Here is a 57,671-nt window from a genome sequence, read left to right on the forward strand (position 1 = left end):
GAAGGCGTCGCTCGGATCGGAAGTATTACCGGCGGCATCGGTGGCGGTGACCGTCAGGCTATGGCTGCCTTCGGCCAGCGGCCCCGTCGGGGTGAACGTCCAGTTGCCGCTGCCGTCGGCTTCGGTGGTACCCAGTACGGTGTCGCCGTCGAGGATGGTCACGGTGCTGTCCGCCTCGGCGGTGCCGGTCAGCGTCGGGGTGGTGTCGTCGGTGCTGTCACCGCTGGCAAGCGGATCGGTCACATCGCCCACGTTGTCAGATGCCGTCGTGATGCTCGGCACCTCAGGCGCGGCCGTGTCCACGCGGAATTCGACAGCGGGGGAAGAGGCCGCTGAGCTATTGCCAGCGGCATCAGCAATCACCGCCGTCACGCTGTAGTTGCCGTCTGCCAGGGCATCGCTCGGAATCACCACCGTGGCATTGCCATTGGTGACATCGTCCGCCGTGACCGTATAGGCAACCTCGGAGGTCACATCATCGGCATCGGTGACGCTCAGCGTAATGGTGTCACCGGCCTGGGTACCGGTGGTCAGGTCGACACTGGCCTGAACACCATCGGCCAGCTCATCGGCGTCGATGCTGTCGTCCTCGGCCTCTGCGATTGCCAGGGTCGGGGCGTCGGTGCCGGCGTCGCCACCGGGGCTGGTGGTGTCGACGACCAGTTCAAAGGCGTCGCTCGGCTCCGAGGTTTGGCCAGCGTCATCGGTGGCGGTAGCGGTGAGGCTGTGGCTACCCTCGCCGAGCTCCGAGGCCGGGGTGTAGCTCCAATGGCCGCTGTCATCCGCAACGGCGGTACCCAGTTCGCTGTCACCATCGAGGATGGTCACCGTGCTGTGCGCCTCGGCGGTACCGGATAGCGTCGGGGTGGCGTCATCGGTGCTGTCGCCGCTGGCAAGCGACCCGGTGACGTCACCTTCATCGTCCGCGACCTCTGCAATGGTCGGTGCGACCGGCGGCTGGGTGTCGTCAAGGGAGGTGTCGACCGTGGTGGTTGCCTGCGGGCTGGTATTGCCCGCCGGATCCGTCGCGGTCACCGTGACCACGGTATCGTCTGCCAGCGGAGCATCCGGCGCCACCGACCAGTCACCGGTCGTCTCGTCCGCGGTGGTCGTCAGGTCCGAGGTGCCGTCACCATCGACGTCGAGCTCAATCGTGCTCCCGGGCTCGGCGGTCCCGCTGATCACAGAGCCGTCGGTAGGATTGATGACAGGCGCGTCTGGCGCGCTGATGTCCACATTCAACTCGAAGGCGTCGCTCGGCTCCGAGGTATTGCCGGCGGGATCGGTCGCGGTGACCGTCAGACTGTGACTGCCTTCGCCCAGCGGGTCCGTCGGTGTAAAGCTCCAGTTGCCACTATCGTCTGCCGTCACCGTATCCACGACCTCGCCACCATCGAGGATGGTGACCGTGCTGTCCGCCTCGGCGGTGCCGGTCAGCGTCGGGGTGGTGTCGTCGGTGCTGTCACCGCTGGTCAGTGCGCCGGTGAGGGCACCCGCATCGTCCTGAACCTGGCCAATGCTCGGCACCTCAGGGACGGCGGCGTCCACGCCGAAGTCGACACTGGGGGACGCCGCAGAGCTGTTGCCGGCGGCATCGGTAATCACCGCCGCGACGCTGTAGTCGCCGTCTGCCAGGGCACCGCTCGGAATCACCACCGTGGCGCTGTCGTTGGAGACATCGTCCGCGGTGACCGTATAGGAAACCTGGGAGGTCACGTCATCGCTATCGGTGACACTCAGCGTGATGGTGTCACCGGCCTGGGTACCGTCCGTCAGGCCGACGCTGGCCTCAACGCCATCGGCCAGTTCACTGGCGTTGACGGTGTCGTCTGCGGCCTCGGCAATCGCCAGAGTCGGGGCGTCCGTGCCGGCGTCACCACCAGGGCTGGTGGTGTCGACGCCCAGCTCAAAGGCGTCGCTCGGATCGGAAGTATTACCGGCGGCATCGGTGGCGGTAGCGGTAAAGCTGTAGTCACCTTCGGCCAGCGGGTCCGTCGGGGTGAACGTCCAGTCGCCGCTGCCGTCGGCTTCGGCGGTACCCAGTACGGTGTCACCGTCGTAGATGGTCACGGTGCTGTCCGCCTCGGCGGTGCCGGTCAGCGTCGGGGTGGCGTCGTCAGTGCTGTCGCCGCTGGCAAGCGGGCCGGTCACATCGCCCACGTTGTCAGATGCCGTCGTGATGCTCGGCACCTCAGGCGCGGCCGTGTCCACGCGGAATTCAACAGCGGGGGAAGACGCCGCAGAGCCGTTGCCGGCGGCATCAGCAATCACCGCCTCGACGCTATAGTTGCCATCTTCCAGCGCATCGCTCGGAATCATCAGCTTGGCGCTGCCATCGGTAACGTCGTCCGCTGTGACCGTGTAGGTAACCTCGGAGGTCTCGTTATCGGCGGTGGTGACATTCAGCGTAATGGTATCCCCGGCCTGGGTGCCGTCCGTCAGATCGACGATCGCCTGAACGCCATCGGCCAGCTCATCGGCGCTGATGGTGCCGTCCGCGGCCTCGGCGATCTCCAGGGTGGGGGCATCAGTACCGTCACTACCACCGGGGCTGGTGGTGTCGACGCTCAGTTCAAAGGCGTCGCTCGCCTCCGAGGTATTACCGGCAGCATCGGTGGCGGTAGCGGTAAAGCTGTGGCTGCCCTCGCCGAGTTCTGTGGCCGGGGTATAGCTCCAATGACCGCTGTCATCCGCAACCGCGGTGCCCAGCACCGTGTCACCATCGAGGATGGTCACCGTGCTGCCCGCCACTGCGGTACCAGACAGCGTCGGGGTGGTGTCGTCGGTGCTGTCACCGCTGGCAAGCGGATCGGTCACATCGCCCACGTCGTCCGAGGCCGTCATGATGCTCGGTACCGCAGGCGCGGCAGTGTCCACGCGGAATTCGACAGCGGGGGAAGAGGCCGCTGAGCTATTGCCGGCAGCATCAGAAATCACCGCCTCGACGCTGTAGTCGCCGTCTGCCAGGGCATCGCTCGGAATCACCACCGTGGCGCTGTCGTTGGCGACATCGTCCGCCGTGACCGTATAGACAACCTCGGAGGTCGCGTCATCAGCATCGGTGACGCTCAACGTGATGGTGTCCCCGGCCTGGGTACCGGTGGTCAGGCCGACTCTGGCCTGAACGCCATCGGACAGCTCGTCGGCGTTGATGGAGTCGTCGTCCGCCTCGTTAGCCTCGTCGATGGTCAGGGTCGGGGCGTCGGAACCGTCATTGCCCCCGGGGCTGGTCGCATCCACAGTGAAGTCGACGCCGTTGGACGGGGCAGAACTGTTGCCGGCGGCGTCGCTAATCACCGCCGCGACGCTGTAGTCACCGTCTGTCAGCGCATCGCTCGGAATCACCACCGTGGCGCTGCCGCCAGTGACGTCGTCTGCCGTCACGGTGTAGGGAACCTCGGAGGTCACGTCGTCGGCGGTGGTGACACTCAGCGTAATGGTGTCCCCGGCCTGGGTGCCTTCTGTCAGTCCGACGATGGCCTCAACGCCATCGGAAAGCTCAGCGGCGTTGATGGTGTCGTCCAAGGCCTCGGCAATCGCCAGGGTCGGAGCGACCGTACCGGCGTCACCACCAGGACTGGTCGCATCCACGTTGAAGTCGATGCTGTTGGACGGGGCAGAACTGTTGCCGGCGGCGTCGGTAATCACCGCCGCGACGCTGTAGTCGCCGTCTGCCAGCGCATCGCTCGGAATCATCACCGTGGCGCTGCCATTGGAGACGTCGTCCGCCGTGACCGTGTAGGGAACCTCGGAGGTCACGTCGTCGGCATCGGTGACGCTCAGCGTAATGGTGTCCCCGACCTGGGTACCGGTGGTCAGGCCGACGCTGGCCTCAACGCCATCGGCCAGTTCACTGGCGTTGATGCTGTCGTCCTCAGCCTCGTCGATTGCCAGAGTCGGGGCGTCCGTGCCGGTATCGCCGCCGGGGCTGGTCGCATCCACAGTGAAGCCAACGCTGTTGGACGGTGCTGAACTGTTGCCGGCGGCATCAGAAATCACCGCCGCGACGCTGTAGTCGCCGTCTGCCAGCGCATCGCTCGGAATCACCACCGTGGCGCTGCCATTGGTGACGTCGTCCGCCGTGACCGTGTAGGGAACCTCGGAGGTCACGTCATCGGCATCGGTGACACTCAGCGTGATGGTGTCCCCGGCCTGGGTGCCGGCGGTCAGACCGACGCTGGCCTGAACGCCATCGGACAGCTCATCGGCGTTGATGCTGTCGTCCTCAGCCTCGTCGATTGCCAGGCTCGGGGCGTCCGTGCCGGCGTCGCCGCCGGGGCTGGTCGCATCCACAGTGAAGTCGATGCTGTTGGACGGTGCTGAACTGTTGCCGGCGGCATCAGAAATCACCGCCTCGACGCTGTAGTCGCCGTCTGCCAGGGCATCGCTCGGAATCACCACCGTGGCGCTGCCATTGGTGACATCGTCCGCCGTGACCGTATAGGAAACCTCGGAGGTCACGTTATCGGCATCGGTGACGCTCAGGGCGATGGTGTCACCGGCCTGGGTGCCGTCCGTCAGGCCGACGCTGGCCTGAACACCATCGGCCAGCTCATCGGCGTCGATGCTGTCGTCGTCCTCGGCCTCTGCGATTGCCAGGGTCGGGGCGTCGGTGCCGGCGTCGCCACCGGGGCTGGTGGTGTCGACGACCAGTTCAAAGGCGTCGCTCGGCTCCGAGGTATTGCCAGCGTCATCGGTGGCGGTAGCGGTGAGGCTGTGGCTACCCTCGCCGAGCTCCGAGGCCGGGGTGTAGCTCCAATGGCCGCTGTCATCCGCAACGGCGGTACCCAGTTCGCTGCCACCATCGAAGATGGTCACCGTGCTGTGCGCCTCGGCGGTACCGGATAGCGTCGGGGTGGCGTCATCGGTGCTGTCGCCGCTGGCAAGCGACCCGGTGACGTCGCCTTCATCGTCCGCGACCTCTGCAATGGTCGGTGCGACCGGCGGCTGGGTGTCGTCAATGGAGGTGTCGACCGTGGTGGTTGCCTGCGGGCTGGTATTGCCCGCCGGATCCGTCGCGGTCACCGTGACCACGGTATCGTCTGCCAGCGGAGCATCCGGCGCCACCGACCAGTCACCGGTCGTCTCGTCAGCAGTGGTCGTCAGGTCAGAGGTGCCATCACCATCGACGTCGAGCTCAATCGTGCTCCCGGGCTCGGCGGTCCCGCTGATCACGGAGCCGTCGGTAGGATTGATGACAGGCGCGTCTGGCGCGCTGATATCCACGTTCAACTCGAAGGCGTCGCTCGGCTCCGAGGTGTTGCCGGCGGGATCGGTCGCGGTGACCGTCAGGCTGTGACTGCCTTCGCCCAGCGGGTCCGTCGGTGTAAAGCTCCAGTTGCCGCTATCGTCGGCTTCGACACTGCCCAGCACGGTGTCACCATCCAGGATGGTGACCGTGCTACCCGCCTCGGCGGTGCCGGACAGCGTCGGGGTGGTGTCGTCGGTGCTGTCACCGCTGGTCAGTGCGCCGGTGAGGGCACCCGCATCGTCCTGAACCTGACCAATGCTCGGCACCTCAGGGGCGGCGGCGTCCACGCCGAAGTCGACACTGGGGGACGCCGCAGAGCTGTTGCCGGCGGCATCAGAAATCACCGCCGCGACGCTGTAGCTGCCATCTGCCAGAGCACCGCTCGGAATCACCACCGTGGCGCTGCCATTGGTGACGTCGTCCGCGGTGACCGTATAGGAAACCTCGGAGGTCACGTCATCGGCATCTGTGACGCTCAGCGTGATGGTGTCACCGGCCTGGGTACCGTCCGTCAGGCCGACGCTGGCCTCAACGCCATCGGACAGCTCATCGGCGTTGACGGTGTCGTCCGCGGCCTCGGCAATCGCCAGGGTCGGGGCGTCTGTGCCGGCGTCACCACCAGGGCTGGTGGTGTCGACGCCCAGCTCAAAGGCATCACTCGGCGCCGAAGTATTGCCGGCGGGGTCGGTGGCGGTGACCGTCAGACTATGACTGCCTTCGGCCAGCGGTTGCTCGGGGGTAAAGCTCCAGTTGCCACTGCCGTCGGCTTCGACACTGCCCAGCACGGTGTCGCCATCCAGGACAGTGACCGTGCTGCCCGCCTCTGCGCTACCGGACAGCGTCGGGGTGGTGTCGTCGGTGCTCTCACCGCTGGCAAGCGGCCCGGTGACGTCACCGGCATCGTCCTCTACCGCACCGATGTCCGGCACTCCCGGCGCTTCGGTATCTACGCTCAGTTCAAAGGCATCGCTCGGACCGGAAGTATTGCCGGCGGCATCGGTGGCGGTGACCGTCAGGCTATGGCTGCCTTCGGCCAGCGGGTCCGTCGGCGTATAGCTCCAGTTGCCGCTGCCGTCGGCTTCGACACTGCCCAGTACGGTGTCACCGTCGAGGATGGTCACGGTGCTGCCCGCCTCTGCGCTACCGGACAGCGTCGGGGTGGTGTCGTCGGTGCTGTCTCCGCTGGTCAGAGGCGCGGCAACGTCACCCGCATCGTCCTGCACCTCACCGATGGTCGGCACTACCGGCGCGGCGGTATCCACGCTCAGTTCGAAGGCAGCGCTCGGTTCGGACGTGTTGTTGGAGGCATCGGTCGCGGTGACCGTCAGGCTATGGCTGCCTTCGGCCAGCGGTTGTTCAGGCGTGAAACTCCAGTGACCGCTCTCGTCTGCGGTCACCGTATCCAGAAGATCGTCGCCATCCTTGATGGTGACCGTGCTGCCCGCCTCTGCACTACCGGAAAGCGTCGGGGTGGCGTCGTCGGTGCTGTCGCCGCTGGCCAACTGCCCGGTGATGTCGCCTTCATCGTCCACCACCGCGGAGATGGTCGGTGCGGCTGGCGCCTGGGTGTCCACCAGGGCGGTATCCACCTCTACCGTGACTTCCGGACTGACGTTACCCGCCTCGTCGATCGCCAACGCTACCACCATGGTGTCGTCGGCCAGCGGAGTAGGCGGCGCCACCGACCAGTCACCGGTCGTCGGGTCCGCCTCGACTTGCATCATCGTGGTGCCATCGCCGCCAACGTCGACCTCAACCATGCAGCCCGGCTCGGCTTTCCCGCTGATCACGGTGCCATCGGTCGGATTGATGAGCGGCGCGGTTGGCGCGCTGGTATCCACGTTCAACTCGAAGGCGCCGCTCGACTCCGAGGTGTTGCCGGCAGCGTCGGTCGAGGTGACGGTAAGGCTATGGCTACCGTCGGCGAGAAGCTCCGAGGGGGTAAAGCTCCAGCTTCCGCTGTCATCGACGGTGATGGCGTCGAGCACCGTGTCGCCATCCTTGATGGTCACCGTGCTACCCGCCTCGGCGACACCGGAAAGCGTCGGGGTGGCGTCGTCTGTGCTGTCACCACTGGAAAGAGGCCCGGTGTCATCGCCTTCGTCATCCACGACCTGTGCGATGATCGGAGTCGCCGGGGCAGCAGCGTCCACCGTCAACGACGCTTCCGGGCTCGCGTTTCCCGCCGAGTCGGTCGCCGTCACCGTGACGACAGAAGCGTCAGCCAGTGGCGAAGAGGGTTCCACCGACCACTCGCCGGTTGTCTCATCCGCGGTGACCGTCAGATCCGCCGTACCATCACCATCAAGGTCGACTTCGATCCTGCTTCCGGGTTCGGCACTGCCGCTGATGACGGTGCCATCACTCGGGTTCAGGGTCGGCACGTCGGGCGCGGCGGTATCGACCGTCAGCTCAACGGCATCGCTCGCATCCGAGGTGTTGCCGGCGGCATCGGTGGCGGTGACCGTCAGGCTATGGCTGCCTTCGGCCAGCGGCTCGCTGGGGGTAAAGCTCCAGTTGCCGCTGTCGTCCGCGATGACGGTCCCCAGCACCGCGTCGCCGTCACGAATGGTAATGGTGCTGCCCGCCTCTGCGCTGCCGGACAGCGTCGGGGTGGTATCGTCGGTGCTGTCGCCGCTGGAAAGTGGCCCGGTGACATCGCCCTGATCATCGCGGATGGCGCCGATCTGTGGGGCCGACGGAGCGGTGTCATCGGTGCTGTCGTCGCTATCTTGATCGTCGCCGCCGTCGCTGTCGTCACCGCTATCGTCGTCACTATCGCTGCCGTCACCGGCAGGGGCGTCACCGTCGTCGTCGCTGCCGCCACCACCGCCACCGGCGGCCGCAGCAGCCAGACCCGCAGCGGCGGCGCCACCAAGAATCGCAGCGCCGGTCCAGCCGCTGCCACCCTCTTCAGCCGAGGCCACCATCTCGAAGCCTGCCATGTCGGGCTGGGGAACGTACTGCGCGGCAACGACGCCGTTGTCAGCGGCCGGCGCCAGGTCAGCCCAGACGACGCCACCTTCATCATCAACCAGGTAAAGCTCGCTCGGTCCTGCGCCAGCGTCGGTATAGAACCCGACGATCTTCAGGGTCTGGCCGTTGGCCATCTCGACGATCAGGTCGTCACCGTCTCTGACAAGGGAGGCAATATCCTCTGGACTAATGTCCAGCAATACCTTGCTTGATGTTTCGAGAACGAGATCACCCTCGACCTCCCACGCGACAGCCTTGGAAAGTTCCTCTTCCAGACGGCTAACCTTGACAGTCATTCCCATGCGACACCCCTTGTCGGTTCTTCTGGCTTCCTGCGCTTCTCGCTCCAACGCCACAGCAAGCCCAACGTCTTCTTAGAGAGGACTTGTGCTTAACCATGTAAGACAAAGGCATCTAGATAGGCAAGGGGGAAAACATCGATATTAATGGCGAGAAATATCGTTAAAAAAACGATTAAAGAAAAAACGACAGACAAAACAGATCATTGTGGAAATAAGAATGTTCGCGCGCCAACAAAAATAAAAATTATCTTGTTGATATTAAAGGAATTTTAAAGTTTTTATTTTGCTCTCATTATGTATCTAACTTGATTAAAAATGTCACAAAAAGAAAGTCGGCACGGTGTCCGTCTGGTTATAAACAATCAAAACTGTGAAACATACGGCTTTATGGACTTCCCTCGCTCTTCGACAACAGATGTATTGATTACAACTTCACTATTCACCGTCTTACTTGTGCTTCACCAAAAAACACCCTCTGCACAAAGGCTTTAATGGTGAGGAGTCTCGGTTGTCAGGGAGATCGCTCTGTCTGAAAAGCCACGACGACGACGCCTGCCGGCCGGATCTAACGGCATCAGAGGCGTCAGTAAAACACGCTGAAGATCGGATTGGACTCAAGGGACACCGGCGCTCAGTGGCGCCAGTGCCTTCAGAGTGACGACTCCCTCAGGACGAGATCAGCGGCAGCCACAACCATAGCGCCAGCAGCGCGGCCAGCAGTACCGGCGGGGTCAACTTGAGCCCGACCTTCATGTACTGGCTCCAGCTGATGTGGGTGCCCTTTTCCGCCAGCACGTGCAACCACAGCAGGGTGGCCAGGCTACCGATGGGGGTGAACTTGGGCCCCAGGTCGTTGCCGATGACGTTGGCGTAGATCATCAGCTCCCGGGTCAGGTCGCCGACCTGGGCCTGGTCGATGGCGAGTGCCCCCACCAGGGTGGAGGGCATGTTGTTCATGATCGAGGCCAGCAGCGCCGAGGCCACACCGGTACCCAGCGTCGCCACCAGGGTGCCCTGCTGGCCGAGCCAGGTCAGCAGAGCGCTGGCATCCTCGGTCAGCCAGGCGTTGCCGAGCCCGTAGACCACCAGGTACATGCCTACCGAGAACAGCACGATCTGCCAGGGCGCGCCCTTGAACACCCGCGACAGCGAGATCACCGTGCTGCCCCCTGCCTGGTGCCAGCGACCGGCCAGGGCGACCAGCACCAGCGCCGCGCTGCCGGTCACCAGCGCCACCGGCACGCCCAGCGGCGCGGTGACGAAGAACGCCACCAGCAGCGTCGCCAGCACCGGGAAGGCGGCGCGGAACACCAGCGGGTCACGGATGGCATGGCTCGGCGCCTCGAGGCGTTCGACGTCGTACTCCTTTGGAATATCGCTGCGGAACATCCAGGTCAGCACCAGCAGGGTCGCTGCCAGCGAGACCAGGTCCACCGGCACCATCACCATGGCGTAGTGGTTGAACGAGATATCGAAGAAGTTCGCGCTGACGATATTGACCAGGTTAGAGATGATCAGCGGCAGGCTGGTGGAGTCGGCGACGAAGCCGGTGGCGATGATGAAGGCCAGCGACGACTGAGGCGAGAACTTCAGGCGCAGCAGAATCGCCATGACGATGGGGGTCAGCAGCAGCGCGGCACCGTCATTGGCGAAAAAGGCCGCGATCACCGCCCCCAGCAGCACGATCAGCGGAAACAGGCGGCGTCCGTTGCCACCGCCCCAGCGCGCCACGTGCAGCGCCGCCCAGGAGAAGAATCCGGCCTCGTCGAGGATCAAGGAGATCAGGATCAGGGCGACGAAGGTGAAGGTCGCATCCCACACGATGTCCCACACCACCAGCACATCGGGCAATTGCACCACCCCGACGGCCAGGGCCACCGCGGCGCCCCCGAGGGCGCTGGTACCGATACCGAGGCCCTTTGGCTGCCAGATCACCAGCACCAGGGTCACGACGAAGATGGCGAATGCCAGCATGGAAAACTCCCTGTCAGAGACTGTCCTGATTGACCCGCGAAGACACCTGCTCGGCGCTTTCGACCCGCTCGGAATAACGCTGGGTCAGGTAGCCGTCACGGCCACGGTTGAGCCAGGTGAACTTCATCAGCTCCTCGCACACGTCGACCACGCGCAGGTACAGCGGCGACAAGCGCATCCGCCCCGCCTCGTTGAACTCGTTGAAGGCCTTGGGTACCGACGATTGATTGGGGATGGTCAGCATGCGCATCCAGCGCCCCAGCTGGCGCATCTGGTTCACCGTATTGAAGCTCTGGCTGCCGCCACACACCTGCATCAGCGCCAGGGTCTTGCCCTGGGTCGGGCGAACCCCGCCGAGTGACAGCGGAATCCAGTCGATCTGGGCCTTCATCACCGCCGTCATCGCACCGTGGCGCTCGGGGCTGACCCACAGCATGCCCTCGGCCCAGCTCGCCAGATCGCGCAGCTCGGCGACCTTGGGGTGGTCGGCCTCGGCGCCATCGGGCAGCGGCAGCCCCTGGGGGGAGAAGGTACGCACCTCGGCACCGAAGGCCGCGAGCAAACGCCCGGCCTCCTCGGCCAAGAGCCGCGAGTAGGAGCGCTCGCGCAGCGAGCCGTACAGCACCAGGATGCGAGGCGCATGGCGTGGCGCGCTGGGCGGGGCCAGCTCGTCCACGGCGATGGGCCGCCACAGCTCCGGGTCGATGTTGGGCAGGTCCTTGAGCAGGGTATCGGGGGTCATGTGCGGTTTGCCTCCAGCGTGACGGTTTCGCCGTCTTCCTTGGTGAAGCTGTCGCCCTCGATGGCCGACAGCGGCGCCTCGACCAGCGCCAGTACCCGTTCGGAGGGACGGCACAGCGCCGCGCCCCTGGCGGTCACCACGATGGGTCGGTTGATCAGAATCGGGTGGGCCATCATGGCGTCGATCAAGGCCTCGTCGTCGAGGCGGTCATCACCGAGGCCCAGCTCGTCGTAGGGCGTACCCTTCTGGCGCAGCAGGGCCCTGGGCGTGATGCCCATGGCCTCGATCAGCTCGACCAGGCGCTCACGGCTGGGCGGTGTCTTCAGGTATTCGATGACCTCGGGCGATTCGCCGGAGGCCTCGAGCATGGCCAGCACGTTGCGCGAGGTGCCGCAGGCCGGGTTGTGGTAGATCAGCGTCATGGGGGCTCCGGGAGGCGATCTTGGCTATCGAGGCTGTCGTGGCTCAGCAGGTCCTGGTGTCGTCACCGGTGCCGGGGCCCAGCAGGTCGGCCAGGGGGTTGCACACCTCCGGCCGGCTGGCGCAGCAGTCGCGCACCAGAAAGTCGAGGGTGGCCACCATGTGCACCAGGTCCGCCCGATAGACGATGGAGCGGCTTTCCCGGCGCTGGCTGACCAGCCCCGCCCGGCTGAGCACGCCAAGGTGGGCCGACAGGGTGTTGTGGGGCACCTCCAGGCGGCGGGCCAGCTCGCCGGCAGGCAGGCCTTCGGGCTCGTGACGCACCAGCAGGCGAAAGGCAGCCAGCCGGGTGGGCTGAGACAGCGCGGCGAAGGTGTCGAGGGTCGGTTGCAGATCATCTTTGTCCATATGTCCGGAATTATGGACATATTGATGTGCGGGTCAAGTACTTCTTGATCCAGGGCATCTCACTTGCCGTCACCCTGGCATGACCCTGCTGGATGCGACATCGCGCCGCGCGGGAGGCCTCACTCACTGGGCAGCACATCGCTAGACTGGCACAGTTTTGTTACCGGTGAGCCTCAATGCCCCCATCACCTCCCCACGCCTTTCGTTCGCGCCATGCCCCCTGGTGGGCTCTGGTGGCGATGTGCCTGGTGGTGCTGGGACCGCTGATTGGCCAAGTGAGCGGCCAGACCGGTGGACAGGTGCACGGCCATCATGCGGCTCACCATATAAGCGGTGATCCGGGGCTTCTCACGGCTACCCACACCAGCAGCCACACCAGCAGCCACACCCGCAACCACGCGAATAGCCACACAGGCCATGCCACTGACCATGGTGTCGGCCTGGCCGATGCCTGCGGCTACTGCTCGCTGTACCAGCACGTGCCGGTGCTGACCCTGCTGCTGGTGCTCACCGCCCTGGCCGGACCGATTTACCGCCAAGGAGTCCGTCACCGACCCGCGCGCGGCCACTCCCGCCCCGCCGTCTTTCCCCAGGCGCTGACTCGGGCGCCACCCTTCTCTCCCTGACCATCCAAGCCTGGCCAGCCTGCTAACCAAGGCTTTTACACGGGACCTCTCGCTTCCACCCTTGCGGAAGTGCTGACGGCCCCTGGATCAAATCGTGCTTTTTCGCACCTGTCAGGGAAGCCCATGAACGCTTTCTGTGAACCCCTGCGCGCTCGGCGCGCTCCTCTGGCCACCGCCATCACCGTGGCGTCGCTGGCACTGGCCGGCTCCCCGGCGCTGTACGCCGATGGCGCCGCTATCAACAAGACCGTCGCTACCCTCAAACCCGTCACCACCGGTGACGAAGCGCTGCTGTCGACGCCGACCATGGTGATTACCGCGGTGCCACTAAGCTCGCCGGTCACCATCGTGACCGACCCCCGCGTGCCGCGTCAGCCGGTGCCGGCCAGCGACGGCGCCGACTACCTCAAGACCATTCCCGGCTTCGCCACCCGGCGCACCGGCGGCACCAACGGCGACCCGGTATTCCGTGGCATGTTCGGCTCGCGCCTGCGCATCCTGACCAACGGCAGCGAGATGCTCGGCGCCTGCCCCAACCGCATGGATACGCCCACCTCCTACATCAATCCGGAAAGCTATGACGAGCTGACGGTGGTCAAGGGGCCACAGTCGGTGCTGCATGGACCGGGCGCCTCGGCGGCCACCATCAACTTCGTGCGTGGTCCCGAGCAGCTCGATGAGGACGGCATGCGCTTCGATGCCAGCGCCACCGTCGGCACCTACGGTCGCTTCGATCGTCGCATCGACACCGCCATCGGCGGCAACACCGGCTACCTGCGCGTAATCGCCAACGAGTCCGAGGCCAACGACTATCAGGACGGCGACGGCGACACTATCCATTCCGAGTGGGACGACCGCTGGAACGCCGACGTGGCGCTGGGCTGGACCCCCAATTATGACACCTGGCTGGAACTGGCCGTGGGCCGGGGTGACGCCGAGGCGGCCTACCCGGGGCGCATGATGGACGGCTCCAGGTTCCTGCGCGAGACCATCGACCTGCGCTTCGAGAAGCGCAACATGAGCGAGCACTGGACCAAGCTGGAAGCGAGCCTCGGCTACGCCTACGCCAACCACGTGATGGACAATTTCCGGCTGCGCGAACCCAAGCCGATGCATATGGGCGGCGGCCACGGCGGCATGGGCAGCGGCGGTGATGTGGGAGGCACGGGAAGTGGCGGTATGGACGGCGGTGATATGGGAGGCATGGGGAGTGGCAGTATGGGCGGCGGTATGAGCGGCATGCCAATGCTCGGTGGCGCCATGGGGGCTCGCATGGGGGGCATGGGCGGTATGGGTGGCATGTCCATGGATGACCCGCGCATGGAAAGCGAACTCGACCGTCGCACCCGCAGCGGCCGCATCGCCTCCACCTGGGAATTCGAGGACCTCACCTGGATCGCCGGCATCGACGGCAGCACCGAGGACCACCGCAAGCGCAGGAGCGCCCTCGATGACGACGGCAACTTCCTCGGCGCTGGGCACTTCGCCTGGGACAAGGACTACACCCGAGGCCAGGCCGGCATCTTCAGCGAACTGACCTGGTATTCAAGCGATCTGGAGCGCTGGATCGGCGGCGCCCGCTACGACTACTACCGGGTTCAGGACGAGAACGACGAAGGCCACAGCGACAGCGCCGGAGAGGTGCGCCACGACCGCCTGCCCAGCGGCTTCTTTCGCTATGAGCGCGACCTGGCCGATACGCCGGCGACCTTCTACGCCGGTCTCGGTCACGTCCAGCGATTCCCCGACTTCTGGGAACTCAAGCCGGACAATCTGGGACCCGACGGCGATGAGACCGCCTTCGCAGGCGTCGAGCCGGAAAAGACCACCCAGTTCGATATCGGCCTGCAGTTTCAGGGGGAACGCCTGGGCGCCTGGGTCTCCGGCTACGCCGGCTACGTTCAGGACTTCATCCTGTTCGACTACAACGGTGGCACCAGCGGAGACGATACCCAGGTCACCAACGTCGACGCCCAGATCGCCGGTGCCGAGATGGGGGCCAGCTACGACTTCACCGAGAACCTGAGCGGTGACGCTAGCCTGGCCTACGCCTGGGGTCGCAACACCGAGGATCACGAGGCGCTGCCGCAGATGCCGCCGCTGGAAAGTCGCTTCGGACTGAACTGGCACCAAGGAGACGTCTCGGTGGGCGCGCTGTGGCGCCTGGTCGCGGCCCAGCATCGCACCGACGAGGGCAAGGGCAACGTCTCCGGCAAGGACTTCGGCGACTCCGCCGGTTTCGGCACCCTGTCGTTCAACGGCGCCTACGACGTCAACGCGTCCGTCACCCTGAGTGCCGGGGTCGACAACGTCTTCGACAAGACCTACGCAGAGCACCTGAACGTGGCCGGCGACGCGGGCTTCGGCTTCGACGCCGATGAACGCATCAACGAACCGGGACGCATGTTCTGGACCAGGGTCGACCTGCATTTCTAGACAATCGCTCGACCCAAGCAAGACCCAAGGCAGCATAGCGGCGACGTCCAGGGAAGGACGCGCCGCTTTTTATTTGCAAAGGGACAGCTTCTGATCACCCCGGCCCCTCGCGCGATCGCGTTACGTACGGCGCTACATCGACCCTACATATAGTTGAACAGCGACAGGTCGCGAATGCCGATAAAGGCCTGCTGGGCGGCCTGCATGCCTACCTGACGCATGCTGTACTCGGAGATCGCCTGGTTGTAGTCCAGATCGACCAGGTCCGACATGGTCTGGGCGTAGTTGAGCTCGCGGTTGCCGCTGACCGAGTCGATCACGTCCAGCTCGTTGAGCCGCGCGCCGACCGAGGCCCGCTTGGTCAGCACGTTGTCGAGGCTGGCGTCCAGCTCGCGCATGGCGCCGTTCAGGGTGTTATGCAGCGTCGCCTGCTTTGCGGGGGTGTCGGCGGGGGCTTCCAGCACCGACAGCACCTTCTCGAAGGTGGTGAAGACGTTGGTGTTCATGGTGTCGGCGGGACCGAAGGTCACGCTGTCGCCGGTCGCAGGCGCGCCTTCAAGCTCCAGGCGCAGGCCACCCACCTCGACGCTGGTGCCCTCGGGGTCGTAGGGCTGATCTTCCAGGGCCGCTCCCGCGCTGACCCAGTTACCGCTGTCGTCCTCGACCAGAACGCTGTAGGTGGGGGCGTCATCGGTGCCGCCGAACTCTACCTGGTAGCGCTTGCCGTAGCCGGCGTCGCTATTGTCGACCACGTCGGGGCCGGCAAAGGTCACGCTGCCGCTGTTGTCCCCCTGCTCGGCCACGTAGCCCGCACCGCTGGGCACGCTGGTGAAGATGTCGGCGCCGGTATCCCCCACCGACATCAGTCGCGAGGCGTCCACCTGCTGCTCGCGCACCTTGTCACCGCCCACGTACTCGATGCCATTGCCGCTGTCGGTGAAGGGCTCGGCGCCGTCGGCGTAGCCACCGAACAGGTAGCGACCGTTGCCGTCGGTGGCGTTGGCCTGACCGATCAGCGTCTCGTAGACGCCGCGCAGTTCGCTGGCGATGGACTGCCGGTCGGCGTCGCTCAGGGTGTCGTTGGAGGCCTGGATCACCAGCGCCTTGGCGCTGGCCAGGGCGTCGCTTGCGCTGTTGAGCACGCTTTCTTCCTGGGACAGGGCGTTGCGCGCGCTGACCCGGGCGTCGGTGTACTGCTGGGTCACCGCCTGGGCCTGGCTGACCGCCACCGCCCGGGACGCCGCCTGGGGGTCGTCGGAGGGATTGACCACCCGCTTGCCGCTGGCGAGCTGCTGGCTCAGGTGAAGGAACTCGGACTGCTGGCGGTTGAGCGAGCTGACGCTCTGGTCGTACATGGTGACGGTGCTGATACGCATGCTCTGCTCTCCTTAGCCGCGCAGTCCGAGGATGGTGTCGACCACCGAGGTGGCGGTGTCGATGACCTTGGCGTTGGCCTGGTAGTACTGCTGGTAGCGGATCAGGTTGGCCGCCTCTTCATCCAGGTTGACCCCGGACTCGGACAGCTTCACCGCGCTCAACTGCTCGGTCAGCCCCTGCTGGGCCGCCAGATTGACCTGCACCACGTTGGTACGGTTACCCACGTCGCTGACCAGCGAGGCGTAGGCCTGGCTCAGGGTGGCGCTGCCACCCACGCTCATCTTGTCCTGCAGCCCCTGCAGGGCCAGGGCGTTCTCGTTGTCGCCGCTGGCACCGGACTCACCGGCGGCGGCGATCTTGTCGAGATCGCTGATGGCGTTATCGAAGCCGCCCGCGGCGCGGCGTACCGGCTGCACCTCGAAGCGATCGCCGTCGGCCAGGGCGCTGGGGTCATCGATGGCGAGCGTCACGCCGCCGAAGCTCAGTTCGCTCTCGGTGGCGTCGAAGCTCGCGTCCACCGCTTCGCCGGTGTCCTTGCGGGTGACCTCGAAGGTCTGGGCGCCGGTCGACTCGTCGATCTTGACCTTGACCTCATAGTCGGCCGCCTCGAGTTCACTGATGTTGTCGGTGTCGAAACTCGCGGTGACCGTAGCGCCACCTTCGTTGGCATCGTTGGCGAAGACCCGCGGCTCGCCGATGTCGAACATGGCGCCGCCGGGGTTGCCGTCCAGGTCGATGCCCTCGGCGTGCTGGGTATTGAAGGCCACCGCCATGGACACCGCCAGCTGGCCGATCTGGTTCTGGGTGCGATCCAGGGTCTCGGAACGGAACTGGATCAGCCCGCCGAGCGAGCCGCCCTCGAGGCTGTCCTCGTCGAGTCGCTGCAGGCCACCGCCGGGATCCTGGTAGCCCACCACTACCCGCTGGGGATCATTGGCCGAGGCCACCGCCTTCAACTGGTAGGACTCGGTGCCGGCCACCAGCGGCTGTCCGCCGGGCAGGCTGACCCGATAGGAAGAACCGTCCTGCACCGTCAGCTCCACCCCGATACGCTCGCTCATCTCGGTGACCAGCTGGTCACGCTGATTGAGCAGCGCATTGGGCGCCTCGCCGGTCTTGGCCTTGGCCAGGGAAATCTCGCGATTGAGCGAGGCCAGCTGCTCGCTCTGGTTGTTGATCTGGGTGATCTCGTCGCGGATCTGGCTGTTGATACCGTCCTGCATGTCCTGCAGGTAGCTGTCGAAGGCGCGGAACTGGGCGCTCAGGGTGTCCGCCGCGCCCAGCACGCCCTGACGGGCGGCAGGGTCCGAGGGGGCCGAGGCCAGGTCTTCCAGCGACGAGAAGAAGTTCTGCATCAGCGGCGCCAGACCGGCGTCCTGATCGGCCAGCAGGCTGTCGATCTGGTTGATCTGGGTCTGGTAGGCGTCCAGCGCCGAGCTTGAGCTCACCGCGCCATTGAGCTGGTCGGCCACGTACTGGTTGAACTGACGTTCGATGTCGTTGACCTGGACGCCCTGGGTCCCGCCGCTGCCCTCGCCCAGCACCGTGATCTCGCGGTTGTAGCCCGGGGTATAGACGTTGCTGATGTTGTTGCTGGTGGTGGTCAGGGCGTTCTGGGCGGCATTCAGGCCGCTCAAGCCGATGGAGAACATGCTCATGGTGGAATTCCTTTCGCCGATAGCCTGTTTATCGGCCGAATGGCCGCTGGCTTGAGAGCCTCGGTGCCGCAAAAACCATTAATTTTCCGGGCGACTAGGCGCTGTCCGAAAAGTCGACGAGCGAAGGTTAGACAAGGCAAAAATCGGTGAGAAAGCGCAGTTTACGGGGTGTAAATGAGCATTTTGATCCGATTTTTAACGCCGTATTACCGAGCGCAGGCACTTTTCAGACAAGCCCTAGAAGACCTGGGTGGGGTTGGCGCTTATATCCGCCCTGGCCAGCCAGTCGCTGCCACGCTCACCCGCGGTGGAAGTTGCGTCCACCTTCTTGGCGGCTTCTGCTGGCGATGCGCCGACATTCGCGGGTCGAGCCTCGCCGGCCGCCACGCGGGTGGCGCCTGTGCCGTCATCGATCGGGCCAAAGGTGTGCATCACCGCGATCAGCTTGGCGGCGTAGGCCGGGTCGGTGGCGTAGCCGCCCCTCTGCAGCGCGTGGGCCGCGGCCTCGGCGTCCGGCGCGGTAGTGACCTCGGCGTAGCGGGCGTTGTTGCTGATCAGCCTGGCGTAGTCGGTGAAGGCTTCCTCGAAGGAGCCGTAGACCCGGAAGTCATCGCGAATACGCTGACGCTGGCCGTCTTCCACCTCGTGGGTGGTAATACGGGTAGTCGGGCCGTCCCAGCTACTGCCGGCCTTGATGCCGAACAGGTTGTGGCTGTTGTTGCCGTCGGCGGTGGCGATCTCGTGGCGGCCCCAGCCGGTCTCCAGTGCCGCCTGGGCCAGGATCAATTCCGCCGGCACGCCAGAGGCGCGGCTGGCGGCCTGGGCCGGGGCGGCCAGCTTGTCGAGGAAGGCCTGGACGTGGGCCGGGGTGTCGCGGGCCTCGCGGCCGCTGATGCGCTCCTCGGCCTGGGCGGTGGTCATGCCCTGGCTGACGGCGCCCAGCTCGTCGAGGAAGTTGGTCGGCGCCTCGACCTCGCTGTCTGCCGGCGCGTCCGCTCTCAGGGCGTTGGACAGCGGACGCGGCGTGCCACGGGGAATCCCCGCGATCAGTGCCTCGACATCCTTGGCCTGGCTGGCCTCTGGGCCACGTAGCTGGGCCATGAGCTGGTCGGCAAGGCCGATGCCGCGGCTGGCCATGGTCTGGGACCACTGCTGGTCGAGCAGCGTCTGGTAGAACTGGGTCTGCTTCGAGTCGGTCAGGCCAGAAGACGGCACGGCGTCGCGCATGCTCTTCATCATCATGTTGATGAACATCGCCTCGAACTGGCGCGCCGCCTCCGCCGCCGCAGCCGGGTCCTGCTGGCGGGCGCTGGTCTTGAGCCGCGCCAGCCCCTGCATGTCCAGCGCGAAGCCGGCCTGGCCGACGCTGCCGGTGGCCCGGCTGGCGCCGGACAGGGCAGAACCCGAGAGTCCGGTCATGGGCCCCGAAGCCGGCCCTGTCATGGGCCCAGATGAAAGATCAGAGATAGCCATCAGATGATCTCCAGCTCGGCTCTGAGCGATCCCGCGGCCTTGAGCGCCTCGAGGATCGACATCAGGTCGTTGGGAGTCGCGCCGAGGGCGTTGAGGGCGTCCACCACGTCGAGCAGGTTGGCGCCTTCGACCACCTGCAGGGTGCCCTGGCCCTCGTCGATGGTGATATCGGAGTCCGGCACCACCGTGGTCTCGCCGCCGCGGCTGAAGGGCGCCGGCTGGCTGACGCCGAAGGCGGTGTCGATGACAATCGACAGGTTGCCGTGGGCCACGGCGGCACGCTTGAGCGTCACGCTGCCGTTGAGCACGATGGAGCCGGTGCGCGAATTCAGCACCACCTTGGCCCGAGCCGGCATCGGCGTAACATCGACGTTCTCGACACGGGCCATGAAGTTGACCCGGGAGTTGGCGTTGGTCGGCCCATTCAGGGCGATGACGCCGCCGTTTCTGGCCGAGGCCACCGGGTAGTCGAAGGTGTCGTTGATCGCCCGGACCACGCGCTCGGCGGTACCGAAGTCAGCCTGGTTGAGCTGCAGCTCGAGCACGCCGTCACGACTGCCCAGCGCCAGCGGTACCGTCTGCTCGACCATGGCGCCGCCGGCGATGCGCCCGGCGGCCTGGTGGCTGATCTGCACGCTGGAGCCGGCAGACTCGGCACCGGCACCGTTGATCAACAGGTTGCCCTGGGCCAGGGCGTAGACGTCGCCGTCGGCCCCCTTCAATGGCGTCATCAACAGGGTGCCGCCGCGCAGGCTGCGGGCGTTACCGATGGAAGACACCACCACGTCGAGGCGCTGGCCGGGCTGGGCGAACGGCGGCAGATCGGCGGTGACCATCACCGCCGCCACGTTGCGCAACTGCATGTTGGTGCCCGGCGGCACGGTGATGCCGAGCTGGGACAGCATGTTGTTGAGGCTCTGGCCGGTGAACGGCGCCTGCATGGTCTGGTCACCGGAGCCGTCCAGGCCCACCACCAGGCCGTAGCCCACCAACTGGTTGTCGCGCACCCCGGCGAAGCTGGCCAGGTCGCGGACCTTCTCGGCGCGAGCCAGGTGGGAGAAGGCCGACAGCGCGATCAGCAGCACCAGCATCAGGCTGCCGAGGGTCAGGGTGGGGCGACGGGAGACAGGGTTTCTCATGATGCTCGGCCTAGAAGGGGGAAACGTTCAGGAAGAACCGCTGCATCCAGCCCATGTGCTGCGCCTCGTTGATGTAGCCGTTGCCCACGTACTCGATGCGCGCATCGGCCACCGCCGTGGACGGCACGGTGTTCTGGGTGGTGATGAAACGCGGATTGACCACCCCGCCGAAGCGGATGAACTCGGTGCCCTGGTTGATCGCGATCTGCTTCTCGCCACGCACCCTGAGGTTGCCGTTGTTCATCACCTCGATCACCGAGACGGTGATGGTGCCGGTGAAGGAGTTGTTGGCCTGGGAGCCACCGCCGCCCTCGAAGTCCGAGTCGCCGTCGATCTCGAAGCCATAGTCCAGCAGCTCCTCCAGGCCATCCGGCACTTGGGAGAAGGTCAGGCTGGAGCTGCCGTCGCGGTCGGCGTTGGAGCGGGAGTTCTTGCTGGCGCTGACCTCTTCGTCCAGCACGATGGTCAGGATGTCGCCGACGCTGCGCGGACGACGATCCTCGAACAACGGCTGGTAGCCCCGGGCCTTCTGGAAGATCGAGCCGTTGGCCACCGGCAGCGGCCGATCGGGGATCTCGATCTGCTCCTGCTCGCCCACCACCGAGGCGTGGGGAATCTGGGCACAGCCGGCAAGCGTCAGCAGCACCAGGGCCAGCGCCAGCGTCGCCAGGCGCAGAACAGCATGAGCCCCACCGTGTGGCGCGCCAGATGATGAGGTCGTGTCAGGGTGCATGGCCGTCTCCAGTGCCACCGAGGGGCGTTGGCAAAATTATTGTCGGGGTCGTGGCTAGAGCTGTGCCAGGCGTGCCAGCATCTCGTCGCTGGTCTGCACCGCCTTGGAATTGATCTCGTAGGCGCGCTGGGTCTGGATCATGCTGACCATCTCCTCCACCACGTTGACGTTGGAGGTCTCCACATAGCCCTGCAGCAGTCGGCCGGCGCCGTTCATGCCCGGCATCAGTTCGTTGCGCGGTCCCGACGAGCTGGTCTCGAGGTACAGGTTGCCGCCGATGGACTGAAGGCCGGTGGCGTTGACGAAGGTGGAGATGGTGATCTGGCCCACCTCGTCGGACTCGCTGGTGCCGGGCTGGGTCACCGAGACCACACCGTCCTCGCCGATGTCCACCGACAGGGCGTTGTCGGGGATGATGATGGCCGGCTCCAGCGGGTAGCCGTTGGCGGTGACCATCTGACCGTTCTCGTCGAGCTGGAAGCTGCCGTCGCGGGTGAAGGCGGTGGTGCCGTCGGGCATCAGCACCTGGAAGAAGCCCTTGCCGTTGATCGCCAGATCACGCGAGTTCTCGGTGGCCTCGAGCCCGCCCTGGGTGTGCAGGCGCTCGGTGGCCACCGGACGCACGCCGGAACCGATCTGCATGCCCGAGGGCAGGCGGTCCTGGACGTTGTTCTGGGCGCCGGGCTGGCGCATGTTCTGGTACAGAAGGTCCTCGAACACCGCCCGGGACTGCTTGAAGCCGTTGGTCGAGACGTTGGCCAGGTTGTTGGAAATCACGTCCAGCTGGACCTGCTGGGATTCGAGTCCGGTCTTGGCCGTCCACAGCGACTTGATCATCGTTCTTCTCTCCCTCGGTCAGGAGTCTCCCCTGACCGCTCAATAATTCGGCCCTGGCCGTCGGTTGAAGGGGTCAGCCGTTCAACGACAGCAGGCTGTTGGCCTTCTGCGCGTTCTCGTCGGCGGTGCTGATCATCTTGGTCTGCAGCTCGTAGCGCCGCGCCACATCGATCATCGCCACCATGGACTCCACCGGATTGACGTTGCTGCCCTCCAGCGCCCCGCTGACCACCCGTACCTGGTCGGAGGCCGCCAGGGCGGCAGGCTCGCCATTCTCACCGATGGAGCGAAACAGGCCGTCGCCGCCACGGGTCAGCTCACCGGGCTGTGGCTCGACCAGCTTGAGCCGGCCGATCTCGGCCAGAGCGTCGGGGTCCTGGCCCATGCCGATGGCGCTGATGGTGCCGTCGGCGCCGAGGAACAGCTCGGCCTCCAGCGGCACCTGGATCGGCCCACCCTCGCCGATCACCGGGCGCCCCACCGAGGTCAGCAGGCCGTTGCCGTCCACCTGCAGGTCACCGCGACGGGTGTAGGCCTCGCTGCCGTCGTCACTTTCCACCGCGAAGAAGCCGTCACCGTCGATGGCCACGTCCAGGGTGCGACCGGTGCGGGTGATGGCCCCGGGGGAAAAGTCCGCCCCAGGGGTCGAGGCGGCGGTGGACACCCGGGTGTCGAGACGCGCCTCGCCCTCGACCGGCACCGCGCGCATGGCGTGAAGCTGGGCCCGAAAGCCCGTGGTCGAGGCGTTGGCCAGGTTGTGGCTGACCACCGACTGCTGCTCCATGGTCTGGCGTGCGCCGCTCATGGCGGTGTAGAGCATGCGATCCATCTACGACTCCCCTGAAAGGTGTGAGAGACCGCTGCTCGGGGCAGCGGCCGGCGTGGTCATCAGCGCAGGTTGATGGCGGTCTGCAGCACTTCGTCCTGGGTCTTGATGGTCTGCGAGTTGGCCTGATAGGCGCGCTGGGTGACGATCATGCTGACCAGCTCCTTGGCCATGTCGACGTTGGAGGTCTCGATGGCGCCGGACTGGATGCCACCCAGCAGACCGGTGCCCGGGGCACCGACCAGCTCCTGGCCGGAGGCGTCGGTGGCGGCCCAGGTGTTGTCACCGGCGGGTGACAGGCCCTCGGGGTTGCGGAAGCTGGCCAGGGCGATCTGGCCGGCCGGGCGGGTCTGCTCGTTGGAGTAGCTGCGCACCACGGTGCCGTCACTGTCGATGCTGATACCGACCAGGGCGCCGGAGGTGTAGCCGTTCTGGTTGAGCGCGGTGGTGCTCGCGTTGTTGCCGAACTGGGTGGAGCCGGAGATATCGAAGGTCAGCGCCATGTCGTTGGCAGCGCCATTGAAGTAGTCGGTCGAGGCAAAGGTGACCGGAAACTTGCCATCAGCGGGGGTGACCAGTTGACCATTGGCGTCAAACTCCATGGAGAGAGTTTGCGCGGCGACGGGGGTCGCGGTCTCGTCCATCAACACCTTGCCATCCATCGCCATGGTGCCGGTCCAGGTATTCGCGCCCGTCTTCTCGTAGTAGACGGTGACATTGCGCGGGTTACCCAGCGAGTCGTAGGCGGTGAAGTTGTTGGAGTAGTGGTAGTCGACCTCGACGCCGGTGGAGCCATCGGAGCCCGCCAGGGTGACGCTGTTGAGGTCTTCGCCGGCAACCTTGCGTGAATCGAGGTTGAAGGTGGTGGACACCTGGGTGGTGGCGCTGGCCGGCATCTCGTCGGCCTCGATCTGCAGCACCTCGGGCTGGCCGCCCACCTGAACCTCGCCGGCGGCGTTGACGCCGTAGCCCATGATGCGTGCGCCCTGGGCGTTCTGCAGGTAGCCGTCCGGGGTCATGGTCAGCTGGCCGTTGCGGCTGTAGACCACCTGGCCGTTCTGCTCCATGCGAAAGAAGCCGTCGCCGCTGATGCCCAGATCCAGCGGCCGGTTGGTGGACTCCAGGTTGCCGCCGCTGAAGTCCTGCAGCACGGTGGAAACCTTGGTGCCCAGGCCGATCTGGGAGTTGGCGAAGACGTCGGCGAACTGCGCACTACCGCTCTTGTAGCCCACGGTCTGGGAGTTGGCGATATTGTTGCCCAGCACGTCCAGGCTATCGGCGGCGGCGTTCAGACCACTCAGCGCTTGTGAAAAACCCATGTCACTCTCCTTATACGTTTCCCTGCGTCGATGACCCGACGGTCATCCTGCGTTCGCTACAGAATCTGGCGGATATCGCTCAGCGCCACCTGCCCGTAGACGGCACCCAGATCGAGTTGCACCTGGCCGCTGTCATCCGCCGGGGACACCCCGCCGACCTGGGCGTAGTTGAGCGCGGTCACCGCAAGCTCCTCGCCCTCGACACCGGTGGCCTCGATGCTGACGTGATAGGCACCTTCGGGGGCCGCCACGCCTTCACCTGTCATGCCGTCCCACTGGAACGACTCGGTCCCGGCAGAGGCCGGGCCCAGGTTGTAGCTGTTGATGACCTCACCGGACTCGTTGGTGATGGTCACCTTGACCTCGGCGGCGGGGCTTTCCAGCTCGACGCCGAAGGGCGTGGAGACCGGCGCGCCTTCGTCGTTGTGGGCCATGACGATGCGATCCCCCGGCACCAGCACGCCCTTGCCGATCAGCCCGGTGGCCTGCAGCGCCTGGCCGGCGTTGATCTGGCCGGTGATCGACGACATGGTCTCGTTGAGAGACTCGATGCCGGACACGGTGTTGATCTGGGCCAACTGCGAGGTCATCTCGCTGTTGTCCATGGGATTGAGCGGATCCTGGTTCTGCAGCTGGGTCACCAGCATGGTCATGAAGTTGTCGCCGAGCTCGTCGGACGCCTGCTTGGAGCTGGCCTGAGCGGTGGCGGCGTTGACCGATTGGTAAACGCTTGCATCGATGGTGTTGGCCATGGGATCAGCCCTCGCCCAGGGTCAGGGTCTTGAGCATCAGCTGCTTGCTGGTGTTCATGACCTCGACGTTGGCTTGATAGGAGCGGGAGGCGGAGATCATGTTGACCATCTCGCCCACCGGGTCGACGTTGGGCATCGCCACGTAGCCGGCGTCATCGGCCAGCGGGTGCTCGGGACGATACTCCTGGCGCAGCGGCGAGGGGTCCTCGACCACCTCGCGCACACCGACACCGCCGATGCCGTCGCTGGCGGCACGGGACTCGAACACCGCCTGGCGGGCGCGGTAGGCCTCGCCGTCGGGGCCGGCCACGCTGTCGGCGTTGGCCATGTTGCTGGCGGTGACGTTCATGCGCTGGGCCTGGGCTGACATCGCCGAGGCGGAGATATCGAAGATCGAAAACATCGACATGGGGCGCTCTCCCTGCTTGGAAACTGAGATGGACCGGGCTTACTGCTCGGGCTGCATGGCCTGCTTGAGGCCCTGGATGCGACTGTTGAGGATCGTCAGCGCGGCCTGGTAACGCACCGAGTTGTCGGTGAAGGCGGCCCGCTCGCGGTCCATGTCCACGGTGTTGCCGTCGAGGCTGGCCTGCTCCGGTACGCGGTACTTGAGCTCGCTGCCGCCAAGCGACATGGCCTGACCATGGCCCGACAGGTGATGGCTGGACGTCCGCGCCAGGGCCAGACCCGGCTGATTCGCCCCCTTGGTCGCGGCTTCCAGGGCCTGGGAAAAGTCCATGTCGCGTGCCTTGTAGCCGGGGGTATCGGCATTGGCGATATTGCTGGCCAGGACCTTCTGGCGTTCCTGTCTAAGCGACAGGGCCTGCTGGTGAAAAGCGAGCGAGGCCTCGAGCTGATCGATCATCCCGGTGCGCTCCGTAAGCAAGGGAACAAAGAGACAAGGGGTTCGACGATGGAGAATACCCAGGCCCCTGTCTGCACAAAGCCGTGAACAGCCCCCATTACCACGCCCATTTCAGACCATGCGTCGATGCCGGCTTCTCTACACTGGTGTGCCATGGCCCTTGAATGGCCAGGAAAGCGCCCTTCAAACGGCCCCGGGCGCTAAAGATCGCACCGACCACCGGTAACCCGATGTCTCGATCCTCATCTGTTGTACAAGCCACTGCTTCCCTGTCCTGGGTCATCGCCCGGGCGGCGCTGGTGCTGTGTGTAAGCTCAGGCTTTGCCGCCAGTACCGGTTACGCCGCCGCCCAGGCCAGCGGCCAGACAGCCGTTGACGGCGGTATCGATGCGGGCACCGGGGAAGCGCTGACACGGGTGGAGAGCTTTCTGTTCGAGCAGGCCCTGGCCGACGGCGCCCGGCCGGGCGATCTGGAGATCCAGGTATTCCCGCCGGCGGCGAGCCTGGCCGACTGCCGCCAGCCTGAGCCCTTCCTGCCCCGGGCGGGGAGTCGGCTGGCCGGACGCGTCTCGGTGGGTCTTCGCTGCGAGGGTGAGCGTCATCGCAGCCGCTATCTGCAGGCCGAAATCACCCGGTTGGGCGAGCGCCTGGTGGCGGCGCGGGACATCGCCCCCGGCGAGCGCCTGAGCGCGGACATGCTGACCAGCGAGCGCTTCGACGTAAGCCGACTGCCGTCCCAGGCGCTGACTGACCCACAGGCGGCCATCGGTCAGATCGCCCGACGCGGGATTCGCCAGGGCCAGGCGCTGTCGGCTCATCAGCTGACGTCACCCAAGCTGGTGCGACGCGGCGAGCAGGTCGCGGTGGAAGCCAGTGGGCGGGGCTTTCGCATCAGTCGCCAGGGCGAAGCGCTGGAGGCCGGCGGCCTCGGCGATATCGTGCGGGTAAGGGTGGATCGGCGCCAGATCCTCGACGCCCGGGTGGTGGAACACGGCCGGCTGGCGGTAACCTACTAGGACGTTGATGAAAAGTGCCTGCGCTCGGTAATACGGCGTTAAAAACCGGATCAACATGCTCATTTACTGCTAGTAAACTGCGCTGTCTCTCCGATTTTTGCCTTGTCTAACCTTCGCTCGGCGACTTTTCGTAAAACGCTCAGGACATGTCCACGAAGCAGCTGCGCTCGGTAATACGGCGTTAAAAACCGGCTGGTGCGCCAGACCTAAAGTTCTTGTTCTTGCGGCCGATGATGTACATAGACGCAGACATTCGGATCAACGGCGACAGCCAGCGCCTGGTCCCATCGCCATTCTCGTGAGGCCTTGCCCGTGAAGATCGATTCGCAACATCCTCTGACCCGCCCCGCCCACAGCGAGGGGACGCAGCAGAGCGACAAGCTCCAGCAAAGCGAGACGCAAAAAGCCGCTGGCGCCGGTATCGAAGCCGGTGCCCAGGCCCACCTGAGCCGCCCGGCAGCGGACACCAGCCAGGACATCGACAGCGCCCGGGTCGAACAGATTCGTGACGCCATCCGCGAGGGACGCCTGGAAATCCATCCCGAACGCATCGCCGACGGCCTGATCGACAGCGTCCGCGACATGCTCGGCGATGGCTCAGAGGGCTCGCAGTCGTGAGTCTTGCCCGACTGCTCGACCAGCAGCGTGAGCGACTCGCCGAGCTGCTGGCCCTGCTGGGCGAGGAACAGGAGTGCCTGGTCCAGGGCCAGGTCGACAGCGAGGCGCTGGTGGCGCTCGCCGGCCAGAAGTCCGAGATCCAGCAAAGGCTTGCCGAGACGGAGGCGCGCCGCCATCAGGTGCAGTGCCGACTGGGCTACCCCGACGACCGCGAGGGCACCCTGCAAGCCGCCCGTGACGCCGGCTGCGAAGCCGCCTGGCAGGCCACCATGGCACTCGCCAGGGAAGTCTCCCGCGCCAATCTGCGCTGTGGCGAACTGCTGGCCCTGCGCATGGAGCACAACCAGCGCATGCTCGACCAGATCCACCGCATCGCCAACGCCAGCGTCTACCAGCCCGACGGCCGCACCCGGCTGCAACCCTCTCGGCTCAACGTCTCGGCCTGACGCCTCCTCTCGGAAACACCTGCCCGACCCTGCCACCTTGGCGGCATCAATGCCTGGCTCAGATCGCTATCGCGGGATGCGCGCCGGAGGCCGCCCAGCCCACCAGGGCCTCGCTTTCCAGCGGCGCACCGACAAGACGTCCCTGAATCCGGACAAGCCCCAGCGCCTTGATGGTATCGAGCTGTTCGGCGGTCTCGACCCCGACCGCCACCGCGACGAACTCCAGCGCCTCGAGGCAGCGCATCAGCGCCGCCACGCTCTGGCGCATGCTGGTGGAGGGATCGGCCAGGGTCTTGAGGGTCTCCGGCCCCAGCTTGCCCAGGGTCACCGGCAGCGAGGCCATGCCGAACAGATCCACCGGGGAGCGGCCCAGCCCATCGACGCCGAGCCGCACGCCCAAAGCGACGATACGCCTTAACAGGTGGGACTGGCGGTGGCCCACCTCGAACAACCCCGCGCCATCCACCTCCAGGCACAACCAGTCGAGGCACTCGTGGCGATAGTGGCCGCCCGCCTCTTCCTGGGCACCCGCCTCCCCCTTCGCGCCAGACTCGCATAGCTGGCGCAGGTAGAGATCCAGGGCGCGGCCATCGAAGCCGGCCTGATCCAGCAGGCGGTGGTGAATGTTCACCGAGATATCCCAGTCACCCAGCTCGGAGCCGGCCTCGCGCCAGCGCCTGCGCTGGGCCACCACCTCCTTGAGCACCCAGCGATCTAGCCGGTCGACCAGCTGCATATCGGCAGCGAGCGCGACAAATTCTGCCGGCGCCACCTCGCCACGCTGGGGATGGCGCCAGCGCACCAGCGCCTCGAGCCCGCAGCAGCGCCGGGTGAGCAGATCGAACTGGGGCTGATACACCAGGAAGAACTGCTGATCGGGGAACATCAGCGCTTCCTGCAGCTCGTGACGGAAGCGCTGCTGGCGCTCCATCAGACGCTGCAGGCTGCCGTCGTAGAAGGCGAAACCTCCGGGCACGGCCTCTTCCAGCGCCTTTTCGGCGTGGGCCAGCAGCTCGCCGGTTTCCTCGCCGTCTTCCGGACACAGGACGATGCCGATGCGCGGCTCGATCAGGGCAGGCTGATAGCCGGGCAGGGTAAAGGGGGGTTCCAGCGCTTCGAGGCAGCGGTCGGCCACCAGTTGCATGGTCTCCGGCGTGACCGGATGCTCGAGCAGCACCCCCCAGCGTTCGCGATCGATCTGCACCACGCTGTCTTCCCGGCGCAGCACGTTGACCAGTCGGCGTCCGGCCCGGCGCGACACCCGCGACGCCATCTCGCCACCATGGTCCACCAGGATGCGCGACAGGCCGTGCAGCTCGACCAGCATCACGCCGAGGCGCTGACCAAGACGGTCGGCGCGATCGAAAGCGTGGGACAGGCGGTCCTCGAAGATCCAGGTACTGGCCACGTTGCCGATATCGGCATGGCGGCGATCCAGTACCGCGTCGGCGTCGGCGTCGAGATCGACGAAGGTGACCAGCCACATCAGCGGATCGGTGCCGGCGTCCAGGGACGCATCGGCGCCTCGGTCGAAGGCCACGCAGGACATCAGCCCCAGCCGGGCGCTGGCGCTGTCATCCACCGCAAGCCAGGCCTGCTGCCAGTCCTCGCCGGGTGACAGGGTATGGTAGCTGCCCCGCTCCCCCAGCAGATTGACGAAGGGGCGAAACAGCTCGTTGAGATTGCGGCCCTGCAGCTCGCCACCGGTGGGACAGGCCAACTCCGTCAGCGCGGTGTTGGCCCATAACAGGCGGTCGTTGGCATCGATCAGCGCCAGCCCCACCGGGGCGCGGTCCAGCACCAGCCCCGCCACCACCGAGGGATGCCGGGCGACCTTGCCGGCGGAAGCCGCCTGCAACAGCGACGTCGGGCCCAAGCCCGCTGATCGATCCTTAGCCATGAGCCCTGCCCAAATAGAGGTAAGCGGTGCGCATTACCTAATATAACCACTATCGGCGAGGCCGGCGTACTCTTGAGGACCGACATGAACGGTTTTTACATGAACAGGGCTAGCGCGGACGCAGGCGCAGGGCGTCCATGCCACCGTCCACCGGCAGGCAGACCCCCACCGTCGAGCGATTGGCGGGATCGGCCAGATAGGCCACCGCCTGGGCCACCTCGGCGGCGGCGACCAGCCGTCCGTGGGGCTGGCGAGCCTCCAGCGCGGCACGCTCGGCCTCGGGGTCAGGCGCCTGCGCAAGCAAGCGGCCGATCCAGGGGGTATCCGCGGTGCCGGGCGAGACACAGTTGACCCGAATGCCCTGTTGCAGGTGGTCGGCCGCCATGGCTCTGGTCAAGGCCAGCACGGCGCCCTTGGTCGCCGAGTACAGGGCCCTCTGCTGAATCCCCGCGGTGGCGGCGATGGACGCCGTATTGACGATGGCGGCGGCGTCCGACTCGCGCAGATGAGGCAGCGCCGCCCGAGACACCCGCGCCATGCCGGCGACGTTGACCTCCCAGGCACGCGCCCACTCCTCATCCGGGTTGCCCGCGACGTCGCCCTGGGCACCGATGCCTGCGTTGTTGACCACGATATCGATACGCCCCAGCGCACTGGCGACGGCTGCCACCGCGCGCTCTACCTGCTCGCTGCTGGCGACATCGCACGCTTCCCAGTGGTGTTGATTGGCGGGATCTTCGCGATCCAGTACGGCGACGCGGGCGCCCTCACTGGCCAGGCAGTCGGCGATCGCCGCACCGATGCCCGAGGCGCCGCCGGTGACGATGGCCACCCGTCCTTCGAATCGAGCTGTCATGGATTAGCCCTCCCAGGCACGAAAGGTCTGACGCTGGCGGCCCAGGCCGTCGATCTCCACCTCGACCACGTCGCCCGGCTTGAGGTAGTCGAAGCGCCCCGAGACCGCTACCCCTTCGGGGGTTCCGGTAGAGATGACGTCGCCGGGCTCGAGCTGCATGTACTGCGACAGATCACGCACGATCTCGGCGCAGCCGAAGATCATGTCCGAGGTGCGGGAGTCCTGGCGTGGCTCGCCGTTGACCCAGGAGCGCAGGCCCACATCGGCGGGATCGAAGGCGTCGGCGGTCACGATCCAGGGGCCCAGTGGCATATAGCCCGGGCTGCACTTGCCCTTGCTCCACTGGCCGCCGGAGACCTCGAGCTGGAACTTGCGCTCCGACAGGTCGTTGGCGAGCACATAGCCTCCGATATGACTGGCCGCTTCCTCCAGCGAGTCGCAGTAGCTGGCGGTGCTGCCGATCACGATGGCGAGCTCGACCTCCCAGTCGGTCTTTTCCGAACCGCGCGCGATGGTGACGGTATCGTCGGGGCCGGCGACGGTGTTGGGCGTCTTGAAGAAGACGATGGGTTGCTTCGGGGGCTCGGCGCCGGACTCGGCGGCGTGGGCGGCGTAGTTCTGGCCGATGCAGATCACCGAGCCCACCGCCGCCACCGGCGAGCCGTGGCGAACCTCGTCGGCAAGCTCGACGGCGGTCAGCCGTCCGGCGTCCAGCAGCTGGCGAAGACGCGCCACGCCGTTGTCCTTCCAGAAGCCTGGCCCGAAGTCGCCCACCGGCGAGGCGTCATAGAGCACGCCTTCGACCTCGACCAGCGGCATCTCGTTACCCATCGTTCCACGGCGCAACAGCTTCATGTGTTCTCCTTCAGCAGGCCTCGCGCCTGCAGTTCGTTCCAGAAGGCCTCGGGGATATCGCACGAGGCCAGTGCATGATTTCGCTTCACCTGCTCAGGCGAGCGCATTCCGGCCATGACGTTGACCACGGCGGGGTGGCGCCACGGGAAGGCCAGCGCCGCCGCCGGCAGGCTGACGCCGTGGGCTCGCGCCACTGCGGCGAGTTCGCGGGCACGTTCGAGCACCGCCTGCGGTGCCTGGCCGTACTCGTACCAGGCGTCGGCGGGAGGCTCGTCACGCGCCAGCAGGCCCGAATTGAAGGCGCCGACGGCGACCACACCGACCTGGCGCTCAAGACAGGCGCTCATCAGTCCTGTCTGCTCCTGCTCCAGCAGGGTGTAGCGACCGGCCAGCATGATCAGGTCGGGCCTGGCCTGATCGACGAAGCGCTTGAGCATACCGGCGTCCTTGGAGCCCACGCCCCAGGCCGCGATCCTGCCCTGCTCGCGCAGGCGTTCGAGCTCGGGGACCGCCCCCGCCAGGGCTTCCTCGAAGCGATCCGTGGGCTCTTCCGGGTCATGGATCCAGAGGATGTCCACCGACGCCATGTCGAGGCGCGCAAGCGACGCCTCCAGGCTCTGCCTGACGCCCTCGGCGGTGTAGTCACGGCGCCGGGTCAGGTCATCGGCCACGTGGAAGCCGTTGGCCTCATCGCTGCCCTGCGGGGCAGGATTTGGCTCCAGCAGGCGCCCCACCTTGGTGGAGATAACGTAGTCGTCCGGCGAGCGTCCCTTGAGCGCCTTGCCCAGGCGCTGTTCGGACAGCCCGAGCCCGTAGTGCGGGGCCGTGTCGTAAAACCTCAACCCCAGCTCCCAGGCGGTGTCCACGGCGGCCAGGCAGTCCTGTTCGGGGGTGACCTTGCCCATGTTGCCGAACTGCGCCGCGCCGACGCCGAGGCCTTCGAAGGCACGGCGCAGCTTGGGCGGCAGACGGCTGGCGATCGGCGATGTGGTCATCGGGCATCCCTCCTGTGATAGATGTTCAAGGCGTTGTCCTCGGCAACGGCCTGGCGCTTTTCTGCGGGCACCCGCGCCAGCGCCCGCTCGCACCAGTCCTTGGGGTCCTGGCTGATCGGGCTGTCGCTGCCGAGCAGGCAGCGCTCGGCACCGAAGGTCTCAAGCGCCACGTCGACGATGTCCGCGGCGTGGCGCTCGAGCTCATCGGCGTCGCGGCACTCCGCCGGCAGCCCGGACAGCTTGCAGTGGACCCTGTCGAGTTCGGCCAGGCGCGCCAGATTGCGCTGCCAGGCGTCTCGCGCGACGCCATCACGCGGGTTCGGCTTGCCCATATGGTCGAGCACCACCGTCAGCTCCGGTACCCGCTCGAGCAACGCCAACAGGCGCGGCAGCTCCCGGTCCCTGACGCAGGCATCGAAGGGCAGGCCCCAGTCGGCCAAGTGCTTCAGGCCCTCGACAAGGGCCGCCGAATCAAACAGCTCCCGGTCCTGCAGCAGGCGTCTGACGCCGACCACCTGGGGCACCTCGGCCAGACTCGCCAGCGCCCGCTCGGCCTGGGGAAGCTCCAGCGCGACGCTCGCCACCACGCCGTGGACCCGCGGGTCCTGCTGGGCCAGCGAGATCAGCCAGGCGGCTTCCTCGGCGGGATCCGGGGCGTCAGCCTCGACCAGCACGTAGCGGCGGTCCTGGCCATCGGGAATCGGCGCCCTGGCGGGCAGGCCCGCATCGGCAAGCCAGGGAATCCGCACCGCACCGGTGTCCCAGACGTGAAGGTGGGTATCGATCATCACGGAACGCCTATGGTCAGCAGAAAGTTGGAGTAGGGGCGGCACTCGCCGGTGGCCACCACCAGGCACACCTCAGGTCCGCGGCAGGCGTCATAGAAGGCCCAGCGATCCAGGCTCGACCAGGCGATCTGCTGGCCTCCCCCATGGCGGTGGTCGGCCAGCCGCTGGCGGCACTCGACCACCGATTCCGAGGCGCCGCCCTCGGCGTCGGCCATGAAGGTGACCTCTTCCACGAACACCGCCTGGGCCAGCGTCTCCATCACCGACAACACCGGCACCATGCCCTCGCACAGGTTGAGGTAGACCCGGCTCGCCGCTGGCGGCGCACCGGTCGAATGCGGGTAGAGGGCGTCGGCCACCAGCACCCTGGCGCCGTGTCCGGCGGCGGCCAGGCCCTCGAGCAATGGCGGATTGAGCAGCGGGCCGCGGATCATGCCGGCACCGCCTGGCGCCGACGGGTCCACTCGGTGCCGTTCGGCCAGGCCCAGGCCGCCAGCGTCTCGGCCTTGATCTCGGAGGAATACCCCGGCTCACGCGGCAATGTATAGGCGCCATCTCGCACGACGCAGGGGTCGACGAAGTGTTCGTGCAGGTGATCGACGAATTCGGCCACCCGCCCCTCCACAGGACCCGACACCGCGATGTGGTCGATCATCACCAGATGGTTGACCAGCTCGCACAGCCCCACCCCGCCGGCGTGGGGGCAGACGGGCTTGCCGAACTTCCTGGCCATCAGCAGCACCGGGATGATCTCGTTGACGCTGGCAAGACGGCAGGAGTCGATCTGCACGTAGTCGACCGCGTTGGCCTGCAGCAACTGCTTGAACAGCACCCGGTTCATGCCGTGCTCGCCGGTGGCGACGCCGATGCCAAGCGGGCGCACGCCATCGCCGATGCTGCGATGCCCCAGTACGTCATCCGGGCTGGTGGGCTCCTCGATCCACAAGAGGTCGTGATGGGAAAGCTCCTCGACCCGCTCGATGGCCTCGGGCACCTCCCAGATCTGGTTGGCGTCGATCATCAGCGCCACGTCGGGGCCGATCACCGAGCGAGCGATCCCCAGGCGACGTTCGTCGTCCTCGGGATTGGCGCCGACCTTGAGCTTGATATGGCGGTAACCCTCGTCCATCGCTTCCTGGCACAGGCGGGCCAGCTTCTCGTCCGAATAGCCGAGCCACCCCGCTGAGGTGGTGTAGCAGGGAAAGCCCTGCTCGCTCAGCTCGGCGATGCGCTCCTGCTGGAAGGGCCGCTGTTCCTTGAGCATCGCCGCCGCCTCCTCGGCGCTCAGCACGTCACCCAGGTAGCTGAGATCCAACTGCTCGACGAGCACCTCCGGCTCCATCTCGCAGACCAGACGCCACAGCGGCACTCCTGCATGCCGGGCCGCCAGGTCCCAGACGGCGTTCATCACCGCCGCCCGCGCCAGGTGCACCACCCCCTTGTCCGGGCCCAGCCAGCGAAGCTGTGAATCCGCGGCGAGTTCACGATAGACCGCCCCCGGAGACCGGCAGACCTCGGCCGCGTCCCGGCCGACCAGCGGCTGGGCGAGGGCCTCCATGGCCTGCAGGCAGATCTCGTTGCCGCGACCGATGGTAAAGGTGAAGCCGCATCCATAGAGCGCGCGGTCATCGGTGACCAGCCTGAGATAGGCCGCCGAGTAGTCGGCGTCCTTGTTGACCGCGTCGGAGCCGTCGCTGCTGTCCGAGGTGGGAAAACGCAGATCCACCAGTTCGATTGAGGTGATGACGGACACGTATCGTCCTCCAGATTCATCAGATGTATTAAAGTGCTGCCGAAGTTTTCGATAGAATGGCGGGATTCGATCACCCCTTCCGAGCCGGAGCCCCTGCCATGACGCCGCCGCCCCCGTCCGACAGCGACCAACGCCGCCCCTCCCAGTACGAGGTGGTGGTGCAAGGCATCCAGGAGATGATCGTCTCCGGTGAAATCGCCTCCGGCGACCGCCTGCCCGTCGAGTCGATCCTCGCCACCCGCTTCGCTGTCTCGCGCAGCTCGCTGCGTGAAGGGGTCAGGGCGCTGGTCGCCATGGGCATCCTCGAGACCCGCCAGGGCTCCGGCACCACCGTTACCTCGCTGGACCCGGGGCTGCTGCTGAAGCCCCTGGAGTTCTGGGCGGGCATCCAGGCCGGGACCTCGTCCCGCGACCTGCACAATGTGCGCCAGGCGCTGGAGGTGGAGGCCGCGGCGGTGGCGGCGCTGCGACGAACCGATGAGGACATCGAGCGCCTGAAGGCCGTACTGGCCGAGGCCGAGCCCGCCATCCAGGCGCTGGACCACGAAGGTGCCATGGCCGCCGACCTGGAGTTCCACCTCAGCCTGGCGAGGATTTCCCGCAACCCCGTGCTGGTCGCCCTGCTCGAGGCGCTGTCGCGACCGACCCTGCGGATGCGGCTGTGGCAATCGATCCACCTCGGCGGTCGTATCGCCATCACCCACCAGGAGCACCTGGCCATCCTCAATGCCGTCGTCGCCGGCGACCCCAGGGGCGCCCATGCCGCCATGCAGACTCACCTCGCTCAGGTCGCCGTGGTGCTGCGGGACACCCCCGATTCGCGTTAAGGCGCTGCCAGTTCAAGAGACGCCAGCTCAGGCCAGATCACCCTCGTTGCTGGTCTCGGGCCGCGGATGACGCTGTACATAGACGCCGAAGGCCACGATCACCGCGAAGCACACCGCCACCACCAGGTAGCTGGTCTGGGCCGAGGTGATATCGATCAGCCAGCCCTGGGCCAGCGGCACCAGGGCGCCACCGACGATCGCCATCACCAGGCCGGCGGCGCCGTACTTGGTGTCCTGCCCAAGCCCTTCCAGCGAGATGCCGTAGATGGTGGGGAACAGCAGCGAGATACAGGCGCTCAGCAGCACCAGGGCCACCGCGCCGAGCAGGTTGCCGCTGAATACCGCCACCAGCGACAGCGCGACGCCGAGCACGCACATCCCGGTCATCAGCTTGCGCGGGTCTACCCGACCCATGACACCGACCATGACGAAGCGCGACACCAGGAAGACCAGCAGGGAGGCCTGCAGCCAGTAGCCGGCCTCTTCACTGCCGACGCCCAGCGCCTCGGTCACGTAGTGGATGGTGAAGGTCCAGGTGCAGGTCTGGGCGGCCACGTTGAAGAACTGCGCCACCACCCCGAAGGCGTAGCGACGGTTGCGCACCAGCCGCCCGAGACGACTTCCCGACAGCGCCACCGTCTCGCTCTTGCGGTCCGCCATCAGCGCCTCGTGGCGCGGCACCCGCACCATGGCGATGGCGATGGCGATCACCACATAGACCAGCGCCAGGGTGATGTAGGGACCCATCACCGCCTGCAATTCTGCCGACTGCATCTCGGTCAGCGCCTCCTGAGTCAGCGAGGCGCGCTGCTCGGCGGTGGCCGGATTGACGTGGGGCAGGATAAACACCGCGGCCAGCAGCACCCCCAGGTTCGACCCCACCGGGTTGAAGGACTGGGCGAAATTCAGCCGCCGAGTGGCGTTCTCGCGCGGGCCCATCGCCATCACGTAGGGGTTGGCCGAGGTTTCGAGGATCGACAGCCCGGCCGCCAGAGTGAACAGCGCCACCAGGAACATCGAGTAGGTCATCATCTGGGAGGCCGGCATGAACAGAAGCCCCCCGGTGGCCGCCAGCAGGAGGCCGATCAGCACGCCACCCTTGTAGCCCAGGCGCGAATTGATCCAGGCCGCCGGGATCGCCAGGGCAAAATAGGCGCCGTAGTAGGCGAACTGCACCAGCGATGCCTGCAGCGCGCTCATCGAGAACACCGAGCCGAACACCGACACCAGGGGATCGGTCAGATTGCCGGCGAGCCCCCAGGCGGCAAAGCAGGTGACGATAAGCACAAAGGGCAAGGTCATGCCCCTGTGCAGAAAAGAGGACTTTTCCGGCGCCGACTGTTGCTCAGCCGCCGCGGTAGAGGATGCATCCACAAGTGACTCCTTGTAGTGGTTGTTGAGACAATTGATCAGATGAATCTAGCTAGTGAGGGAGAAACTAGTCGAGGAGCCAGGAGAACACAAGGGATGACAGATAAGACAAACGTCTTAGTGGATGCGGAAGATATTATTGCAATTAACTGTTTTGATTGAGTTTTTGTCGCTACGACGTGGAACAGAAAAAGCTCAGGACAGAAGCAGCACCAGGGGCGTCAGGCGAATGGCCTAGGCGTCGCCCACTGACCTTTGCGAAAGATAGATACGATGAATAGCTCAGCCCGGCTGGCTATCGTTATGGGGGGGGGAGAAGGAGGAGAGAAAGGGGACAGGGGAGAGGGGAGAAAGGAAAGAGAAAAGACAGGAGCGTGAGAAGACAGGGCCTGAGAAGAGAGAGCGAGATGAAGAGAGGCGAAAAGAGGAAGTGAGCGTACAGAAGGAAGACAGAGGATAGACAAAGGGTTGAGAGATGGAAGAGAAGCAGGGATGCGGAGGCGTCACGCTGGGACGGGAAAAGGCTCGAGGAGCACAGGCACTTTTCAGACAAGCCCTAGGTGAGTCGCAATGCCAGCTCCGCCTGCCCCACCATAGCCTGCCGATGAATATCGAGCAGATGACGGTAGTCCTCGCCCATGGCGTCCTGCATACCCGTCGCCTCGAAGCGTTCGATTAACTCACTCGCCCAGGCCACCACCTCCTGATAGCGGGCAAGCGCATCCAACAGGGCCTCATCGGAGACAGCCTCCACGGCACCTTCAATCAGGACATCTTCGACCAGGACATCCTGAGAAACGCTTAACGGGTGGGTGCTATTCATTGGTGACTCCTGGGGCCAAGACAGCTGCTGATGGGGGGGCCTGTGACCGAGACTGCCGTGACCGAGACTGCCGTGACCGAGATAGCCGCAACAAGGTTGGCCGGGCCTATAAATGCCGACAGGCGCCAGAGGCGCCTGTCGGGGTTGGGTCGTAAATGCGCGGCCCGCTGAGGAACACGTCAGCCGAGGGCTGACAACCCACCGAGCTATTAGCCCAGCAGAGACAGCACGGACTGCGGCACCTGGTTGGCCTGGGCCAGCACGGAGGTACCGGCCTGCTGCAGGATCTGGGCGCGGGTCATATTAGCCACTTCCACCGCGTAGTCGGCGTCTTCGATACGCGAACGAGCGGCAGACAGGTTGGTCTCGTTGGTGCTCAGATTGGTGATCGCCGACTCGAAGCGGTTCTGGATAGCACCGAGATCTGAGCGCAGATCATCGACTTGGCTAAGCGCACTATCGAGCGCCGCCAGGGGGTCGTCAGTTTTCTTAGCCGTACTGAGCTCTTTTCCAGCTGAAACAACACCATCAGAATCGATTTTAGCTTCGTAATATTTCACATTACCCGGATCGGACGCATCTTTAATAACATAATCAGGCGCACCATCATCCGTGCTTTTATAATCGTGAACTGTTTGACCTGCTGCTAGATTACCTGCATCCAGGTTAACGCTTTTTTTAACAGCAGTTATTTCATCATCTTCATTAACGAGATTAGCACTCACAGCAGTACCACTAGAATCCCAAGCTACCGCACCAGAGCTATCAGTAATGGTAGCAGTATGATAGGTTCCGTCCTTCGCTTTTACGACATAACCCGTGCCATCAGAAAGTTGATAAACCCCATCAGATTCTAACTTTGTTCCGGAGTTACCATCTGCCTGAACGCTTAAGGTGACTTTATCACCAACACGCGCACTAGTAGCAGCAGCCGAAGTGACTTTAGTCTCATCGATGCCATCTGCAACTCGAAAATCCTTTAGGCTCAACGTTTCGGAGTCGATCTTGCCCAAGTTGATTGAGATAGTTTGCCCATCTTCTGAACCAACCTGAATCTTGATATCAGTTTTCGAGCCGTCTAGGACCCTAGTTCCATTGAAGTCAGTTTCTTTAGAAATACGATCAATTTCGTCGAGACGCTGATCAATTTCATTCTGGATCGACTCGAGGTCAGACTGCGAGTTGGTGCCGTTGGATGCCTGAACCGTAAGCTCACGCACACGCTGCAGGTTATCGTTGACCTGGTTCAGTGCGCCTTCGGTGGTCTGGGCGATGGAGATACCGTCGTTGGCGTTACGCTGGGCCTGGGACAGACCGGTGATCTGGCTGCTCATGCGGTTGGCGATGGCCTGGCCGGCGGCGTCGTCCTTGGCGCTGTTGATGCGCAGGCCGGAGGACAGGCGCTCCATGGAGGTGGTCAGGGCGCTCTTGGACGCGTTGAGGTTCTGCTGACCAATCATGGAAGTGATATTGGTATTGATCACGGACATGGTGTCATCCTTCCTTAAAGAGTTGGGCTCCATTGGCGGACCGTCTTGGCCTGCCGCAACGGCGCCGTTGGCCGTTACCCTCTTTATCGGTGGCTCGTCGAAAAGCTTTAGCCCTGGCGGGAAAATTTCTTTGGAAGGCTCTTTCCTGGGCTCTTGCCTGGGCTCTTGCCTGGGCTCTTGCCTGGGCTCTTGCCTGGACTCTTGTCTGGGGGCTTGCTTGACCGCCTGCTGGGCCGACCGCGGCTGCTCTTCACCGGCTCTTCACCGGCTCTTCATCGGCCCTTTATCAGGTCGGCACCCGCCTCCCATCGGGTCTGCGACTGTTCTGCATGCTTTCCTGTGCCGTCTTTGTGCCTATTCGCTGACGCATCTTCTCTACGGTTGTCCCCCTCGCGCCCTTGCTGGACGCTGACTCTGGTAGTGGATGCTGACATCAGGGGCTAGCACTCGCGGGTGATTGAGGTATGTTGAAGACTGTTTTGGTGCCATTTCGAGCAAACGCGTCCAGGGATACCGGACCGCCCGTCCAAAGGCGCCTTTGCCTCGGGCGGTAGACGCACCACGGTGGCCGCTATCAACGCTGTCGCCTGCCATGCTGTGAGGATGGCGAGTCTTCGTCATAGCGTCGGAAGGACAAGGAAATGAGCGCCCGGAAGTAGGGTCGCCAAGGGGGTCGTGGGTAGGATGCCGTTTAGACTGCGCGATGTGGCGGAAGATGCCTGGCTGCTGATGGCCTCCAGCGGAATGCTGATGGTCGGCGCTGCGGGTCTCGCCGCCTGGTTGATCCACCCGGTGGAACAGCCGCTGCTGGTGCCCGATGTGGCGCTGGCAAGCCTCGCTGGCGGCGGCGGCGTTCTGCTGCAGGTGCTGCGCAGACCGCGTGGCCGCAGCGTCTGCGGTCTGATGATGATGCTGCTGGCGCTGTACGCCATCGTCCATGACCTGGTCGCCAGCGGCCCTGCCGACGTGCAGTCGCTGCTGACCGGCGGCCCGCGCATGACCAGTTGGGCGGGGCTAGCAATGCTGCCGGGCTGCGTGGCCCTGATGATCGGGGTGGAGCATCGCCAGGGCCCCTTCTGGTGGCGGTTGTCGGGGGGGCTGCTGCTGCTGATCGGCGCGATCTTTACCGTCTGGCTGGTGATTCCTGGCCAGGCACCCAGAGTCTGGGAGGTGACCCGCAGCACCTCGCCCATGGCGGTGTGCCTGCTCTACCTGATCGCTGGCCCGGCCTCGCTGGTGGCGGCCTCACGCCCACCCCACCGCCCGCTGCGCCTGCAGCGCGCCAGCATCGCCGTAGCCTGTGCCGGGGTGCTGCTCAGCAGTCTGGCCTGGCTGTCGCTCAATCATGTGCGCCAGAGCCACGTCCAGCAGGACGCCGCCAACACCCTGACCAACATCGAAGAGCGCGCACGCGGCCAGATGGCGCTGCACCAACGCTGGCTCGACCGCCTGGCCAACCGCACCGGCGAGCAGACGACCGACGCCAATGCCCTGGCCGACGTCATCACCTTTTACCTGCGCGACGTGCAGAGCCTCGAGAGCCTGGCGCTGTATCGCGGCGACGAGCGGCTATGGCTGCGCTCACGGCGTGCTCAGGACAGCGTCTGCCACTTGAGCGAGGCACTGCCCAGGCCGGCCCGTGGCGAACTACGGCTGGAGTTGCCCGACAACCCGCTGGCGACGTCGGCACGCATGGTCAGGACCCTGGCCGATGACGACCTCCGCCTGGTCGCCTGCATCGACCTGCCCGGCACCCTGGCCCCCAGTCACCGCAGCGTTGCCGACCGCACCCTGCTGGCCATCACCGACAGCCAGGGCGTCTGGTGGTGCGGTTTCGGCGACGACACCTGGGAGGTCAAGGACCCGACCCTTCCCCGGCTGGCCGAGAACACTCTGGAGCTGGACGGCCGCACCCTGTCCCTGCGCGCACTGCCAGGCCCGGACAGCGCATGGTGGCTGGCCGGCAGCCTGCCGGCGCTGATCACCCTGATCGGGTTGATCATGTCCTACAGCCTGGCCATCAGCCTGTCGCTGATGCGCACCCTGCTGTGGCAGACCCAGAGCCTGGTGGCCGCCCAGGACCAGCTCGAGAGCTACCAGGGGATCCAGTCGATGATCGCCCGGGAGGCGCCACTGACCGAGACCCTGGAGGCCTGCTGCAGGCTGTTCGAGGGTCACCTGCCCGACGCCATCGCCACGGTCCTGACGCTGGACCCCGGCGGCGAGACCCTGAGCCTGGCGGCGGGTCGCAGCCTGCCGTCTGAGATGGCACCGCTGCTCGCCAGGACCCCGGTGGGCGGCACCTTCGGCACCTGGGCCAGCGCCGCCGAGGCGAGGGCCCCACGGGCCAGCGACGACATCACCGAGGACCCGGCCTGCGCCGGCGTGCACCCGCGCCTGCGCGACGGCGAGCTGAAGGCCTGCTGGGCCTACCCGGTCATCGCCAGCGATGAACGTCTGCTGGGGGTGGTCAGCCTGTTCTTTCGTCACGAGCCGACCCGGCAGGCCGAGCCCAGCCGGCGTATCGAGCGCTGCCTGGAGCTGGTTGCCCTGGCGGTGGAACGCGACCAGGACCGCCAGGCGCTGTTCCAGAGCGAACAGCGCTACCGTTCACTGTTCACCTACAACCCCGACGCCATCTATTCCCTCGACCACGAAGGCATCTTCGTCGCTGCCAACACCACCTGCTCGACCCTTACCGGGGTACCACTGGGCGACATCCTGGGGCGCCACTACGAACTCTTCGTCAAGGAAACGGATCGCTCCTGGGTGCGCGACGCGGTGCGCAAGACGCTCAAGGGCGAGGTCACCCGCTACACCCTGCCCATCATCACCCCCCTGGGCAGGCGGGTGATGGACATCACCAACCTGCCGATCATCATCGACGGCGACATCAGCGGCACCTTCGGCATCGCCAAGGATGTGACCGAACGCCACGCCCAGGAGACCCAGCTGCGCATCCTGCAGCGCAGCGTCGAGGCCAGCATCAATGGCATCGTGATCGCCGATGCGCGCTCGCCGGAGCTGCCGATCATCTACGCCAACCCGGCCTTCATGCGCATGACCGGCTATCCCGAGGAAGAAGTGCTGGGGCGCAACTGTCGCTTCCTGCAGGGCGAGGAAAGCGACCCCCAGGTGGTCGGACGCATTCGCCGCCAGCTGGCAAACCACAGCGAAGTCCGCGCCACCCTGCTCAACTATCGCAAGAACGGCGAGGCCTTTTGGAACGACCTCTACATCTCGCCGGTGATGGACAGCGAAGGCGAGGTCTCTCACTTCGTCGGCGTCCAGCACGACATCTCCGAGCACAAGGCCTACGAGGAGAGCCTGGCCTACCATGCCAGCCACGATGCCCTGACAGGCCTGGCCAATCGCGCCCTGTTCGAGGATCGCCTGCGCCACGATTTCGCCCTGGCCAAGCGCCAGTCCCACCACCTTGGCGTGCTGTTCATCGACCTGGACGAGTTCAAGCCGATCAATGACAGCCTCGGCCACGACGTCGGCGACAAGGTGTTGATCCAGGTCGCCCAGCGGCTCACCGAGGCGCTCAGGCCCGGGGATACCGTGGCCCGCTTCGGAGGCGACGAGTTCGTGGTGCTGCTGCCGGACCTCGACGAGCCCGAACAGGCGGTGACCCTGGCCGAACGCCTGCTGCCGAGGGTGGCCCAGGCCTACCGGGTCGACGAGCATGAGCTGCACGTCACCGCCAGCATCGGGGTGGCAGTGTCCAGCGACGTCACCATCGAACCGATGCAGTTGCTGCAGCAGTCCGACATGGCCATGTACCAGGCCAAGCACCAGGGACGCAATGCGCTGCAGCACTTTAGCCAGGACATCACCTGGGGGGTAAACGAGCGGGTCGCGATGCGCCATGATCTGCAGGCCGCCATCGACGGTGAGCAGCTACGCCTGCACTACCAGCCGGTGTTCGACAACCACCGGGCGATCATCGGGGTCGAGGCGCTGTTGCGCTGGGAACATCCGGTACGCGGCCAGGTGCCGCCCCAGGACTTTATCGCCCTGGCCGAGGAAACCGGCCAGGTCATCGCCATCAACCACTGGGTGCTGACCCGCGCCTGCAGCGACCTGCAGCTCCTCAACGAGGCCGGCCTCGAGGGCCTGGCGGTGGCGGTCAACCTGTCGCCGCTGCAGTTCCGCCGGGCCAACTTCCTCGAGACCGTGCGCGACACCCTGAACCAGACCGGCATCGAGGCCCACCAGCTTACCCTCGAGCTGACCGAGGGCATCCTGATGCACGACACCCCGAACGCCATCGAGACGCTGCAGTCGCTGCGCGACATGGGTGTCGAGGTGGCCATCGACGACTTCGGCACCGGCTTCTCGAGCCTGGGCTACCTCAAGCACCTGCCGGTCAGCACGGTGAAGATCGATCGCACCTTCGTCCAGGGACTGCCGGACAACCAGGAGGATGGCGCCATCCTCCAGGGGATCATCGCCATGGCCCACCACCTGGAGTTGATGGTGGTGGCCGAAGGCATCGAGCACGAGGCCCAGCACGAGTTCCTGCTGCGGCATCACTGCGACGCCTTCCAGGGCTTCCACCTGGCCCACCCCATGCCCTTCGAGCGCTTGACCCGCTTTCTCGGCGAGCATCGCCTGGCCAGCCAGCGCGACGCCATCGACCGCTCGCGGCGCAAGCGTCACTCTCAGGCCTGACAACGCTTGACCTGTGTCAGCATCCCCGCCGACTGTTTAGTCCGAGCAAGGTTGCCCGCCTAAAGATCCGGCACCTTCGGCCGATACTCCGAGACAACGTATGCCAGATGTCGTCGAGGAGTCCCGCTGGTGCCGCACCAACAAGAATTCGAAGAAGTACGCGCCCCTCAGGAAATCACCAGGCTGCTGGACTGCTTGAGCGGCCCCCAGGGGGCCGCACTGGCGTGGGAAGAAGGCAGTGGAACGCCGACACCGGTGCTGCTGATGGAGATTGACCCGGGGGAGTCCATCACCCTGGACATCACCGCGGTGGAAGGGCTTCACTGCCAGCTTAAGCAGGGCAAGCCCTTTCGTCTGGTCGGCTACTGCGAGGGAATGATCACCCGCACTCCGGCGATCACGGCCGCGGACGGAGAGGTGACCACGGCGCCGAGTGAGGCGGAGCTGTCGCGGGAAGTCAGCCGCGCACCTGGGCAGGGCGTGCCGCTGCGCCGGCTATGGCGCTGCCCCTACCCGGACCAGCTGGAGCGGCTGCAGCGCCGTCAGAGCTTTCGCGCGCGCCTGCGCCTGGGCATGTCCGCCGAGGCGGTGCTCAGAGACGGCGATATCCAGGACCTGCACGGGGACCTGATCGATCTGTCGGTAGACGGCTGTCGCCTCGACCTCCCGCGCACCGCCGCTCCTGTGCTGACCAACAGAGAGCTGCCGGTGCCGCTGGAGCTGGGCTTTCCCGATGGCACCCGTCTGGCGCTCCAGGCCGTCGTGCAACATCATCGCTTCGACCCCGAACGGCGCCTGGTCGAGGCCGGCTTTCGCTTCGTCGGCGTCGGGGCCCACCAGGATCGCACCCTGTGGAAGCTGGTACGCGAGGTCGAACGCGAGGCTGCGCGCATCGCCGAAGGGGTGGATTCCAGGCGTCCGCCATCGTCGCTGTTTCAGCAACCGGCAGGGCGCCGCGGCCCACGCCTTGGTCGTCGCGAGGCGGAAACCTACCCCACCGTCATGACCCAGCGGCTATCCCGCGTAGCCGGCTACCTGCACGCCCAGGCGATGGAGCTGATTCAGGGCGGCTGCATCCACGGCCCGCGCCTGTCGCGCCAGGCCGACCACCTGCTGGCACTGTACGACGAGGACCGCGACGGTGTGCTGTTCGCGCTGAGGTTCCTGACCCGGGAGTCCTGGCCGGTACGCCACGGCCTGTCTGTGGCGATCCTGTTGATCGACCTGCTGGAAGACAGCCTGCCCGGCGAGTTGCGCAAGTCCATCGTCGCCAGCGCCATGATCCATGACCTGGGCAAGGTGCTGCTGCCCGAGCCCCTGCGCCTGACGCCGACCTTCGGCGACGCCGAACGCAATCGCCTGGTCCAGCACGTGGGCTGGCTGCGCGAGCGCCTCAGCCACTGCGCCTGGATCAACGCCTCGGTGTTCGAGGCCACCGCCTGCCAGATCAACGAGCGCCTCGACGGCAGTGGCTATCCCGCCGGCATCCGCGACGACGAGCTGCGTGAGCTGGCCCGGGCCAGTGCCGTGGTCGACGCCATCGATGCCATGCGTGCCCAGCGCCCCGACCGTCCGCCCTGGCGTCTCGCGGCGATCTACCGCTACCTGCTCGACCATCCCGACAAGTTCGACACCAGCTGGGTCAAGCGCTTTATCCGGCGCTTCGGCCTGTACCCGATCGGCTCGCTGGTGCGCTTTGACGACGCATCGCTCGGCTGGGTACTGGCGCTGGACGACCAGGGTCGGCCCTCGCGGGTACAGCGCATGGCCGGCAAGCCGCCCAGCCAGGTCCCGCGGGAGCCGCTGATCGGCCCGCTGGTGGAAGGCGAGACACTGGCCGCTCTGGGCGAGATCCAGGCCGAGGTGATCATCGGCGCCTGACGCTCAAGTCAAATGAGCAACCGCCGATAAGACGATATACCAAGCACAAGGACGCCTGTTCGAGCCACTGGCCTGCCGGCGTTCTGTCACACTGCCCCCATCACACAGGAAGGACGACATGGCCTCGATCTCATCGCTCGGCATCGGTTCCGGTCTCGACCTCAACGGGCTGCTCGATCAGCTCGAGGCGGCGGAGCAAAAGCAGCTGGAGCCCATCGTGGCCCAGCAGGCGAGCTATCAGGCCAAGATCTCCGCCTACGGCACCCTGGAAGGCGCGCTGAACAGCTTCCAGGAGGCGGTCGACAAGCTCGGCGACCCGGCGCTTTACCAGAGCCTGTCCAGCAGCGTCGAGGGCGAGGGTATCAGTGCCAGCGCCAGCGAACTGGCGAGCCCCGGCCGCTACGACGTCGAGGTGACCCGGCTGGCCCGAGCCCAGAGCCTGGCCAGCGACGGCTTCGACGCCAGGGACAGCGAGCTGGGCGCCGGCACCCTGAGCCTTACCGTGGGTGGCGAAGACGTCAGCATCAGCCTGAGCCAGGAAGACAGCACCCTGGAGGGACTGCGCGACGCCATCAATGACACCGAGGCCGGCGTCAGCGCCTCGATCATCAATACCGGCGACGCCGACAACCCCTACCGTCTGGTGCTGTCGAGCGACAAGACCGGCGCCGAGGCGTCGATCAGCGCCGTGAGCTTCGTGCCGGATGACGCCGCCGATACCGAGCTGCAGACCAAGCTGGCCTTCGACATCGCAAGCCCCGACCCCGACGACACCGGCGCCGGCATGCACCAGTCGGTGGCCGGTGAAGACGCGGCACTGACGGTCAACGGCATCGCTATCACCAGTGCCTCCAACAGCGTCGAGGGGGCCATCGAGGGCGTCGACCTGACCCTGACCGACGTCGGCGAGACCACGGTCAAGGTCGAGTACAACAACCTGGCCCTGCGTGAGGCGGTCAGCGGCTTCGTCGACAGCTACAACGAGCTCAAGGACACCATGGGCACGCTGACCAGCTTCGACGCCGAGAGCGGTGCCTCGGGCGAACTGCTCGGCGACGCCACCCTGCGCAGCATCGAATCGCGGCTGCGCGGCACCCTGTCCGGCGGCGTGGCCCAGGGTGACTTCCGCACCCTCAGCGATATCGGCATCACCCTGCAGCTCGACGGCACCCTGGAGCTCGATGACGAGCGCCTGGACGAGGTCATCTCCAGCGAGCGCGGCGACCTGGCCGACTTCTTTACCGGTGGCGAGGACGGGGTAGGTCTTGCCGACAGCCTCGACGACACCCTGGGCGCCATCCTCGACGACGGCGGCCTGCTCGACAACGCCACCAGCGGGCTCGAGACCCGCATGGAAAGTCTCGACCGCCAGTACGAGCGTACCGAGCAGAGCATCGACGCCACCGTGGAGCGCTACCGCAGCCAATTCGGACAGCTGGACAGCATGATCGCCAGCATGAACCAGACCAGCAGCTACCTGACCCAGCAGTTCGATGCGCTGAACGCCCAGCTGAACCAGTAGCCTGAGCCCGCCAGCCCCAGCCGAGGAGACAACCAATGACACAAGCACAGGCCACCTATGGCCGCGGCGCCGGCGCTTACGCCCGCATGGGGGTGGAGAGCGGCGTGATGTCGGCCAGCCCCCACCAGTTGATCGTGATGCTGTTCGACGGCGCCCAGGCGTCGATTCGCGCCGCCCGCCTGCACCTGGAAGACGGTAATATTCCGGCCAAGGGCGCCGCCATCTCCAAGGCGCTGGATATCGTCAACAGCGGCCTGCGCGCGGTGCTGGACGGCGAACAGGGCGGCGAGGTGGCACTGCAGCTCGACAGCCTCTATGACTACATAGCGCGCCGCCTGCTCGACGCCAACCTGCGCAACGACGCCAGTGGCCTCGACGAAGCCGAACGCCTGATCGAGGATATCGCCTCGGCCTGGCGCGAGATCGGCACCACCACCCACTCCTGAGCGCTTGAGGTCCTAGATGCCACCGCTTGCCGAGTACCACGGCCCAGATACCCAAGGCCCAGTTACCCAAGACCCCCTGCTGTCTCGCTACGAGGCGCTGCTGGCGCTGACCGAGCAGATGCTGTCGCTGGCCGCCGACCATGCCTGGGACGAGCTGATTGCTGTCGAGGGCGACTATGTCAGCCAGGTTGCCGCTCTCGACAGCGCGGCACTCGACAGCGCGGCACTCGATGGCGCAGCACTCGATGGCGCGGCGCCGATGGCAAGCCTCGACGCCGACGAGCGCCAGCGCCTGGGCAGCCTGCTGGAGGCCATTCTGGTCAATGATCTGGCGCTGCGAGAAAAGCTGGTCCACCGCCGTGACGAACTCGGCGAACTGCTCAAGGTGTCGCGCAACCAGCAGGACCTGCACCGCGCCTACGCCGGTGGCCGGGTGGTCAGCGCCGGCACCCGCTTTCGACGCGAGACGCCGTGAGCGGCATCACACCGCTGATCGATACCCTGCTCCACCAGGTGCTGGGCAAGCGTGTCGACGTGCCCCCGACCAAGGACCCCAACGCCCCGGTCCAGCCGGTGGACCCGGGGCGGGGGCCAGGCGCGGTCCATAGCGATTCGCGCCTGGACGCGCGGCGGCCCCAGCAAGCCGCCGCCACCACCGGCGAGCGCCCGGCAACACCGAACGCCGAGGTCCCCACCGACAGCGATCGTCCCGCCTCCACCATCACCCGCTTGAGCGCACCGGGCGCTCGCATCGCCGAGCTGCTGGCGCGTTTTCCGGCGCCGCCCTCGGCGCTGGCATCGACGGCCCCCCTGCTGACGGCGAGCCCCGCCCAACAAGCGGCCCAGAGCGCGTCGCCGTCGACGCTAGGCGCCACACACGGCGCCCCGGCGACCACGGCAACCACGGCGACCAGCGCAACGGCCGGGCTGGCCACTGGCCCGTCAGGGCCCGCCGTCACGATGCTCGCCGAGCGTCTGGGCGAGCGCGTGCGCGACAGCGGCCTGTTCTACGAGTCCCACCTCAATCGCTGGTTTCACGGCAACCTGGACCGCGCCCAGCTGGCACGGGAGCCCCAGATGTGGCGCGCCCTGGTGTTTCGGCCAATGGCCAGCGAGGCGAATGCTCAGACCTCTGGGCACTCCCCCGCTTCAGGCTCTGGTCGGCTCTCTACTCAAGCGGGCGCAATGGCCGGGCAACCGAGCGCTCAACCGAGCTCTCAACCGGGCACTCAACCGAGCTCTCGACAGAACATGGCGCCCGCCTTCCCGCTGGCGCCCTGGCGCAGCTCCCAGCCGGCCGGCTATCTGCCCAGCCTGGCGACGACGATCGCCGCCGATGCCCAGGGCGTCTCGAGCACGTCGGACGATGCCGCCGCCGCCCGTCGCGAGGGCGCATCCCCAAGCGGCGTCCACGAGAGCCTCGCTCCGCTGGTGCGCCACCAGCTCGAGATGCTGGCCACCCCGGTGCTGCGCTGGGAAGGCGACGTCTGGAGCGGACTGTTCATGGCGCTCGCCATTCATCCCCCGCAACGGGAGCCGGATCATCAGGGCGGCGGCAAGGGCCGCGATGACAACAAGGACGAGGAACACGCCTGGCGTACCGAGCTGGAACTGGAGCTGGCCGAACATGGCTCGCTCAGAGTGTCCGCGCTGCTCGGTGAAGAACACCTGAGCCTGCGCCTGGCGACGTCCGCCGAGGCCTTGAGGGATCGACTCGAGCAGGGACGTGAAACGCTGATACAGCGCCTCGAGGGGCATGGCTTCGCCCGGGTGGAGCTGACCATCACCGAGAGTGACCGTGGGTCCGCCGAGGAGCGTGCAAAGTGAGCGATGACCAACCCACACCCTCGCGCCGCCATGCAGTAGCTCTGAGCTATGGTGAAAATGATCAGGCACCGAGGGTGATCGCCAAGGGCTACGGCGATATCGCCGAGCGCATCATCGATGAAGCCCGTCGCCAGGGCATCCACGTCCACGATGAACCGGCGCTGGTGGGCCTGTTGATGCAGCTCGATCTGGACGAGCAGATCCCCCCTCGTCTCTACCAGGTGATCGCCGAACTGCTGGTGTGGGTGGGCGAGCTAAATGCGAGCGACTCGCGAAACAGAGTGTAATAAAATGTACACAGCTAATTAAACTTGGGTTTTTTTGGCGTCGTAAACATCGGTTTTCTTTGAATATTCACTTTTCTTGATACACATCATACGGACACCGTTGAAGCTTTTTCCTCCCTCCTGCCTTGCGCCACACTGATAGCAATCGACAATACCTCGAATGGTGGACACGGACCTGACACTTAAACGTCAAAAAGTTCCGATAGTGTCCGTCCGCACCTATTCAGGTATATCGGCAATACCTAAAGCTGGCGATGATCAGCAAAAAAAACGATCAAGGCAGGGAACCCATGAGCAATCAGTCACTGATCGACGAGATTCAGGAGTTGAATCTTGCCTATCTTCTGCTGGCCCAACGTCTGTTGGCCGAAGACCGCACCACCGCCCGTCTGCGTCTGAACATCAGCGAAGAACAGGCCGAGCTGCTGGAAAGCTTCAATGCACGCCAACTGACCCGGCTGTCACGCACCAACCAACTGCTCTGCCAACTGGGGCTCGGCTCCACCGAGCAACTGCGTCAGGTGGTGGACAACCCGCGGGAACAGGGCCTGGCCCACCTCCACTCCTCGCTGTTGATGGCCTGCAATGCGGCCCCGGCGGGAGGCACGCTGTCATGAGCAGCAAGAGCCTGGTCCAGGAGATGCATCAGGTGCAGCTCGCCATCGACCTGATCGAACTCGGTGCGCGTCTGCAGGTACTGGAAACCGAGACCGACCTCAGTCGGGCCCGCCTGATCCGGCTGTTCAAGGAGGTCCGCGGCATGTCACCGCCCAAGGGCATGCTGCCGTTTTCCACCGACTGGTTCATCACCTGGCTACCGAACATCCACTCGTCGCTGTTCTACGCCTTCTATCAGCGCCTGCAGGACCAGGGTTGCGAGCGCATGGAGGCCTTCGTCAAGGCCTACCGGCTGTACACCGAGCAGATCGACATCGACGCCGCCGAGCCGGTGCTGGGGCTGACTCGGGCCTGGACGCTGATCCGCTTCTTCGAGAGCGACCTGCTGCAGTTGACGCCCTGCACCCGCTGTCATGGCAATTTCGTGGCCCACGCTCACTCGCCGAGCCACGACTACGTCTGCGGCATCTGCCAGCCGCCGTCCCGCGCCGGCAAGACCCGCCGTCGCCAGGCGCAGAAGGACGAGGCCGCCAAGGCCGCAGAGACGCCAGCGATTGCAGGGCCGGTCAAGTATCTGGCTTGACCCCTCTTTACCACCGCAGGCCGCAGGGTGACTCCTCGTCGGAGCGCCCTGCGGCAGTCCAGTCCACGGTTTTCCGCCCTACGTCTCTCGACCTGCATCCTCGCTCCGTCTCCACTTTCTCCCCTTCTCCGCTCTCTCCCCCTTCTTCCTTGGGCCCATCGAACCTGCATATTTTTTCGTTGAACGGTGATTTCACGGCTCAAGTCTGTCGCCGTCACGCCGATAACTGAAGCAGAACGTCTTCCACGTCTCTGCAAAGGATAGTCGTCGTGCTGATACCTATTGGATTCGCGGTCGTGCTGCTGTCGGTATTCGGGGGCTTTGTGCTCTCCGGCGGCAGCCTCGGCCCGCTGTTCCAGCCGACCGAACTGCTGATGATCGGTGGCGCCGGCGTTGGCGCCTTCATCGCCTCCAACCACGGCAAGGCGCTCAAGGCGACCTTCCGCATCTTTCCTCGTCTGAGGCGCTCCAAGCGCTACGACAAGGCCATGTACATGGAGCTGATGGCGCTGCTCTACCGCTTGCTGGCCAAGGTGCGCCGCGACGGCATGCTGGGCATCGAGCGCGACATCGACAACCCCGCCGAAAGTGCGCTGTTCAGCGAGTACCCCAAGGTCGTCGCCGACCCGATGATCATGAACTTCCTGACCGACTACCTGCGCCTGATGGTAGCCGGCAGCATGGACCCGATGGAAATCGACGAGCTGATGCTCCACGAGATCGAGATGTTCGAGCAGGAGGCGCATATTCCTGCCGACGCCATCGCCAAGGTCGGCGATTCCATGCCCGCCTTCGGCATCGTCGCCGCGGTGATGGGGGTGGTGAAGGCGCTGAGCGTCACCGCCGCCGATCCCGCCGAGATGGGGGTGATGATCGCCCACGCCCTGGTCGGCACCTTCCTCGGCATCCTGCTCGGCTATGGCTTCATCAGCCCGCTGGCCTACCGCATCGAACGCCAGACCGGCGAGTCGATCAAGATGCTGCAGTGCCTGAGGGTCACCCTGCTGGCCAGCCTGCACGGCTATCCGCCGCAGCTGGCGGTGGAGTTCGGCCGCAAGGCACTGCACACCAGCGAACGCCCGAGCTTCAAAGAGCTCGAGGACCATGTGCGTGACGCCAAGGCCAGCGCGGGGGCCGCATGAGCAGCCCCAACCAGCGCCGACCGATCATCATCCGCCGCAAGAAGGTGGTGCATCGCCACCATGGCGGTAGCTGGAAGATCGCCCTGGCTGACTTCATGACGGCGCTGATGGCGCTGTTTCTGGTGATGTGGATCCTGTCTTCCGCCAGCCGCGAGACCCGCGAGGGCGTGGCCGACTACTTCAGCATGCCGCTGCTGGCCGCCATGACCAATGGCGACAGCGTGGCCATGAGCCCCCAGGTCATCCCCGGTGGCGGGCCCGACGTGACCAGCCAGCAGGGCGAGCGCATGCGCATCGACCTCAAGCGCCAGACCCGCCCCAGCGAGCAGCAACGACGCGCCTTCCGTGACCTGCAGCAGCGCATCGAGCTGGCCATCCAGCAGGACCCCAGCCTGCGCGGACTGCGTGACCAGCTGCGCTTCGACATGACCCAGGAGGGGCTGCGCATCCAGTTGCTGGACGACGAGCAGCGGCCGATGTTTGCCCTCGGCAGCGACCGCGTGGCGCCCTACCTGCGCAATCTTCTGCGCACCATGGCACCACTGCTCAACGACCTGCCCAACGACCTGAGCATCAGTGGCCATACCGACAGCCTGGCCTATCTGAACGGCCGGGGCGGCTACAGCAACTGGGAGCTTTCCTCGGACCGCGCCAACGCCTCGCGCCGGGAGCTGCTCGATGGCGGCCTCGAGGGCGACAAGCTGCTGCGGGTGGCAGGCCTCGCCGACCAGGTGGTGATGCCTGGCACCGACGCCGATGACCCGATCAATCGACGTATCGAACTGGTGGTGCTGTTTCCCAGCGTCGCCGAGCTGATTCGCCACCCCGGCACCCTGGATCCGCGAGCCCCCAGGCCCGCCAGGGGCGGCGGTGAGGCCCAGCTCGCCGGTCCCCTCGAGGACATCGAGGCACGCTTTCACACCGCCCTGGCCAATTCCCCAGCGTCGCCGCCAGACGAGCCGCACTGAACCAGAACAAGGGTGACACAGGCATGGATATCACCGACTTCTACGACACCTTCTTCGAGGAAGCCGAAGAACTGCTGGCGGACATGGAACGCCATCTGCTGGAGCTGGACCCAGCAGCGCCGGACACCGAACAGCTCAACGCCATCTTCCGCGCCGCCCACTCGATCAAGGGCGGCGCCGGTACGTTCGGCTTCGAGATCCTGCAGCGCACCACCCACCTGTTCGAGAACCTGCTCGACCATACCCGGCGCGGCGAGCTGCGCCTTCGCCCCGACATCGTCGACACCTTTCTGGAAACCAAGGACATGCTCAACGACCAGCTCGACGCCTACCGTAACGAACAGGCGCCGGACCAGGAGGCCTACGAGCGCATCTGTCAGACCCTGAAGACCCTGGCGCTGGAGGAGATCGGCCAGGCGCTGGACGGCGGCGCCGAGCCTGCGGCACCTGCGGCGGCGGCTGATCCTGCCCCCGCCCCGGCGGCGACGGCTGCGCCCGCCGACTCGCCCGCGGACCAGGCCGCCGCCAGTGAAGCGCCGGCACAGGACGACGGCACGGCCCTGGTGGTGGCGCTGATCGACGTCGCCGACAAGGACCGCGAGCTGCTGGTGGAAGAGCTGGCCCAGCTCGGCGAGGTGCTGGAGCGACGCGGCGACGCCCAGCGCCATGAGGTGGTGCTGTCCACCAGCGTCAGCGCCGAGGATATCGAGGCGGTGATGTGCTTTATCGCCGAGGCCGACCAGGTCGAGATAGGTCCCTGCCGGAGTGTCGCTGGCACAGCCCCTGTTACCGACACTGACAGCGCCCCGGAAAGCGCAGGCGACAGCGCAGAAAAAGCCCCCGCCGCCCCAGCGCCTGTGGCCGAGCCAGTCCCTGCGACGCCCGGCGCTGATGCGGGCAGCGCCGCCACTGCCACTGCTGCTGCCACGACCGCCGCCACTTCTGCCACTTCCGCGGATGCCGGCTCGTCCCCGCCGCGCCAGCAGCGCAAGGCCAGCGCCAAGCCGGTCAAGGAGGCCAGCTCCATCCGCGTCTCGGTGGACAAGGTCGACCAGATCATCAACCTGGTCGGTGAGCTGATCATCACCCAGTCGATGCTCGACCAGACCGTCAGCGAGCTCGACGCCGCCGCCGATCCGCGCCTGCTCAACGGCATGAGCCTGTTGCAGCGCAATGCGCGGGATCTGCAGGAGGCGGTGATGTCGGTCCGCATGGTGCCGATGGACTACGTCTTCAGCCGTTACCCAAGGCTGGTCCGCGACCTGGCCTCCAAGCTCGACAAGGACGTGGAGCTGACCACCGAGGGCGAGTCCACCGAGCTCGACAAGAGCCTGACCGAACGCATCATCGACCCCCTGACCCACCTGGTGCGCAACAGCCTGGACCACGGCATCGAGTCGCCCGAGGCGCGCCTTGCCGCAGGCAAGCCGGCGACCGGGCGACTGACCCTGTCGGCCCAGCACCAGGGCGGCAACATCCTGATCGAGGTGATCGACGACGGCGCCGGCCTGGACCGCGAGCGCATCCTGGCCAAGGCCCGCGAAAGCGGCCTGAACGTCTCCGACGCGATGAGCGATGACGAGGTGTGGCAACTGATCTTTGCCCCCGGCTTCTCCACCGCCGCCCAGGTCAGCGACGTCTCCGGCCGCGGGGTCGGCATGGACGTGGTCAAGCGCAACATCCAGGCCATGGGCGGTCACGTCGAGATCCTGTCGCGCCAGGGCCAGGGCACCACCACCCGCATCGTGCTGCCGCTGACCCTGGCGATCCTCGACGGCATGTCGATTCGGGTCGGCGAGGAGACCTTCATCCTGCCGCTGTCGGCGGTGCTGGAGTCGCTGCAGCCCTCCCGCGACAACCTCTACGCCATGGCCGGCGACGACCAGGTGCTGCAGGTGCGCGACGAGTATCTGCCGGTGGTGGCGGTCCATTCGGCGCTGGACGTGGCCAACGCCCGCACCGAGATCACCGAGACCATCGCCGTCATCGTCCAGGGCGAAGGGCGCCGCTACGCCCTGCTGGTGGACGACCTGATCGGCCAGCAGCAGGTGGTCGTCAAGAACCTGGAAACCAACTACCGGCGGGTGCCGGGCGTGTCCGCCGCCACCATCCTGGGTGACGGCAGCGTGGCGCTGATCCTGGACATCGCCGACCTGCACCGCCTCGACCGCGAGAAGAAACAGCGACGCCACCACGATACTCGCGGCGCCCACCTTTTGCCTGAATCCCAGCCCCTGACGGAGGACCTTTCAGCATGAACCAGCACACCGATCTGGCAGCACAGGCGGCCACCGACCTGAGCCACCGTGAATTCCTCGTGTTCTCCCTGGGCGACGAGGAATACGCCATCGACATCCTCAAGGTCCAGGAGATCCGCGGCTACGAGAACGTCACTCGCATCGCCAACGCCCCAGCCTTCATCAAGGGCGTGACCAATCTGCGCGGCGTCATCGTTCCCATCGTCGATCTGCGCATCAAGTTCCGCCTGGAGCGGGTCGAGTACGGCGGCCAGACCGTGGTGATCGTGGTCAACGTGGGCACCCGCGTGGTGGGCATCGTGGTCGATGCGGTGTCCGACGTGATGACCCTGGCCCCGGAACAGATCAAGCCGGCCCCGGAGTTCGGTGTGACCCTGTCGTCGGACTACCTGAGCGGCCTGGGCAGCCTCGAGGACCGCATGCTGGTGCTGGTGGACATCGACAAGCTGTTGACCAGCGACGAAATGGCCCTGGTCGAACACGCCGGTGACGGCGCCTGACGCCCTCTGCTCCCGATCTATCCGGTCCCTGGACCCTTGAAACGACGCCCGTACAGGAAAGGCACGTGAAGCGACTCAATGACATGACGGTAAGGCTGAGCTGGACGCTGGTACTGGGCACCTTCGCCCTGCTGGTGGCGCTGCTCAGCGCCCTCGGCCTCTATATCACCTCGCTCAGCGAAGACTCGATCCAGCGCCTGAACGAGGTCAACGTCGACCAGCAATCCGCCCTCAACCGGGCCAACTCTCAGCAACTGTTCCTGCAGCTCGAACTGCGCGACATCCAGGCCGGACTGCTCGACGCGGTGTGGCCCGAGGAGCGCGAACCGCTGATCGAGGCGGCGGCTGCCCTCGACGACGACCTGGCCACCCTGGAGGCCACCTTCGCCGAGTTCATGGCGCTGCCGAGCCGCCCCGAACAGGCCGAGCGCATCGCCGCGGTGGAAGCGGCCTTCCGCGCCCTGATCGACCAGGGGCTGATCCCGCAGCGGGCGGCGCTGGCAGAGGGCGACACCGACGCCTTCACCCAGAATCGTGAAGGCCTGATCGCGCTCAGCGACGCCTTCTACCAGGCAGCCGTGGACTTCTTCGTCGCCGCCGAGAGCAACGGCGCCGCGCTCTACGACACCTTCCTCGAGAACATGGGGCTGCTGCAGTGGGCCATCGTCGCCGTGCTGATCGTCGCCGCCCTGACCATCGGTTGCGTGCTGTGGGGTGTCACGGTCAACGTGATTCGTCCGCTGGGGCGGCTGGTCGGCTACTTCGAGGCGGTGGAGTCCGGTCGCCTGGACCAGCAGATTCCCGAGCGCGGCAACAACGAGATCGGCCGTCTCTACGCCTCCCTGGCCAAGATGCAGGCGGGGCTGGCCGGCACCGTGGGCGCGGTACGCGACAGCGGCAACCTGATCTACCAGGGCGCCCAGCATATCGCCGGCGGCAACAACGACCTGTCCGCGCGCACCGAACAGCAGGCCGCCTCGCTGGAGGAGACCGCCTCGAGCATGGAGGAGCTGTCCTCCACCGTCAGCCAGAACGCCGACAACGCCCGCCAGGCCAGCCAACTGGCCAACGAAGCGAGCAGCGCCGCAGGCCGCGGCGGTGAGGTGATGC

46 protein-coding genes (2 of these 46 cut by a window edge) are annotated in these 57,671 nt (G+C 65.9%); 20 read left to right on the top strand and 26 right to left on the bottom strand.

What is annotated here, in order from left to right:
• The 5 genes from NFI08_RS04470 to NFI08_RS04490 form a co-directional block, all read right to left on the bottom strand.
• Positions 1-8,529, bottom strand: partial view of an Ig-like domain-containing protein gene (locus NFI08_RS04470; protein WP_349587523.1) — the 5' portion only. Its footprint begins 5,073 nt before the window's first position; 8,529 of the gene's 13,602 nt are visible here — the first part of the coding sequence; its start codon is at positions 8,527-8,529; its stop codon lies beyond the left edge, outside the window.
• Between the two features lie 666 nt (positions 8,530-9,195).
• Positions 9,196-10,503: an arsenic transporter gene (locus tag NFI08_RS04475; protein ID WP_349587526.1), complete on the bottom strand. Its 1,308-nt coding sequence runs from the start codon at positions 10,501-10,503 to the stop codon at positions 9,196-9,198.
• 13 nt (positions 10,504-10,516) lie between these two features.
• Positions 10,517-11,245 (bottom strand): arsenical resistance protein ArsH, encoded by a 729-nt coding sequence (gene arsH / locus NFI08_RS04480; protein ID WP_045994294.1) that lies wholly within the window; start codon positions 11,243-11,245, stop codon positions 10,517-10,519.
• Complete coding sequence (gene arsC, locus NFI08_RS04485; protein ID WP_124804612.1) at positions 11,242-11,667, bottom strand: arsenate reductase (glutaredoxin); 426 nt, start codon at positions 11,665-11,667, stop codon at positions 11,242-11,244. Before arsC ends, arsH begins: the two co-directional genes overlap by 4 nt.
• Positions 11,668-11,710: 43 nt before the next feature.
• On the bottom strand, positions 11,711-12,073 hold the full coding sequence (locus tag NFI08_RS04490; protein ID WP_349587531.1) for an ArsR/SmtB family transcription factor: 363 nt from the start codon (positions 12,071-12,073) through the stop codon (positions 11,711-11,713).
• Between the two features lie 176 nt (positions 12,074-12,249).
• Here NFI08_RS04490 and NFI08_RS04495 point away from each other — a divergent pair, with 176 nt between their 5' ends.
• Together NFI08_RS04495 and NFI08_RS04500 are read left to right on the top strand one after the other, a co-directional pair.
• Positions 12,250-12,699: a DUF2946 family protein gene (locus NFI08_RS04495; RefSeq protein WP_349587534.1), complete on the top strand. Its 450-nt coding sequence runs from the start codon at positions 12,250-12,252 to the stop codon at positions 12,697-12,699.
• Positions 12,700-12,822: 123 nt separating this feature from the next.
• On the top strand, positions 12,823-15,135 hold the full coding sequence (locus NFI08_RS04500) for a TonB-dependent receptor domain-containing protein (RefSeq protein ID WP_349587537.1): 2,313 nt from the start codon (positions 12,823-12,825) through the stop codon (positions 15,133-15,135).
• A 143-nt stretch (positions 15,136-15,278) separates the two neighbouring features.
• On the opposite strand, the gene flgL is transcribed toward NFI08_RS04500, so the two are convergent.
• The 11 genes from flgL to flgB all read right to left on the bottom strand — a co-directional run bounded on the left by flgL (position 15,279) and on the right by flgB (position 26,114).
• On the bottom strand, positions 15,279-16,511 hold the full coding sequence (flgL, locus tag NFI08_RS04505) for a flagellar hook-associated protein FlgL (RefSeq protein ID WP_349587540.1): 1,233 nt from the start codon (positions 16,509-16,511) through the stop codon (positions 15,279-15,281).
• 12 nt (positions 16,512-16,523) lie between these two features.
• Entirely contained in the window at positions 16,524-18,170 is a 1,647-nt protein-coding gene (gene flgK, locus NFI08_RS04510; RefSeq protein WP_349587543.1) for a flagellar hook-associated protein FlgK, read from the bottom strand.
• A 237-nt stretch (positions 18,171-18,407) separates the two neighbouring features.
• Entirely contained in the window at positions 18,408-19,508 is a 1,101-nt protein-coding gene (flgJ, locus tag NFI08_RS04515; RefSeq protein ID WP_502881051.1) for a flagellar assembly peptidoglycan hydrolase FlgJ, read from the bottom strand.
• A 134-nt stretch (positions 19,509-19,642) separates the two neighbouring features.
• On the bottom strand, positions 19,643-20,734 hold the full coding sequence (locus NFI08_RS04520; RefSeq protein WP_274601887.1) for a flagellar basal body P-ring protein FlgI: 1,092 nt from the start codon (positions 20,732-20,734) through the stop codon (positions 19,643-19,645).
• Between the two features lie 58 nt (positions 20,735-20,792).
• Positions 20,793-21,515, bottom strand: coding sequence for a flagellar basal body L-ring protein FlgH (locus tag NFI08_RS04525; RefSeq protein WP_253554599.1), 723 nt, complete (start codon positions 21,513-21,515; stop codon positions 20,793-20,795).
• A 54-nt stretch (positions 21,516-21,569) separates the two neighbouring features.
• Entirely contained in the window at positions 21,570-22,352 is a 783-nt protein-coding gene (gene flgG, locus NFI08_RS04530) for a flagellar basal-body rod protein FlgG (protein WP_045992588.1), read from the bottom strand.
• 73 nt (positions 22,353-22,425) lie between these two features.
• Positions 22,426-23,181, bottom strand: coding sequence for a flagellar basal-body rod protein FlgF (gene flgF / locus NFI08_RS04535; protein WP_045992587.1), 756 nt, complete (start codon positions 23,179-23,181; stop codon positions 22,426-22,428).
• 59 nt (positions 23,182-23,240) lie between these two features.
• Positions 23,241-24,497, bottom strand: coding sequence for a flagellar hook protein FlgE (gene flgE / locus NFI08_RS04540; RefSeq protein WP_349587551.1), 1,257 nt, complete (start codon positions 24,495-24,497; stop codon positions 23,241-23,243).
• A 56-nt stretch (positions 24,498-24,553) separates the two neighbouring features.
• Positions 24,554-25,249, bottom strand: coding sequence for a flagellar hook assembly protein FlgD (gene flgD / locus NFI08_RS04545; RefSeq protein WP_045992585.1), 696 nt, complete (start codon positions 25,247-25,249; stop codon positions 24,554-24,556).
• Between the two features lie 4 nt (positions 25,250-25,253).
• Positions 25,254-25,658, bottom strand: a complete 405-nt coding sequence (gene flgC, locus NFI08_RS04550) for a flagellar basal body rod protein FlgC (RefSeq protein ID WP_045992584.1) — start codon at positions 25,656-25,658, stop codon at positions 25,254-25,256.
• A 39-nt stretch (positions 25,659-25,697) separates the two neighbouring features.
• Entirely contained in the window at positions 25,698-26,114 is a 417-nt protein-coding gene (gene flgB / locus NFI08_RS04555) for a flagellar basal body rod protein FlgB (protein WP_108132049.1), read from the bottom strand.
• A gap of 230 nt (positions 26,115-26,344) precedes the next feature.
• On the opposite strand from flgB, the gene flgA reads away from it, so the two are divergent.
• The 3 genes from flgA (at position 26,345) to flgN (ending at position 28,194) form a co-directional block, all read left to right on the top strand.
• Complete coding sequence (gene flgA, locus NFI08_RS04560) at positions 26,345-27,130, top strand: flagellar basal body P-ring formation chaperone FlgA (RefSeq protein ID WP_349587555.1); 786 nt, start codon at positions 26,345-26,347, stop codon at positions 27,128-27,130.
• A 312-nt stretch (positions 27,131-27,442) separates the two neighbouring features.
• On the top strand, positions 27,443-27,748 hold the full coding sequence (gene flgM / locus NFI08_RS04565; protein WP_349587558.1) for a flagellar biosynthesis anti-sigma factor FlgM: 306 nt from the start codon (positions 27,443-27,445) through the stop codon (positions 27,746-27,748).
• Complete coding sequence (gene flgN / locus NFI08_RS04570) at positions 27,745-28,194, top strand: flagellar protein FlgN (protein WP_045994752.1); 450 nt, start codon at positions 27,745-27,747, stop codon at positions 28,192-28,194. Before flgM ends, flgN begins: the two co-directional genes overlap by 4 nt.
• 58 nt (positions 28,195-28,252) lie before the next feature.
• On the opposite strand, the gene NFI08_RS04575 is transcribed toward flgN, so the two are convergent.
• The 7 genes from NFI08_RS04575 to NFI08_RS04605 all read right to left on the bottom strand — a co-directional run bounded on the left by NFI08_RS04575 (position 28,253) and on the right by NFI08_RS04605 (position 35,341).
• The gene (locus NFI08_RS04575; RefSeq protein ID WP_287163781.1) at positions 28,253-30,094 is read right to left on the bottom strand and encodes an EAL domain-containing protein; all 1,842 of its coding nucleotides are present in this window, start codon (positions 30,092-30,094) and stop codon (positions 28,253-28,255) included.
• Positions 30,095-30,203: 109 nt separating this feature from the next.
• A complete protein-coding gene (locus tag NFI08_RS04580; RefSeq protein WP_349587563.1) occupies positions 30,204-30,950 on the bottom strand; it encodes an SDR family NAD(P)-dependent oxidoreductase in 747 nt (248 codons plus the stop codon).
• Between the two features lie 3 nt (positions 30,951-30,953).
• Positions 30,954-31,805, bottom strand: a complete 852-nt coding sequence (locus tag NFI08_RS04585; protein WP_253029275.1) for a fumarylacetoacetate hydrolase family protein — start codon at positions 31,803-31,805, stop codon at positions 30,954-30,956.
• Positions 31,802-32,800: an aldo/keto reductase gene (locus NFI08_RS04590; RefSeq protein ID WP_349587567.1), complete on the bottom strand. Its 999-nt coding sequence runs from the start codon at positions 32,798-32,800 to the stop codon at positions 31,802-31,804. Before NFI08_RS04590 ends, NFI08_RS04585 begins: the two co-directional genes overlap by 4 nt.
• On the bottom strand, positions 32,797-33,588 hold the full coding sequence (locus tag NFI08_RS04595) for an amidohydrolase family protein (RefSeq protein WP_349587570.1): 792 nt from the start codon (positions 33,586-33,588) through the stop codon (positions 32,797-32,799). Before NFI08_RS04595 ends, NFI08_RS04590 begins: the two co-directional genes overlap by 4 nt.
• A complete protein-coding gene (locus NFI08_RS04600) occupies positions 33,588-34,022 on the bottom strand; it encodes an RbsD/FucU domain-containing protein (protein ID WP_349587573.1) in 435 nt (144 codons plus the stop codon). The genes NFI08_RS04595 and NFI08_RS04600 overlap by 1 nt, the downstream gene beginning before the upstream one ends.
• Positions 34,019-35,341, bottom strand: a complete 1,323-nt coding sequence (locus tag NFI08_RS04605) for an L-fuconate dehydratase (protein ID WP_349587575.1) — start codon at positions 35,339-35,341, stop codon at positions 34,019-34,021. Before NFI08_RS04605 ends, NFI08_RS04600 begins: the two co-directional genes overlap by 4 nt.
• A gap of 98 nt (positions 35,342-35,439) precedes the next feature.
• Here NFI08_RS04605 and NFI08_RS04610 point away from each other — a divergent pair, with 98 nt between their 5' ends.
• On the top strand, positions 35,440-36,168 hold the full coding sequence (locus NFI08_RS04610) for a FadR/GntR family transcriptional regulator (protein ID WP_162816418.1): 729 nt from the start codon (positions 35,440-35,442) through the stop codon (positions 36,166-36,168).
• Positions 36,169-36,195: 27 nt separating this feature from the next.
• On the opposite strand, the gene fucP is transcribed toward NFI08_RS04610, so the two are convergent.
• From fucP to NFI08_RS04625, 3 genes are all read right to left on the bottom strand, one after another.
• Positions 36,196-37,542, bottom strand: coding sequence for an L-fucose:H+ symporter permease (gene fucP / locus NFI08_RS04615; RefSeq protein ID WP_222568662.1), 1,347 nt, complete (start codon positions 37,540-37,542; stop codon positions 36,196-36,198).
• Between the two features lie 553 nt (positions 37,543-38,095).
• Positions 38,096-38,362 (bottom strand): hypothetical protein, encoded by a 267-nt coding sequence (locus NFI08_RS04620; RefSeq protein ID WP_349587580.1) that lies wholly within the window; start codon positions 38,360-38,362, stop codon positions 38,096-38,098.
• A 209-nt stretch (positions 38,363-38,571) separates the two neighbouring features.
• Complete coding sequence (locus NFI08_RS04625; RefSeq protein ID WP_349587583.1) at positions 38,572-39,852, bottom strand: FliC/FljB family flagellin; 1,281 nt, start codon at positions 39,850-39,852, stop codon at positions 38,572-38,574.
• Between the two features lie 684 nt (positions 39,853-40,536).
• On the opposite strand from NFI08_RS04625, the gene NFI08_RS04630 reads away from it, so the two are divergent.
• The 14 genes from NFI08_RS04630 to NFI08_RS04695 form a co-directional block, all read left to right on the top strand.
• Positions 40,537-44,529 (top strand): sensor domain-containing phosphodiesterase, encoded by a 3,993-nt coding sequence (locus NFI08_RS04630; RefSeq protein ID WP_108448569.1) that lies wholly within the window; start codon positions 40,537-40,539, stop codon positions 44,527-44,529.
• Between the two features lie 129 nt (positions 44,530-44,658).
• The gene (locus NFI08_RS04635) at positions 44,659-46,410 is read left to right on the top strand and encodes a PilZ domain-containing protein (RefSeq protein ID WP_349587588.1); all 1,752 of its coding nucleotides are present in this window, start codon (positions 44,659-44,661) and stop codon (positions 46,408-46,410) included.
• A gap of 118 nt (positions 46,411-46,528) precedes the next feature.
• A complete protein-coding gene (gene fliD / locus NFI08_RS04640; protein WP_124804594.1) occupies positions 46,529-47,932 on the top strand; it encodes a flagellar filament capping protein FliD in 1,404 nt (467 codons plus the stop codon).
• 35 nt (positions 47,933-47,967) lie between these two features.
• A complete protein-coding gene (gene fliS / locus NFI08_RS04645; protein WP_045994764.1) occupies positions 47,968-48,378 on the top strand; it encodes a flagellar export chaperone FliS in 411 nt (136 codons plus the stop codon).
• Positions 48,379-48,394: 16 nt separating this feature from the next.
• Positions 48,395-48,853 (top strand): flagellar protein FliT, encoded by a 459-nt coding sequence (gene fliT, locus NFI08_RS04650; RefSeq protein WP_349587593.1) that lies wholly within the window; start codon positions 48,395-48,397, stop codon positions 48,851-48,853.
• A complete protein-coding gene (gene fliK / locus NFI08_RS04655; protein WP_349587596.1) occupies positions 48,850-50,205 on the top strand; it encodes a flagellar hook-length control protein FliK in 1,356 nt (451 codons plus the stop codon). Before fliT ends, fliK begins: the two co-directional genes overlap by 4 nt.
• Positions 50,202-50,492: an EscU/YscU/HrcU family type III secretion system export apparatus switch protein gene (locus NFI08_RS04660; protein ID WP_349587598.1), complete on the top strand. Its 291-nt coding sequence runs from the start codon at positions 50,202-50,204 to the stop codon at positions 50,490-50,492. Before fliK ends, NFI08_RS04660 begins: the two co-directional genes overlap by 4 nt.
• Before the next feature lie 290 nt (positions 50,493-50,782).
• Positions 50,783-51,109, top strand: a complete 327-nt coding sequence (flhD, locus tag NFI08_RS04665) for a flagellar transcriptional regulator FlhD (protein WP_349587601.1) — start codon at positions 50,783-50,785, stop codon at positions 51,107-51,109.
• Entirely contained in the window at positions 51,106-51,693 is a 588-nt protein-coding gene (gene flhC / locus NFI08_RS04670; RefSeq protein WP_349587603.1) for a flagellar transcriptional regulator FlhC, read from the top strand. The genes flhD and flhC overlap by 4 nt, the downstream gene beginning before the upstream one ends.
• Positions 51,694-51,962: 269 nt before the next feature.
• Positions 51,963-52,835: a flagellar motor stator protein MotA gene (gene motA / locus NFI08_RS04675; protein WP_045994770.1), complete on the top strand. Its 873-nt coding sequence runs from the start codon at positions 51,963-51,965 to the stop codon at positions 52,833-52,835.
• On the top strand, positions 52,832-53,803 hold the full coding sequence (motB, locus tag NFI08_RS04680; RefSeq protein ID WP_083970640.1) for a flagellar motor protein MotB: 972 nt from the start codon (positions 52,832-52,834) through the stop codon (positions 53,801-53,803). The genes motA and motB overlap by 4 nt, the downstream gene beginning before the upstream one ends.
• A gap of 23 nt (positions 53,804-53,826) precedes the next feature.
• Complete coding sequence (cheA, locus tag NFI08_RS04685; protein ID WP_349587607.1) at positions 53,827-56,061, top strand: chemotaxis protein CheA; 2,235 nt, start codon at positions 53,827-53,829, stop codon at positions 56,059-56,061.
• Positions 56,058-56,561 (top strand): chemotaxis protein CheW, encoded by a 504-nt coding sequence (locus tag NFI08_RS04690; RefSeq protein ID WP_045992359.1) that lies wholly within the window; start codon positions 56,058-56,060, stop codon positions 56,559-56,561. The genes cheA and NFI08_RS04690 overlap by 4 nt, the downstream gene beginning before the upstream one ends.
• 65 nt (positions 56,562-56,626) lie before the next feature.
• A protein-coding gene (locus NFI08_RS04695) for a methyl-accepting chemotaxis protein (protein WP_349587611.1) crosses the window boundary here: on the top strand, positions 56,627-57,671 show its 5' portion. 716 nt of this gene lie beyond the right edge of the window; the window shows 1,045 of its 1,761 coding nt (coding positions 1-1,045); its start codon is at positions 56,627-56,629; the stop codon falls past the right edge of the window.

Source organism: Halomonas sp. EF61, assembly GCF_040147045.1.
Lineage (GTDB): Bacteria > Pseudomonadota > Gammaproteobacteria > Pseudomonadales > Halomonadaceae > Halomonas > Halomonas litopenaei.

Coding starts and splice junctions, on each gene's coding strand:
- NFI08_RS04475 (WP_349587526.1), bottom strand. CDS start 10,503: ATGCTGGCATTCGCCATCTTCGTCGTGACCCTGGTGCTGGTGATCTGG.
- arsH (WP_045994294.1), bottom strand. CDS start 11,245: ATGACCCCCGATACCCTGCTCAAGGACCTGCCCAACATCGACCCGGAG.
- arsC (WP_124804612.1), bottom strand. CDS start 11,667: ATGACGCTGATCTACCACAACCCGGCCTGCGGCACCTCGCGCAACGTG.
- NFI08_RS04490 (WP_349587531.1), bottom strand. CDS start 12,073: ATGGACAAAGATGATCTGCAACCGACCCTCGACACCTTCGCCGCGCTG.
- NFI08_RS04495 (WP_349587534.1), top strand. CDS start 12,250: ATGCCCCCATCACCTCCCCACGCCTTTCGTTCGCGCCATGCCCCCTGG.
- NFI08_RS04500 (WP_349587537.1), top strand. CDS start 12,823: ATGAACGCTTTCTGTGAACCCCTGCGCGCTCGGCGCGCTCCTCTGGCC.
- flgL (WP_349587540.1), bottom strand. CDS start 16,511: ATGCGTATCAGCACCGTCACCATGTACGACCAGAGCGTCAGCTCGCTC.
- flgK (WP_349587543.1), bottom strand. CDS start 18,170: ATGAGCATGTTCTCCATCGGCTTGAGCGGCCTGAATGCCGCCCAGAAC.
- flgJ (WP_502881051.1), bottom strand. CDS start 19,508: ATGCAGGGGCTGGCGCGGCTCAAGACCAGCGCCCGCCAGCAGGACCCG.
- NFI08_RS04520 (WP_274601887.1), bottom strand. CDS start 20,734: ATGCTGGTGCTGCTGATCGCGCTGTCGGCCTTCTCCCACCTGGCTCGC.
- NFI08_RS04525 (WP_253554599.1), bottom strand. CDS start 21,515: ATGCACCCTGACACGACCTCATCATCTGGCGCGCCACACGGTGGGGCT.
- flgG (WP_045992588.1), bottom strand. CDS start 22,352: ATGATCAAGTCGCTGTGGACGGCCAAGACCGGACTCGAATCCCAGCAG.
- flgF (WP_045992587.1), bottom strand. CDS start 23,181: ATGGATCGCATGCTCTACACCGCCATGAGCGGCGCACGCCAGACCATG.
- flgE (WP_349587551.1), bottom strand. CDS start 24,497: ATGGGTTTTTCACAAGCGCTGAGTGGTCTGAACGCCGCCGCCGATAGC.
- flgD (WP_045992585.1), bottom strand. CDS start 25,249: ATGGCCAACACCATCGATGCAAGCGTTTACCAATCGGTCAACGCCGCC.
- flgC (WP_045992584.1), bottom strand. CDS start 25,658: ATGTCGATGTTTTCGATCTTCGATATCTCCGCCTCGGCGATGTCAGCC.
- flgB (WP_108132049.1), bottom strand. CDS start 26,114: ATGATCGATCAGCTCGAGGCCTCGCTCGCTTTTCACCAGCAGGCCCTG.
- flgA (WP_349587555.1), top strand. CDS start 26,345: ATGTCTCGATCCTCATCTGTTGTACAAGCCACTGCTTCCCTGTCCTGG.
- NFI08_RS04575 (WP_287163781.1), bottom strand. CDS start 30,094: ATGGCTAAGGATCGATCAGCGGGCTTGGGCCCGACGTCGCTGTTGCAG.
- NFI08_RS04580 (WP_349587563.1), bottom strand. CDS start 30,950: ATGACAGCTCGATTCGAAGGACGGGTGGCCATCGTCACCGGCGGCGCC.
- NFI08_RS04585 (WP_253029275.1), bottom strand. CDS start 31,805: ATGAAGCTGTTGCGCCGTGGAACGATGGGTAACGAGATGCCGCTGGTC.
- NFI08_RS04590 (WP_349587567.1), bottom strand. CDS start 32,800: ATGACCACATCGCCGATCGCCAGCCGTCTGCCGCCCAAGCTGCGCCGT.
- NFI08_RS04595 (WP_349587570.1), bottom strand. CDS start 33,588: ATGATCGATACCCACCTTCACGTCTGGGACACCGGTGCGGTGCGGATT.
- NFI08_RS04600 (WP_349587573.1), bottom strand. CDS start 34,022: ATGATCCGCGGCCCGCTGCTCAATCCGCCATTGCTCGAGGGCCTGGCC.
- NFI08_RS04610 (WP_162816418.1), top strand. CDS start 35,440: ATGACGCCGCCGCCCCCGTCCGACAGCGACCAACGCCGCCCCTCCCAG.
- NFI08_RS04620 (WP_349587580.1), bottom strand. CDS start 38,362: ATGAATAGCACCCACCCGTTAAGCGTTTCTCAGGATGTCCTGGTCGAA.
- NFI08_RS04625 (WP_349587583.1), bottom strand. CDS start 39,852: ATGTCCGTGATCAATACCAATATCACTTCCATGATTGGTCAGCAGAAC.
- NFI08_RS04630 (WP_108448569.1), top strand. CDS start 40,537: ATGCCGTTTAGACTGCGCGATGTGGCGGAAGATGCCTGGCTGCTGATG.
- fliD (WP_124804594.1), top strand. CDS start 46,529: ATGGCCTCGATCTCATCGCTCGGCATCGGTTCCGGTCTCGACCTCAAC.
- fliS (WP_045994764.1), top strand. CDS start 47,968: ATGACACAAGCACAGGCCACCTATGGCCGCGGCGCCGGCGCTTACGCC.
- fliT (WP_349587593.1), top strand. CDS start 48,395: ATGCCACCGCTTGCCGAGTACCACGGCCCAGATACCCAAGGCCCAGTT.
- flhD (WP_349587601.1), top strand. CDS start 50,783: ATGAGCAATCAGTCACTGATCGACGAGATTCAGGAGTTGAATCTTGCC.
- flhC (WP_349587603.1), top strand. CDS start 51,106: ATGAGCAGCAAGAGCCTGGTCCAGGAGATGCATCAGGTGCAGCTCGCC.
- motB (WP_083970640.1), top strand. CDS start 52,832: ATGAGCAGCCCCAACCAGCGCCGACCGATCATCATCCGCCGCAAGAAG.
- cheA (WP_349587607.1), top strand. CDS start 53,827: ATGGATATCACCGACTTCTACGACACCTTCTTCGAGGAAGCCGAAGAA.
- NFI08_RS04690 (WP_045992359.1), top strand. CDS start 56,058: ATGAACCAGCACACCGATCTGGCAGCACAGGCGGCCACCGACCTGAGC.